Source organism: Maribacter sp., assembly GCF_039968975.1.
Classification (GTDB): domain Bacteria; phylum Bacteroidota; class Bacteroidia; order Flavobacteriales; family Flavobacteriaceae; genus Maribacter.
Window position 1 is genome coordinate 1 of sequence record NZ_JBDVOT010000079.1, and the last position, 50201, is coordinate 50201.

The window sequence follows — 50201 nt, forward strand, 5'->3', positions numbered from 1 at the left end:
ACCTTTGTAGATACGTTAATACCTGCATTTGGTGGCAAAGGCTCTATTTTTGAGTTGGCTAAAATCTACTATGTTATTGTTTTGTATGGTGTGCCGTTCTTGGGTCTTAATATGATGGGCAATAACGTTATAAGATCAGAAGGCAAGCCAAAATTTGCCATGATCGCTATGATCATTCCTTCCATTGGTAATCTAGTTTTAGATTATTTGCTAATTAATGTGATGGATTACGGAATGGAGGGCGCCGCTTGGGCTACAACTATCAGTTACTTTCTGTGCTTTCTGTACATCGTTTACTTTTTCTTGTCCGATAAGTCAGAATTAAAATTAAGTCCGAAGTATTTACGTATCAAATTTTCGATAATCAAAGAAATCAGTTCACTTGGGGTGGTAACGCTCTCTCGCCAAGCTGTTGTGAGTGTTATTTATCTATTGATGAACAATATTCTTTTTGATCTGGGAGGCGAAGCAATGGTAGCTGTTTATGCCATTATCGGTAGAATGTTGATGTTTGCCCTTTTTCCTGTATTTGGAGTCACACAAGGCTTTTTACCAATTGCAGGGTTTAACTACGGTGCCCAGAAATATGATAGGGTGAAAGAATCTATTTATACCGCCATAAAATATGCAGCGCTATTGGCGACTTTAGTTTTTGCGGGACTCATGATTTTTCCTGCAGAAATAGCCGGACTTTTTTTAAGCCATAAGCCGGACATGAGCGAATTGGAACTTGCTACCAATGCCTTTGTTTTAGAAAACACACCTTCTGCCATGCGTTGGGTGTTTGCTGCTACGCCTATCATTGCGCTTCAGCTTATTGGTGCGGCATATTTTCAAGCTATAGGAAAACCCGTGCCGGCATTGTTATTGACCTTATCCCGACAAGGTTTTTTCTTTATTCCCTTAATCTTAATACTGCCAAATTATCTAGGAGAACTTGGGGTGTGGATTTCTTTCCCCATTGCAGATGTTCTTGCAACTATTGTTACCGGGTATTACTTGCGAAAAGAGATTAGTAGAACCCTTGTGGGTTAATTCTTTTTTTGAAACCAAACCTATTCCAGATTACTCCGTAAGTAGCGTTAGAAACGCTTAAGAACATACTATGAATTTTATTTTATCGCAATTAATTGCCGGTGCAATATTTCTATTGGCATGGAAACTAAAAGAGTTGATTTCAAATCAAAATACATATATAAAGCTGCTAGAGGAGGAAAGGCCTAAAGCAGCTAAATTTAAAAACTAAGTTAGTTAGCGGGTTGCGCATGTAACAACTCCATCCCCGTAGAAGATCTAGGTTTAAAGCCTGTCCAATCTTTTTCATTGGAATCTTCTTGAACGTTTAAAAACTTGGCGTTGTCTTGGTTTTTAAGATGCTTACCTATGAACGCAGTTACAAAATGTTGATTGATGTTATTCATTTTGCGTTGGTCCCATGATGGTTCTGCGTATCTATAGTACTCATCTATATGCAGACCTGGCGCTAAAGCTTCCGCTGGCGGAGGGTTAGGTGCTACATTATGTCTTGCATTCCTATAGGTCAATAAATACCTGTCTGCATTGATTACACCTTTGTAAATAGCCTTAATTCCTTTTTCGTAACCTGATATGTCATCTTGGTTTCCGGCAATAAAGAATGTAGGTGTTTTTAAACCCTGCAATCCTTCTACATCCCAAACGCCGCGCTCCATTCCCCATGGGGCAAATGCTACAATTGCTTTAATTCTAGGGTCGGTCATTTTTTCGTATGCTGCATTGCCTGCCGTATGTACAGATATTGCGGTGCTACCGCCCGTCATTCCAGTAAAGAATTGACCTAAGCCAGCACTATATCCGGCTCCGCCAACATTTAAAACTCCGTAACCACCCATAGAATATCCTATAATTGCGGTATTGTTAGCATCTACTAGTCCTTCGATTTTATTTTTGGAACCTTTAGCGCCTAATTTTTCCATTTCATTAATTACGAAACGAATGTCTTTAGATCTGTTTAATAAGGTGCTTTGAAAAGCATTGGCATCTTTAAAAGTTGAATCCGTATGGTCAATAGCTGCAACTACGTATCCTTTAGATGCTAAATTTTCGGTTAAGTAAGTCATTAGAAATCTAGAACCTACATAACCGTGTGATACTACTACTAAAGGAAATTTATTTCCTTTTAATGCTTCTGCATCTCTGTAAGCCCTTCCTTTAAAAGTAAATGGTGTTAATGGTCTAAGCGTATCGCCCCTTGTTCCCATTACTTCATCATAAACGACTGTCTTGGCATCATCACTTACTTTTGCAGGATACCAAATTTCAATAGTTATAGGTCTGTCATAGATTGGGTCTTTGCCATCTTTTGAATTTAAAATATCTACTTGATCAGGGTTGGTTAGGTTTACGGTTTGTACACCAACGTTAAATTCTCCCCTTGCACTAAGTTCTGGTGCATCGGGTAATTGGTCTCCGTATAAAAAATCATTGGTTTGGGCATTTACAGTATTAATTGTTAATCCGTTGAATAGGAGAGCGATTAACGATGTCGAAAACAAAAGTATTTTAAATTTCATAATTGTCAATTTGCTGCCTTAAATATAAGAATACTTTAAATAATTAGTGTTTTTTGTTTAATATGTTCAATGTGTGTCATTTAAAAAACTCATGATATCTGTCTATTTTGGGATAGCTATAAATACCCTCACTTTTTGAGAAAAGAATACTGAAACACTTCAAGTATTTTTAATTCAATAATAATGTAGGTTTATAAATGCTAATAAAATCTTAAAATGAACATTTGCATAACAAAATGTTTAATTTTAGTGAAGACTAATATCAAACTATCAAAATGAAAAAGTACCTTACCAATGCTGGCATACTCATGCTGGCATGTTTTCTATTACCATTATCGTTATTATCTCAAAGAAGAAATAAATCGCAAAGTACTGCACCAACGTATCCAGAAGAGCTATATTCTAGTTTGGACTATAGATTAGTTGGTCCGTTTCGTGGTGGTCGTTCCGCTGCAGTTACCGGTGTACCCGGCGAGCCTAATTTATTTTACTTTGGCGCTGCCGGTGGCGGAGTTTGGAAAACCTTGGATGGCGGTCGTACCTGGGATAATATCTCTGATGGATATTTCGGTGGAAGTATCGGTGCCGTTGAGGTAGCTAAAAGTGATCCTAATGTTATATATGTTGGTGGTGGTGAAAAAACCTTAAGAGGTAATGTTTCTTCAGGTTACGGAGTTTGGAAAACAGAGGATGGAGGTAAAACTTGGGCATCTGCAGGATTAGAAAAAAGCAGACATGTACCACGACTTCGCGTGCATCCTACAGATTATAATACGGTATATGCAGCAGTTCTTGGCGATATCTATAAGCCGACAAAGGACCGTGGAATTTATAAAAGTACAGATGGTGGTAAAAATTGGAAACAGGTGCTGTTTGTTAACGAACAAGCGGGTGCGGTAGATTTGACCTTTGACCCTAACAACCCAAGAATATTATATGCCTCTACTTGGCATGCACAACGAACTCCTTATAGCCTGATTAGTGGTGGAGATGGTTCTGCGCTTTGGAAAAGTATGGACAGTGGTGAAACTTGGACAGAGATTTCTAAAAACGAAGGCTTTCCAACAGATACTTTAGGTATTATTGGTGTAGCTGTTTCGCCTAAAAATTCAGAAAAGGTTTGGGCAATTGTAGAAAATAAGGACAAAGGTGGTTTGTACCGTTCAGAAGATGGTGGTAAAACATGGTCTGTTGTAAATGAGGAACGTAAAATACGTCAACGTGCTTGGTATTACACAAGAGTGTATGCAGATACACAAGATGAAGATGTGGTTTATGTACTAAATGTAAATTACCATAAATCTACCGATGGTGGAAAATCGTTTAATACATTCAATGCTCCCCATGGTGATCATCATGATTTATGGATATCACCAGAAGACTCTCAACGTATGATTATTGGTGATGATGGTGGTGCACAAATTTCTTATGATGGCGGTGAAACGTGGAGTACCTATTATAATCAGCCTACGGCACAATTTTACCGTGTAACCACAGATAACTCTTTTCCGTATAGAATTTATGTAGCACAACAAGACAATTCAACTTTACGTATTGATCATAGAAGTGATGGGCGTACCATTGATGATAACAATTGGGAGGAAACTGCCGGTGGAGAATCTGCTTGGATAGCCGTTGATCCTAATAATGACGATATTGTATATGGAGGTAGTTATGGAGGGTTTTTAACTCGTGTTAATCATGATAGAAATACGGTTAGGGGCATAAATGTTTGGCCAGACAACCCAATGGGTGCCGGAGCCGAAGCAATGAAATATCGCTTTCAATGGAATTTTCCTATAATTTTTAGTAAGCATAACCCTAAGAAGCTTTATACTTTTTCTAATTATGTTCATGTTAGTGAAAACGAAGGTCAGAGTTGGAAAGTTTTAAGTGGAGATTTAACTCGTAATGATCCTACCAAGTTAAAAACAAGTGGTGGTCCAATAACACAAGACAATACTAGTGTAGAATATTACTGTACCATTTTCACGGCAAACGAGAGTCCGTTGAAAGAAGGGCTTTTGTGGGTTGGAAGTGATGACGGATTAATTCATGTTTCTAAAGATTCTGGTGCAACTTGGGATAATGTGACGCCTTCAAACATGCCAGAGTGGAATATGATCAATAGCATTGAACCTTCAAACTTTGATGAAGGCACGTGCTATGTTGCCGCTACAAGATATAAGTTGGGCGACTTTCAGCCTTATTTATACAAAACGACTGATTACGGTAAAACGTGGACTAAAATAACAAACGGTATTCCTGCCGAGCATTTTACAAGAGTGGTTAGAGAAGACCCTAAAAAGAAAGGATTGCTATATGCAGGTACGGAAACCGGAATGTATATTTCGTTCAATGACGGTGCTAGTTGGTCTCCTTTTCAAATGAACTTGCCAATTGTTCCTATTACAGATTTAACAATAAAAGACGATAATTTAATTGTGGCTACCCAAGGTCGTAGCCTTTGGATTATAGATGACTTAACGGTGTTGCATCAGTTAGATGAAAACAAGAAGAATGCGAATACCATTTTATTCAAACCAAAAGATTCTTATCGTACAAAAGGTAGGGCAGCCAAGAAGCCTTCTAAAACTTCAGGTCAGAATTTAGAGAATGGTGTCATTACACATTTTTTACTAAAAAACTATTCTGAGAAAGACACGGTTCAGTTAACTTATACAAGTATGGCTGGTGACACCTTGGCAAATTATAGTTCTGTAGCGAAGAAGAAGGATAAGAAATTAACAGTAAAAAAAGGAGGTAATACTTTTGTTTGGGACACGCGTGGTAAGGGAGCTACGAAGTTAAAAGGTATGATTTTATGGGGCGCAAATTTGGATGGTGCTAAAGCGGTGCCGGGTACCTATAAAGTACATTTAAACGTAAACGGAACCAATAACAATGAAACGTTTACTATTTTACCAGATCCAAGAGCGGAAAGCTCGGTAGCTGAAATGCAACAACAGTTCGATTTTATTACCGATATCAATACTACAATCGAGAACGCACATCAATCTATAAAGAAAATCAGGAATGTTACTAAGCAGCTGAATTCATTTACAGAGCAATATAAAGATGATGATCGTACTAAAGATTTGGTAGAGAAAGCCGAAACGATGAAAGATAAGCTTAGCGAAGTAGAGAAGGCATTATACCAGACTAAAAATAGAAGTAATCAAGATCCTTTAAATTTCCCTATTAAATTGACCAATAAGTTGGGTCATTTGAATAGATTGGTTTCAATGGATAATTTTCAGCCAACAGACCAAGATATAGAGGTTAAAAATGAATTGACAACCGCAATTAATAAGGAACTTCAAATATTTGATAACGTAATATCATCAGAACTTCAAGAGTTTAATAAAGGTTTTAATGAGCTTAATTTGAATTACTTGTTTATTGATGAAAGCAAGTAAAGTACAAGACTGTCAATTCTAGTGATTTTTATTTATGTTATCATCTAATAAAAATCACTGGAACAGACAATTTAGATTACCTAAAACAACGACCAAACAATCCAATAATGAAAAAGCAATTACTCCTTTTTATGGTGATATTAGCAAGCACCATAACTTTTGCCCAAAATGCTAATGATTATTTTCAACCCTTAAAGTTTAGAAATATTGGTCCGTTTAGAGGTGGGCGTTCGGTAACTGCGACAGGAGTTATCGGTGATCCTATGACCTATTATATGGGTACTACCGGTGGTGGTGTTTGGAAAACAGAATCTGCAGGGCAACGTTGGGAAAATATTTCTGATGGATATTTTGAATTGGGGTCAGTTGGTGCGGTTTCCGTATCGGCATCTAACCCTAATATCGTTTATGTGGGTATGGGAGAGCATGCACCACGTGGTGTAATGACATCTTATGGAGACGGCATGTATAAATCTACAGATGCCGGTAAAACCTGGAAGAAAATGGGTCTTGAAAAGACTCAGCATATTTCTCGAATTATCATTCATCCTACAAATCCTGATATTGTTTATGTTGCTGCGCAAGGAGCCCTTTTTGAGGGTAATGCTGAACGCGGTATTTACAAATCTATTGACGGTGGTAAGACGTGGAAGAATACCTTATTTGTAAACAATTTAACAGGAGCTTCTGAACTTTCTATGGATGCTAGCTATCCTGAGATTATGTATGCCGCTATGTGGGAACATCAACGTAAACCCAATATAGTGATTAGTGGAGGTGAAGGTAGTGGATTGTACAAGTCTACCGATGCCGGAGAAACTTGGAAAAAAATACATAAAGGTCTACCTGAGGAAAAAGGAAAAATGGCAATAGCTGTGAGTCCGTCAAATTCAGAGAAAGTATATGCTTTAATAGAAAGTGATTCAGATGCAGATAAAGGCGGCTTGTTCGTTTCTAACGATGCAGGTGAGTCTTGGTCTATGATAAGTGGTGATAATAGGTTAGTACAACGTGCTTGGTATTATATTGAGGTTTTCGTAGATCCCAATGATGAAGACACGGTGTATGTTTTAAGTGCTCCGGCGCTACGTTCTGAAGATGGTGGAAAAACATGGGAGAATGTAGAGGTTGCTCATGGCGATACACACGATTTATGGATTAATCCTGCCAATTCTAAAAATATGGTTTTAGCAGATGATGGCGGTGCTTCAGTATCTTTCGATTATGCAAAAACATGGTCTACGCAAAGCAACATGCCAACTGCTCAATTTTATAGAATTAGTGTAGATAATCTATTCCCTTATAATATTTATGGTGGTCAGCAAGATAATAGGTCTGTCAAAATCGCTAGTTTATCTGCAGGTAGCCGTAGTATTACAACTAGAGATTGGACTGATTCTGCTGGTGGTGAGAGTGCTTTTTTAGCTTTTGACCCAGACAACCCAAGGTACGTGATGGGTGGGCAATATTTAGGTACTGTTGAGGTGATGGATATGGAGTCAAAAGCGGCAACACAGATTATGCAAGCGCCAATTCAATATTTAGGTCGCGAGGCCAGAGATATGAAGTATTTATTCAATTGGAACGCTCCTATTATTGCTTCTACGCATGAATTGGGTACCTTTTATCACGGTGCGCAATATGTTTTTAGAACTCGTGACATGGGTCTTACTTGGGATAAGATTTCTGATGATCTTACACGCGATATCGATGCTAAACAAGGTAACGGTGGTGGTCCGTATACCAATGAAGCCGTTGGTGCAGAAAATTATGGTACGCTGGCATATATACTAGAATCTCCACATGAAAAAGGATATATCTGGACAGGTAGTGATGACGGACTGGTTCATTTAACCAAAAATGGAGGTGAAACATGGGAAAATGTTACCCCTAAAGGTTTAAAGGAATGTTTGATCAATGCCATAGAGGTTTCTCCCCATGACCCGGCAACTGCTTACATTGCTACAACAAGATATAAATTTAATGATTACACGCCAGGTTTTTATAAGACAACAGATTATGGTAAAACTTGGACTGCTATAAACTCTGGTATTCCATATGGTGCTTTTACGCGTGTAGTTCGTGAAGATGAGTTTAAAAAAGATTTGCTTTACGCAGGTACGGAAAAAGGAATTTATGCATCTTGGAACGGTGGTAAATCTTGGGAGCCTTTTCAATTGAATTTACCCAAAACACCTATTACCGATTTAAAAATGCATAAAGGGGATATGGTGGTTGCTACTTCAGGTCGTTCTTTTTGGATTCTTGATGATGTTGTTGCACTTGGGCAATACCAGCCTTCTAAAAAAGGACTTCAAATTTTAAAACCTAAAGACGCTTATAATGGTTCCTGGGGGAGTCCATTAAGTGGCAATTCAGATACATTTACGGGGAGTGATGCCTTTGAAGGCATTAACCCTGCCAACGGAGTAGTTTTGTATTATGAACTCCCAAAATTAGCAGATAGTACAGCTATTTCCTTAGAGATTTCAGATGCTAAGGGTAAGGTGATTAGAACAATTAGTTCAGAAAAAGATCCTACATACATACCACATAATGGAGGCGGTGCGCCACCAGCACCAGTTTTAAGTAAGAATACTGGGTTAAACCGCTTTGTATGGGATATGAAACACCCAATTATGCCAGGTATACCCGGTGTGTATATTGAAGCTGGATTTAGCGGACATAAAGCTTCTCTTGGTACATATACTTTTAAATTAATGGTAGACGGGCAAACAGTTTCCACAACAGGTACAATTAAAGAAGTACCTACCTATGAAACAAAACCCGGTCAATATGAAGAGTTTGATGATTTTATGACTATCGCAGAAAGAGAGTTGACTACAATGCATACTATGATCAACGAGCTATATGACGCTCAAAAAGATTTGAAGGGGGTATTAAAAAATGTTAAGGACCCTGCGATTATAACAGCTGGCGAAAAATTACTTGCAGATATGAAGGCATGGGACGCTGACATGGTACAGCGTAAATCTCAAGCATATGATGATGTTGAGAATTTTCCAAATAAATTTTCTGCAGAATATATATTTATGATCAATCAGACGAATAGTAGTATTCCAAGATTGAACAAAGCAAGTAAAGATCGTAAGGCTGAGTTAGATGTACAATGGACTGGTTTAAAAGCTAGAGGTAATCAATTAAAAAACACGGCAATTCCCGCCTATAATAAAAAGTTGTGGGAAGCTGGAGTTGGTGCTATAAGATTATAAAATAAGTTCTATGGGCTTTTACTAACTTTGAACTAGTTTAAGATAAGAGTTGAGAAAAAAAGTGAACTGAGAAATAAGTACAGCACTTGAAATAGTCTCTTGAACTTGAGTTTGAGTTTTGAATTTGCACTTGAACTTGTATTTTGAACTTGTTTTTATAAGCCTTATGACAGAATATTACAACTATATAAAATCCCTGCATCTCATTTTCGTAATAACTTGGTTTGCAGGGCTTTTTTATATCCCTAGATTATTTATCTATCACATTGAAGCAAATTTAAAACCATCACCGGAAAAAGAAATCCTCTCTAAGCAATTAAAGTTGATGACAAAACGCTTGTGGTATATCATCACTTGGCCATCGGCTGTATTGGCAGTATTTTTTGCAATTTGGTTGCTTATTATTTACCCTGGTTGGTTATCGCAACCTTGGATGCACATAAAACTTGGTTTTGTGTTGTTACTGATATTGTATCATCTAAAAAACCACCAAATTTTCAAGAAATTTCAACAAGATGATATTCAATATACTTCTAAATTCATGCGGTTATGGAATGAAGGAGCCACGCTAATTCTATTTGCTATAGTTTTTTTAGTGATTTTGAAGAGTTCTTTTAATTGGATTTTTGGAGTAGTAGGCATTATAGTTTTAGGGATACTATTGATGTTGGGAATAAAGCTTTACAGAAGGATTAGAGACAAGAATCCAGAGGCATAGTTTTTGAATTAACAATTTTCTATAGATTAAGCGATCATAGAGACTTTTGCTCTTTTAGCAGCAATCTTAGCCTTAGGAAGTATTAGTTTAAAAGTAGCTCCTTTGCCTTTACCTTCTGACTCTGCGATGATGTTACCACCATGGGACAATGCTATTTTTTTAACCATATACAAACCTAGACCTGTACCTTTAATTTTATCGTGAAATCGTACAAATGGGGTGAACAATTTTTTTAATGCTGGTTCATCCATACCTAAACCATTATCGCGTACGAAAAAGATATTTTCTTCACCATCTTCTTCAAAATCAACAATTATTTTAGGGTTAGGTTGCTCTCCCATATATTTAATAGCGTTATCTAAAAAATTACCAAAAACTTGTATTATTCTATTGCGATCCCCGAAAATATCTGGTAGATTTTCAGCTATTGAAAGGTCTATGTTTTTGTTAGTAAGCTGACTTTTAATGAGGTTTTTAGATAGTTCTAGTATTTCATTTGTGTGTAATAGCTCATTTTTATTTTCTATTTTACCAAGTCTAGCAATTTCGGTAATATCAGATATTAATTCGTTCATGTTAGTACATGAAATATTAATAAGGTTCAAATACTCAGCTATATCTGGGTTTTCTTTTAAATCCATTTCTAATGGTATTAAATTGGCTAACCCTTTAATATTACCTAAAGGACTTTTTAAATCATGCGAAACTGCATATGTAAAGCGTTGAATTTCTTCGTTCTTTGATTTTAAATTATCTGCTGCTACTTCAAGTTGGTTTTTTTGATGTTGTAGTTCTTTAGTACGTTCATCAACTTTTAATTCTAGTCTTCTTTGATTTTTTCGGATATTAAGTAATTTTATATGTTGTACTAAATAGAAAATTAATAATACTAGAGCTATCATTAATAATTTAAACCACCAGGTTTGCCAATATGGTGGTGTTATGGTAATATGAAGATCTATTTCATTGTCGACCCAAACTCCGTCTGAGTTGGTAGATTTCATTCTTAATATGTATTCTCCTGGATTTAAGTTGGTGTAGGTAGCAGTAGGATTGTTGCCCACATAATTCCAATTCTTTTCAAACCCCTCTAAATAAAAAGCATAATTGACATTTTCTGGATGCCTAAACGTCAGAGCTTTAAAATCTATATTAATTACTGATTGATCATAGCTAAATGTTAAAGAATCTACCTGGCTCATATCTTTGTCCAGAACCTCAAAATCATCATTAGGAAATACTGGTTGGTTAAAGATTTTTAGTCCAGATACAAAAAGTGTTAGTGTGTCTTTTTGTTTTTCAACTTCACTTGCGGTGAATAAGTTAAATCCGTTTATTCCCCCAAATACAAATTCATCTTTTTTGGTGGTTAATGAAGAACTTGCAATATATTCCTTACCCTGTAACCCATCACCAATATCATAATTAATGGTTTCACCTGTTTTAGAATTGTATCTAATGATGCCGTTTTCTGTACTTAGCCATAAATGATTATTTTGACCATTTATAATTCCTTTTATGGCATCATTTTTTAAACCATTTTCTTTGGTAATTGCTAGAAAGGAATCCGTCTCCGGTAAATATTTTTGAAGTCCACCTTGGGTGCCTACCCAAATTGTGTTTTCATCGTCTTGAACGATTACATTGACAAATCTATTACTTAATGTATTTTTAGTATGGTAATGAACAATTGACCATTGATTGTTTTTTTCTGTTACTTTAAATAAGCCTGAATTTAAAGTGCCTATCCAAATGTTACCTAGATTATCTTCAAATATTTTATGTAGAGAATTAATTGTTGTGCCGTCAATATCTGAAATGAGCGTTATATTTTGATGGGTATTTGTAGAGGGGTCGTATACTTGTACTCCTGCAAAATAATTTACTATCCATATTCTATCTTTTTTATCTTTTAATAGGTCTATTATTATGTTAGACTTCAAAAAAGAGTTTTCTGAAGTTAGTACGCTATAATTTTTGGTTTCTGTATCGAAAACGGAAATCCCATGAGTCCATGTTCCTGCCCACAATTGGTTTTCTTTTGTTTCTAAAATAGATAGAACTACATCACTGTTAAAAGTTTTGTTTTTTAAAGAATAATTGTCAAATGTGTTTGATGATCTATTCCAGTAATTTAGTCCGCCACCATCGGTACCAATCCAGATATTACCTTTATCGTCTTCTAAGAAACAATTAACCAATTTGTTACTTAAGGATTTAGGGTTAAATGGATCAGATTCAATATGTTTGAATTTATAATATTCTTTATCGTAAAAATTAAGTCCACTTTTGTATGGAGCAACCCACATGGTACCATTTCGCGTAGATAATAATGCCCAAATTGAATTACCTGCTAATGAGCGAGGTTTTTTTACATCATATTCTAAATGATTTTTCAATTCTAAATCCTCAGAATATATGTATAGACCGTTATTCTCCGTTCCTATCCATAGGTTACCATTGATGTTTCTTTCTAAAGAACGAATACCAAAACCTAAACTAACTTCCTTTTCTTTGCTAATATATGTTGCATTGTTTTCTACTGCCAATTTGTATAAAATACCGTTACTTGCACCTAGCAGAAAAGAATTATTTGTAACGTCAATACTTGTTACCATTGCTTCAGTTTCTAAAATATCACTTAGAATATTCATTTCAGAATCAATAAGAAGTGTATTATAGGTAAATACAGCTAGTATACGCTCAGCATCTAATATTTTAATGTTTACTACTTTATTTAAACGTGGATTATCAAGTTTTATATGGTTATTGGGTGGTGGAAAATGTTTCAATTCTCCTGTAGCTAGTTCGTATCTGTAAAGACCGCTAGATTCGCCTCCTAACCATAGCATACCATTTTTTTTGACTATGATTTCAAATACGTCACTGGTAATCGTTGTACCTTCATTTATAAAAGGGTAAGGAGTAATGATATTTAAACTCCGATTGTAAAGACTTAATCCTTCATTAGTGCCGATGATAATATTTTCACCGTCTTCATATAAAGACACAATATATTCATGCTTAAGCCCTGTTTTACCATCTAGACTTTTGGTATATATTTCAAAATCTTTACCATCGTATCTATTAAGACCATTTCGGGTGCCAATCCATAAAAAACCAAATTTATCTTCTAAGAGTACGGTGGCACTACTTTGTGACAAACCATCTTGAATGTGCTGAAAATATAAAGGTTCTTGCTGTTGAGATTGTACGCAATGGGTACAGAAAATGATTGTAAAAAAGGTAAGAGACGTAAGGAAATATTTTAATAACATGCTAACCTATAAATAACTACTCTATATTAACGCATTTAAAAGTAAGAAATTACTTTCAAAGATGTATTTTATTAAATGATATTTTCCATTAATACATAATTCAAGTTGGTGTTTTTTCGCCTGAGCTATAGGTTTATCTGTTTTTGGTGTGATATTTGCTAACTTTGAAGAAACGCATAGCTTTTGTTAACAAAGTTTTCTCTTAGGACACGAATATTTGTATCAATGATATTATTGGTCTTAATAGCATCTGTTTTAATATTTGGTATAACTGTTTATCAGTTCAGGGAAATTAATATAGATTACCATGAAAATAGAATGGAGCGTAAAGAGGAGCAAATACGTCAAAGTATTGATCTTGCCATTCAAAAAACCACTTACCCTGTTACTACTGAAAATCTCGATTTAATTTTTAAAAAAGAAATATATGAGATTGCAGTTGTGCAAAACATGAATTTTAATATTTATAGTCTGGAAGGTGAATTAATCAAGAGCTCTCGTCCTAAATTTGCCAATGACTCTATTTCTATGTGTTTGGATGCGGAAGTGTTGAATAAATTAGAAGTGAGCCCTATTAAACGTTATGTACGTGAAAATGCTTTGGCTGGCGATAAATATCAAGCTTCATTTACATATATAGCGGATCAAAAATTTAAACCGATCGGAATTTTAAATTTGCCTTATTTTGAAGATAATTCATTCAATGATAGTGAATTAAAAGAGTTTTTATGGCGATTATTAGGTGTGTACTTATTGATGTTGTTAATGGCGATATCATTCGCATTTTTTATATCTAAATACATTACTCGTTCTTTAGAAACTATATCTACAATGATGGGTAAAACGAACTTAAGTAAACAGAATAAGAAAATTTATATTGACAATCCCGGAGAAGAAATAGAAAAGTTAATTGCCGCTTATAACGGTATGATAGATGAATTGGGACAAAGTGCAGTGAAATTAGCTCGAAGTGAGCGTGAGCAGGCTTGGAGAGAAATGGCGAAACAAGTAGCACATGAGATTAAAAATCCACTAACACCAATGCGATTAACGGTTCAGAGTTTTGAACGTAAATTCAATCCAGATGATCCACAAATTCATGAAAGATTAAGAGAATATTCAGATACATTAATTCAGCAAATAGATACCATGAGCAGCATTGCATCTGCTTTTTCTAATTTTGCCGAGATGCCCGCACAGCAAAACGAAACACTTAATGTTGTTAAGATTGTAAAACTTGCCTTGGATATTTTCAATGAAGAGTATATTCATTTCATTGCAGAAGAAGAGGAAATAATTGCAAAATTAGATCGTACACAGCTAATACGTGTAGTCACCAATTTGGTTAAAAATGCTATACAAGCAGTACCAGATGTTAAATCGCCTAGAGTTTTGGTCAGTGTTGCGTCTGAGGGCAATATGGTTAAAATATCTGTGGCAGATAACGGTCATGGTATTGAAAAGGATAATGAAGAAAAAATATTTGAACCTAAGTTTACCACCAAAACAAGTGGCATGGGCTTAGGTTTGGGTATGGTTAAAAATATTGTGGAAACATATAAGGGTACTATTAAGTTCACTTCTCATCTTGGTAAAGGAACAGTGTTCTGTGTTAAGTTTCCTAAAGAGAATGTATAATTCAACAAATCAACAATAATGTCATACGAAACTTTACTAATTGAAAAAGACAATACTACAGCAATTGTAACCATCAACCGCCCTAGTAAATTAAATGCCTTAAACAAGCAGACTATTGGTGAATTACATGATGCTTTTAAAGATTTGAAAAAGGACAAAAGTGTAAAGGCTATAATCTTAACAGGTAGTGGAGAAAAGGCATTTGTTGCCGGTGCAGATATTTCAGAATTTTCGGATTTTAGTGAGAAAGAAGGAAAAAAATTAGCGGCCAAGGGTCAGAAACAGTTGTTCAATTTTGTTGAAGATTTATCTAAACCTGTTATTGCAGCGGTCAACGGGTTTGCCTTAGGTGGCGGATTGGAATTGGCAATGGCATGTCATTTTAGAGTGGCAAGTGATAACGCTAAAATGGGCTTGCCCGAGGTTTCTTTAGGGGTTATCCCTGGTTACGGCGGTACACAACGTTTACCTCAGTTAGTGGGTAAGGGTAGGGCTATGGAAATGATAATGACCGCGGGTATGATTTCTGCAGAGCAAGCAAACGCCTATGGTCTGGTAAACCATGTTACTACACAAGAAAATCTATTGCCACTATGCCATAAAATTATCTCTAGAATAACCAATAATTCATCTGTAGCTATTTCACATGCAATAAAAGCAGTAAATGCTGGTTTTAAGAATACTGTAAATGGTTATGAGCAGGAAATTGAAGCTTTTGGAGCCTGTTTTGGAACAGACGATTTTACCGAAGGTACCACTGCATTTTTAGAGAAAAGAAAAGCAGAGTTTCCAGGTTCATGACATAAACCAAATTGGTTATGTTAAAACGTAGCGCTTTTTTATTCTTATTTGTAATCAATATTCTAAACTCTTTTGCCCAAGAAGAAGAATTGGTTTCTTATACTATTGGTGAAAAATTTCACGATAAATATAGATATTCCAACATGCTTGCCATTGCAGATGATGGTAATGAGGGTACTGTTATAGTACGTGCCTATTATACAGGAATTGTTTTAAGACCTAAAGGCTACTTTATTGAGCATTATAATAAAGATTTAGAACTTGTTTCTGAATATAATTATAAACTTAAAAATGCTAATTTTATAGATGCCTATGTACGTAACGGGCAAGTTTATTTGTTGTTTTTAGAGTATAACTATAATACTAGAAGTTATCAGTATGAAGTGCATAGAAGTCCTTTCTCTCAATTTCAATTTACAAAAGAAACCCTGCTATCTATAGCGTCTGACCCTGTAGAACAACCTTTAGATAGAAATTTTTATAACAGAAACTTTTCTTCTGGTTTTACTACCTCTATTTTATTCAATGATGATAAGTCGGCATTTGCCATTACTACACATTATAAGAAGAGAAAAGTAGACCAACATCATATTCATGTGTTTGATGCCGGACTTAATAAACTGATGGAGCATGATTTTTCTGATGAAGTAGAAGAAAAGAATTATGCCTTTGAAAATATAGTTTTTTCTAAAGATTTACAGCATGTTTATTTAGTAGGTAAAGCATACTTTAAAAAGAAACGTTTTAATGCTACAGAGCGAAAGTTTCAGTATGAAATGGTTAGAGTTTCTAAAAGTGGTAGAAGCGTACAATCATTCTATACGCCTGGTAAATTTCCAGAATCCCTGAAACCTATTTTTAAAGGAAATGAACTTTTATGTATCGGTTTTTATGCTGATCGAAAGGATAATCGATATAACGGTATTTCTTATTTTAATTTAGATCCAAAATCTTTAGAATTGAAAGCGGAAAAGTTTAATCCATTCTCTGAGCAGTTTATGATGGATAAATTTGGGCGAGAAGAGGATAAAGCTATTAAAAATTTGGTTTTCAAAGGCATGGATATTACCAAAGAGGGAAATATTCTATTTAATGCAGAAGAATATTTTACCAGTAAAAGTGTACAGTCTAATTCTAGTGGTGGTCGTGTAATGGTAACAAGATATCATCATAATGATATTATTAGTGCCAAGTTGAGTGCTACGGGAGATTTAGTCTGGGCACGAAATATCAATAAAACAGAGGTTACACAAGGCGATGGGGCATATGCTTCATACAGTGCTTATACTAAAAACAATACTACCTACTTTTTTATTAGTACATCTTCAGAAAATCCGCAACAATTGAGCGAGGATCGTATTATGTTTAAACAAGGATTAAGTAGAAATAGAAATGTCTTTTTAATTCGTTTGGATGAAAACGGACATATGAAATACAACAAGGTTATTGACGATACCGAAGCGCGACTACCTTTAATGGTATCTGCACCTTACATAGATAGACTGAATGATGAATTAATGTTTTATGCAAAAAGGGGAACAAAAAAGCAATTGGTTCAAGTAGGTGTTAAATAAAATTATTGTTAGGATTTATTCCATAATTTTGGATTAAATCCTAATAATGAAATTTAACTCTTCTTTAAAAGGTAGAGGTGCCCAAAAAAATACCAGCAATAAATTTTCCGCCTATAGCTACGAAACACGAGATGATTTTCTTGAGTTTTGCCGTTTAGAAGGGGAAGTTGCCGATAAGAATAAAACCCAATACCTACCTATTTTTCCGAAAACGATAGTCAATAAAGTAACTAGTCCAGATGTGGGTATGAGTTACTCTATGAACATGTACCAAGGTTGTGAGCACGGCTGCATTTATTGCTATGCCAGAAATGCTCATGAATTTTGGGGCTATAGTGCGGGGTTGGACTTTGAACGGAAAATTCTGATAAAACAAGACGCTCCAAAATTACTGGAAGCAAAATTAAAAAGTAAAAGTTGGAAAGCTTGTACCATAGTCATGTCGGGCAATACAGATTGCTATCAGCCTGCAGAAAAAGAATTTGAACTGACTAGAAGATGTCTAGAGGTGTTTTTGAAATACAAGCATCCGGTAGGTATTATAACCAAAAATGCCTTAATATTACGTGATTTAGATATTTTGAAGGAACTCAATAAATACGGATTGATAGGCATTAATATTTCGGTTACTTCCTTATCTGAAGAAACAAGAAGAATATTAGAGCCAAGAACTACGACTATTAAAAAACGACTGCAAGCTATACGTGTTCTGTCTGAAAATGGTATTCCTGTAAATGCAATGTTAGCACCCATTATTCCGGGAATAAACAGTCATGAGATTTTGAATTTAGCTAAAGCGGTTTCAGAAAATGGCGCTGTTTCCATGGCATTTACCGTGGTTCGATTAAATGGAGCAATCGGTGAAATATTTACAGATTGGATTCGTAAAACCTTACCCAACAAAGCAGAAAAAGTATTACATCAAATACAAGAATGTCACGGTGGCAGCTTGAATGACAGTAGATTTGGGGTACGTAGTAGAGGAGATGGTAAAATAGCAACTCAAATTCATGATATGGTTCGGTTGGCTAAGCGAACCTATTTTAAAGATAAATCTTTTCCAAAGCTAAATACAAGTTTACACGAATCTCATAAGGAAGGACAGCTAAAACTATTTTAGGTTAATCTACTTTGCGCGGGTGTATAGATTGCCCTACCAACTTCCAATTACCATCTATTTTTTCTAGAATACGGATTTCATAAGTGTAATTGGTAATGCCGTCAGCATTGGTAGATTCTTCATCGTGACTTACCCAAGCATGGTTTTCGGCAATATTCATTTTGTAATTAGAATTTTTAGAAGTTCCGCCCTGACCAATCATATTTTCTGGAGGATTAATCATCATCAGTGGTGGTACATCAATACTATTTCCATCTGCCATAGTAACAAATATTCTACTGTAAGGTTGAATAGACCAACAAGAAGCATGCGCTTCAATATCTCCTGATCGCCAGGTAGAAGATTCTTTTTCTAAAAGTGAAATTATCACTTCTTCATCAGTCTGTGAGTAAGCTAGGTTTACAGTGAGAAAAAGTAATAGTAAAAGATTTTTCATGAGATATGTATTTAGATACATGAAATATAGACTTATTATCTCTATTTCTTAGATTGTAATTATAACTACATGAAAATTAGGTAAATATTGCATATAGGTCAAAAATTTATGGTTTTGAATTAGTTTGTAAAATTTAAAAAGTGTGTAATAGTTTAAGGTAAAAATATTCTTTAAAAAGTTTTGTTAAAATAAAATCCAAAAGGTAATTCAAAGCGTAGATACCACAAGAAATAAATATTAGAACTATTTATATAAACCGAGAATACTACCCAATAAAATATGAAAAATTCGAAAAATAATACCGAGAAAGAAGAGAAGAAAGGTTCTCTTTCTAAAATGAAACATTTAATTCAAAATGCTAATGCATGGGGTGTTTTTGTAATGGGTAGTACATTTGTGCTAATGTTTGGTTCAGCTTACTTAGCATATATTTTACAAAACGATTTCACTCAACTGCATTTAGAAAGAAAAAGCTCCATGATTGGATTTATATTCATGATTGTAGCTGCAGCTTTTTTCTTTTTTAAATTGAGTTTCTTTATTTACACTTTTGTAAGATTTTTAAAATATAAAGCGATACCGTCTGTTTCTGATGAAGAGTTACCAACAGTTACGGTTATTGTTCCGGCATATAACGAAGGAAAACAAGTATGGGCAACGTTAAAGAGTTTAGCAGAAAGTGATTATCCAGAAGATAAAATTCAATTATTAGCTATTGATGATGGTAGTAAAGATGATACTTGGACTTGGATGCAAGAAGCTAAGAAGGAATTGGGGGATAGAGTTTCTATCTGTCAGCAACCTAAGAATATGGGTAAGCGCCATGCACTGTACAGGGGATTCAATGAAGGTACTGGTGAAATATTTGTAACTGTTGATAGTGATTCTATTGTAGACAAGGATACGCTAAGAAATTTAGTTAGTCCGTTTATTGTTGATGAGAACTGTGGTGCAGTAGCGGGTAATATTCGTGTTCTTAATAATGAGAAAGAAATTCTGCCAAAGATGCTTGACGTGAGTTTTGCATTGAGTTTTGAGTTTGTTCGCTCTGCTGAAAGTACATTGAATTCAGTATTATGTACGCCAGGAGCTTTAGCAGCTTACAGAGCTACAGCAGTGTTTGGTTGTTTAGATGAGTGGATTAATCAAACATTCATGGGGCAAGCTTCAGATATTGGTGAAGACAGAGCAATGACCAATATGATTTTAAAGCAAGGTTTTCATGTATTGTTTCAAAGAAATTCATTTGCTTATACTAATGTTCCTGAAAAATATAAAGGGCTTTACAAAATGTTCATTAGATGGGGTAGAAGTAATGTACGTGAGAATATTCAAATGTCTAAGTATGTATTTACGAATTTTAGAAAAGGACCAAAATCAGGTACTAGATTATTATTCTTTAGCCAATTCTCAAGAATTGTATTATGCTACCCATTTGTGTTGTTCATGTTAATATTCGTGTTTACGCACCCACTATTGTTCTTAAGTTCTACTTTTGTAAGTATATTGGTGTTATCTACTTTTCCAGTATTATTTTACGCTAAAAGGTACTCTTTGTCAGAGTCTGTTTGGGCTTACTCCTATAGCGTGCTTTTTACGTTCGGTCTTTTCTGGATTACACCTTATGCAATAGCTACGGCAAGTAGAAGTGGTTGGTTAACAAGAGAATTGCCACAGAAATAGTGTGCTATATTTTATAAAATGTAAAAGGGTCTTAGCGTAAGTTAAGACCCTTTTTTAATAATGAATTATAAAGTATAATTTAACTTAAATTTTTTAAGGGATTCCATTCTTGATAAAATTGCTCTAAAAAATCAATCATATACTGATGTCTTTCTTCCGCTAATCGCTTACCAGTTTTAGTATTCATTTTGTCTTTTAAGAGCAATAATTTCTCATAAAAATGATTTATAGTTGGTGCTTTTGACTTTTTGTATTCTTCTTTCGTCATTTCTAGATTTGGCGGTATGCTAGGGTCATAGAGAGCTCTATTTTTAAAACCTCCATAATTAAATGCACGAGCTATACCAATAGCGCCAATAGCATCTAAACGATCGGCATCTTGGACCACTTTGAGTTCCTTAGATGTAAATAGCTTCTTTTTCATCTTGCCATCGGTCAAGCTAGCTTTAAATGAACTGTATTTGATAATATTGGTTACATGGTTAATTGTTCTTTTAGGTACACCAAGGCTCAATAAAAAATCTTCTGCCATTTTGGGTCCCAAGGCTTCATTACCATCATTGAACTTGGCATCTGCAATATCATGTAGAAGTGCACCTAAGCTAACAATCAAAATATTTATATCATCTTCCTCTTTTGCAATTAACATGCTATTGTTGAATACGCGTTGTATGTGAAACCAATCATGCCCTCCTTCTGCATTTTTCAACGTTTCTTTGACAAATGTTATAGTTTCTTCTACAATTTCTGAATTGGTCATTTAAAGGAATTTATCCCGCTAACTACGGATGCTTCAATTTGTTGAATAAGGTCATCTAAATTGCCTTTGTTCTCTAAAGGTTGTTGTACTTCTAAGCGAACCTTGGCACCTAATCCCATCGGAAATTGCCCAAAACGAACCAGTTTCCATGAATTATTAATGCTTACTGGAACAATTAAGGCAGACGGTGCTTTTTTAAGGAGCATTTTAAGTCCCATAGGTTTAAATGGCTTTGGGTGTCCATCTCTACTTCTGGTGCCTTCAGGAAAAATTACCGCACTTCTATTATGCTTTTCAATATAAGCACCTAGTTTGCCTATTTCCATGATGGCAGATTTACCATCTTTTCTGTCAATAAGCACAGAACCACCATGAACAAGATTAAATGATACACTAGGTATGCCTTTGCCCAGTTCTTTTTTACTTACAAACTTAGGGTGGTATTTACGCATATACCAGATCAGGGGCGGTATATCGTACATGCTTTGATGATTGGTAACAATGATTAAAGGTCTATCTGTTGGTAAATCAAAATTATTGGTAAAGTTGTATGTAGTGCCTAAAATATTAGTGCTACGCATTAAACAAAAGTTCAATTTGCTAACCGTTGGCTTTAAACCATTGTAGCCAAATATTTTAAAACCTAGCCATTGGATAGGATGAAAGATAAGCAGGCATAGCCCAAATGCCACGAAAAAAAAGGGGGTTATGATATAAGAAAGCAACTTCTGCATCTTACAAAAATAAAAAACCGCTCAATTAGAGCGGTTTTTTAATCCTATTATTTTGTAGGAATATATTTTATGCTGTAAAATTTAGCAAAACTCGTCGTAAGCTTGTGCTAAATTCTGAGCGATCATTTCAGCTGGTCTACCTTCTATATGGTGACGCTCTATCATATGAACAAGCTCTCCATCTTTGAACAATGCCATAGATGGCGAAGAAGGAGGGAAAGGAACCATAAGGTTTCTTGCCGCATCAACAGCTTCTTTATCTACACCAGCAAATACCGTTACTGCATGGTCAGGTTTTTTATCGTTCTGCAAGCTCATTTTGGCAGCAGGTCTTGCATTTGCCGCTGCGCAACCACAAACAGAATTTACAACTACTAAAGTTGTTCCTTCCTTATTGATGGCATTTGCTACTGCATCTGCTGTATATAATTCTTCAAATCCGGCAGAAGCCAGATCATCTCTCATTGGTTTTACTAATTCCGCAGGGTACATATTCTTAATGTTTTAATTAAACTATTACAAAGATAATCAATTAGTCGCAGCACTGCTTCAGACCTTAACTTTTCATTGGCCTAACTTTCTATTCGTAATATTTTATCTTTGGCAAAATTGAGAATACGAAATGATTAAATGGTTGGGAGCTATAATAGGCTTTTCTTTTAGAGGATTATCTGGAGCGGTATTAGGTTTCTTTGCAGGTAGTATTATAGACAGCTTTTTTGGGTCTAATAAAGGTAGTGCTCGTAGTGTGTTTGAAGATTATACAAGACCAAATGTTACTGCGGCAGATTTTGAATTGAATTTGTTATCGCTATGTTCTATAGTGATTAAAGCAGACGGACAAGTGAGCCAATCTGAAATGGATTATGTTCGCCAGTATTTTGTCAGTACCTATGGTAAAGATAAAGCCAACGCTATTTTTAGAAGTTTTAATGAAATTAATAAGAAGGGGCAAATATCTGCACAGAAGGTATGTACTTTTTTGGCTCAGCGTACACGTTATGAGGTACGTTTGCAATTGCTTCATTTTTTATTCGGTATTGCTCAAGCAGATGGTAATATCAGTAATCCTGAGGTACAGAAAATTCGTGAAATTGCCGGCTACCTTAGAGTATCGTTGAATGAGTTTGATAGTATAAAGGCCATGTTCGTAAAATCTGCGGACAACTCTTATAAAATTTTGAACATTCAAAAATCTGCTACAGATGCCGAAGTTAAAAAGGCATATAGAGAGATGGCTAAAAAATACCATCCGGATAGAGTGAATACAAAAGATGAAGCCATCAAAAAAGGTGCTGAAGAGAAATTTAAGCAAGTACAGGCGGCTTACGAAACAATTCAAAAAGAACGAGGTTTAAATTAAGTTTTTAAAGACAATTAATACAATGCAAGAATTTTGGTTTTATATACAGTTAGGCTTACAACATGTGTTGGATATTAATGCATATGATCACATATTATTTTTGGCAGCTTTGGCGCTTCCGTTTAGATTTAAGAGCTGGAAAAATGTATTACTATTAGCAACTGTTTTTACCATTACTCACTGTTTGGCATTGGTTTTTTCGGTATTTGAAATATTGGTGATTGATGCTAGCTGGATAGAATTCTTGATTCCTGTAACTATAGTGAGTACAGCACTTTTTAATTTAGTGGGCAGTACCGATAAAAAAGATGATAGCTCTATTTGGTTTCATGTTTTGGTTACAGGTATTTTTGGTTTAGTACATGGTTTCGGATTCTCTAATTATTTTAAAATGATGATTATGGGAGAAGATGATAAATTAGCTCCCTTATTAGGTTTTGCTGGCGGTATTGAATTATCTCAGGTAGTTATTGTGCTTTTAGTGTTGTTATTGGCTTATATGGTTCAGACGATATTTAAGGTAAAACAAAGTTTATTTGTAATGGTGGGTAGTATTTTAATCATTTTAATCACGATTCCATTACTTTATGAAACATTTCCGTTTTAAGACTGTTAAATTTTAGCCTAAGCTATTGCCGGTACTATTCAAAGCAGGTACCTTAGGGCAAAGTGCTTTAGCAAAGCATATTATAAATGAAGAAGGAAAAACAACTAAAATATGACATGGCCTATTTAAGAATGGCCAAAGAATGGGGTAAATTATCTTCATGTAAAAGAAAACAAGTAGGTGCAATTATCGTGAAAGATAGGATGATAATTTCTGACGGATATAATGGTACACCAACAGGTTTTGAAAATTATTGTGAGGATGAAGATGGGTATACCAAATGGTATGTTTTGCATGCAGAAGCCAATGCGATTCTTAAGGTAGCTAGTTCAACACAGTCTTGTCAAGGGGCAACATTATATATTACCTTATCTCCTTGTAGAGAATGCAGTAAGCTTATACACCAGTCTGGCATTAAACGTGTAGTGTATCAAGTAGGCTATAAAGACGACTCTGGTTTAAAATTTTTAGAGAAAGCTGGAGTAGAAATAGAACATATGCCAGAAATAAATGTGACGATATAACGTTAACACTAATGATGAATAAAAAATACAGTGCTCTTTTTCCTTTAATTATCGCTTCTGCGCTTGCATTAGGGTTTTTTATAGGCGGAAAACTGAATTTTAATGACTCTCCAGAACGTCTATTTTCTACCAATTCAAAAAAAGATAAACTCAACAGACTTATTGATTTCATTGACTATGAATACGTAGATGATGTAAATACAGATAGTATTGTAGATGTTACTGTAAATAGTATTTTAGAAAAATTAGATCCACATTCGGTCTACATTTCAGAAAAAGAAATGTCTGGTGTAACCGAAAATATGAAGGGAGATTTTGTAGGTATAGGTATTAACTTTTATTCTTATAATGATTCTATTGCAGTTATAAAAACAGTGAAAGACGGTCCAAGTTATTCTAAAGGAATTTTACCAGGTGACCGTATTCTTATGGCAGATAATGACACGTTATACGGAAAAGATTTTCCCAGTGAAATTATTGTCGAGAAACTTAAAGGGAAAGAAGGTACTTCAATTAATCTTACCGTATTTAGAAAATCTGAAAATAGAACGTTCAAAGTAAAAGTAAAACGCGGCATTGTACCATTAAAAAGTGTAGATGCCTTTTACATGCTTACTAAAGATATTGGTTATATAAAGGTGAACAGATTTGCAGAATCTACTTACAAGGAGTTTAAAGATGCTTTGGTGAAATTACAAAAGCGTGGTGCCGGCAAATTGGTGTTAGACTTACGTGATAATCCTGGCGGTTATTTAGGTATGGCAGAAGAAATGGCAGATGAGTTTCTTGAAGATGGTAAATTGATTTTGTTTACCAAGAACAAGAAAGGAAAGATTAACAAAAGTTTTGCCACCGATCATGGTAGTTTTGAAGATAAGCCAATATATGTATTGATCAATGAGCGTTCTGCCTCTGCTAGTGAAATTGTAGCAGGTGCTTTACAAGATAATGATATAGGTACTATTGTTGGTCGCCGTTCTTTTGGTAAGGGCTTAGTACAGCGAGAAATGGCTTTAGGCGATGGTTCTGCTGTTAGACTTACCGTTTCTAGATATTACACCCCTACGGGTAGAAGTATTCAAAAAACGTACGCTAATGGTACCAAAGATTATTATCAACGGTTTACAGATAGATTCCATAGCGGTGAAATGATTTCTGTAGATAGTATTAAAGTAGCAGATTCTTTAAAGTTTACCACACCTAAAGGAAAAGTAGTATATGGTGGTGGTGGTATTATTCCTGATGTCTTTGTCCCTATTGGTAGCAATGAAGAAGAAGCTGTTGAGAGTATGGATAATTTAGGTTTCTTGTCCTTTTTTGTATTTGAGCATTTAGATGAAGATCGAGAAAGATATGCTCAATATACCCAAGAAGAATTTGTGAAAGATTTTAGGGTTGATGATATACTCTTTGAAAAATTTGTAGCATACTCAGTAGATAGAAATTTGAGAATGAATTTCTATGACTATGAGCAAAGTATTAAACGATTTTTAAAAGCCAATATAGCAGAGCAGTTATTTAATACCAATATACATGCTAAAATTAAGGCAGATGAAGATCTTATGCTACAAAAGATACTGGAATTAGATGGCGGTGTAATTCAGCAAGAAGAGGCTGCAGAAATTAACGCCAGCAACTAATCTTTATTGATCTTATCTTGAATTTTTCTACTGGTAACGAATACCAAAAGAAGTACAATGGCGCATAACGATGCCATTATACCAATTAACGCTATAGTACTATTTTTCTCAAAAGGGTCGGTAAAATTCACTAGAGTAACATTATAGGCTATAAGTGCCACTGCAATTACTATGAATATTATTGATAATGTCTTGCTCATAAACTTGTTTTTATAAAAGTACAACCTTCTAACGGTCTAGAAAAGTTCATTAATATTTGCTGCAAATAATTTAACAGCTATTGCCATAAGAATTACCCCAAATACTTTTCTAATAACATTTACTCCGTTTTTACCTAACATCTTTTCAATTTTTACAGATGATTTCAGCACAATAAAAACGAAAATAATATTGATGATAATAGCTACAATAATATTTTCAACATAATATTCTGCACGTAAAGAAAGTAATGAGGTCAAGGTACCTGCCCCTGCAATTAAAGGGAAGGCGATAGGTACTACAGAAGCACTTTCAGGTTCGTCATCTTTGTATAGCGTAACACCTAAAATCATTTCAATGGCCAAAAAGAAGATAATGAAGGCTCCTGCTACGGCAAATGAATTTACATCAATACCGATTAAACCTAGTATTTCATCTCCAAGAAACAAAAAAGCGACCATAATTACGGCAGCGACAATCGATGCCTTTTCAGACTGAATATGACCTACTTTTTTTCTAAGACCAATAATAATGGGAATACTGCCCAAAATATCAATTACGGCGAATAGCACCATACTAGCGGTGGCAATCTCTCTTAAATCAAAATGAAAATCCATGCTTCATATTTTTTGCAAATTTACGTTTATAACTATCCACTTGGATGTTTATTCTTGAAATTTTCTAATACCTATACTTTTTAAAAAATGTATCTTGCGCCCTTTAAATTAGGTTATGTTTCAATTAGGGAAAACCATAGTATCTGAAGAGATAATAGAAAACGATTTTGTGTGTAATCTTAGCGCATGTAAAGGCGGTTGTTGTGTAGATGGCGAAGCGGGTGCACCCGTGGAAGATTCTGAAACTGAGATAATGGTTGATATCTATGCTAAAGTAAAGCCATTTTTAAGACCTGAAGGTGTTGCTGTTATTGAAGAACATGGTGCTTTTGTTAAAGGAGAAGATGGGGAGTGGGAAACTCCATTGGTAAATGGTAGTGAGTGCGCCTACGTTATTTTTGATGAAAAGAAAGTAGCTAAATGTGGTATTGAAGAAGCCTATAATCAAGGAGAAATAGATTGGAAAAAACCCGTTTCTTGTCATTTGTACCCTATAAGAGTACGCGAGTATACGGAGTTAACAGCGGTTAACTACCATAAATGGCAAATTTGTGATCCCGCCTGTGCTTTAGGCGATGAATTAAAAGTGCCTATCTATAAATTCGTCAAAGAAGCTTTAATTAGAAAATTTGGTGAATCGTGGTATAAGGAGTTAGAGGAAGTCGCTGAAGACCATCTTAAATAGTAGGTATATATATTACAATTTGTGTGCCTATTGGGTTGGTGGCATCATCAAACTTATCAATAATATCTACATGAAAATAATTTTCATAATCTCGTGAGAAATTTGCTAATCTTTCCTTCGTAATATCGATACCAACAGATTTTCTTTTTAGTAATTTATTATCTTTAATTTTCTCTGCTGCGTCTCTACCTACACCATTGTCGGTAATGACTATTTCTATAAATCCGTTTTTTCCTTTTTTGATTTCTAAGTCAATGTCTTTACGACCATCTTTAGATGATAGTCCGTGCCATAAGGCATTCTCTAAAAAAGGTTGTAGTATGAGTGAAGGTATTTTAATGTGATGCGGGTCGATGTCATCCTTGATGTGAATATTAAAGTTGATTTCATTTGAAAATCTAATATTTTCGATATTCATATATAGTTCGACAGTTTCAAGTTCTTCAGCTAGTGATATCTCTCGCTGAGAAGAAGCTTCCAATATTTTACGGACTAATTTTGAAAATTTATTTAAATAATGAACTGCATTCTTTTTTTCATTATTTATGATATATAATTTGATGGAATTTAGTGAGTTGAATAAAAAATGCGGATTCATTTGACTACGTAGCATACTTTGTTCTAAAGTCAATAATTTTTTGTCTGCATTTAGTTGACTCTGTCGGTATAGAATGTATAAAATACCAATTAATAGAATCAAAGAAATACCGATGATGATAAGCATAGTCTTATTCTTTTTCAACCTTAAACGAACAGATTCGTTCTCTTGGGCAAGACGCTCTAGTTGATTGGCTCTTATTTGAGACTCATACCTTAAAATCATATCATTTACGTATCTTAAGTTGAGTGTATTTGTTATGCGCTCTTCATACTTTTTAGACTCTTTAAAATATTTCATGCCCTTTTCATAATCATCTCTCTTTATCCAAAGTTCAGACAAGAATTTATTTGCATCTGCTATTTCAACATTAAATTGATATTTCTCGGCTAGTGCTAGACCAGCTTCTAGATTTGTTTCAGCGGCATCATAGTCTTCTAATCTAATTTGTGCCCAACCAAGATTAATGTAAATAGTTGTAACAATTTTTTGATCGTTAAGGGAAATGGCTTTAAGTAAGTTAGACTGCAAAATGTCAATAGCTTCTTGCACTTTACCTTGGTGAACATATATGTGGGCTATGTTATAGTTACATTTAATTTTACCGTTATTAGAGTTTATAATTTCATAGTACACCAAAGATTTCCTGAAATGTTTTAAGCCAGGTTGAAGATTTCCTTGAGATTCATAACATTCTCCTAAATTCAGGTGATTTATTGCCAAGCCCAGTTTATCGTCCAATTCTTTTTCTAAAACCATGGCTTTTTCATATTTCTCTATAGCCAGTTCGTATTGCTCAAGCATTTGATAAATGCCACCTATGCTATTCAATGATACGATAATGCTTCTTTTTAGACCTAAACTAGGGTTTTCTACAGTCTCTGCTAGTTCTAATGCATCTTGACTGTAATCTAAAGCAGATTTGAAGGCGTCTGTTCGTCTATAGACCGTGCTGATCATATTTAGGCTGTATACTTTAAATTCAATATTATCAGCTTCTACAGCTACCTTAAGGGCTTCTTGGTAAAGTTCAAGAGATTTGGTATACAAAGAAAGGTCTCGGTAAATACTACCAAGATTATTTAAAGCATAAGCTTGTCCAGAATAGTATTTTTTTTGAAAGGATTTTTGTTCAATATTGCGTAGGGCTGTACTGTCGTTGGTAAAACTGCCAAGTAACTTATCTATCTCTTGACATGTCTGGGGAGTAGATACCAGTAAACTGTCTAAATTATTTTGTAAATCATTAGAAAAGTCTTGGGAGTAACTATTATGCGAGAGCACAAAAGTATATAGAAGAAAGACTAGAATTTTGTAATTGAATTTATACACTATATGTTTATGGAAAAAGCTTGAGTAATATGTAAAAAAACCAAATTAATGAATTATAGCATGTCTAAAAAATCTGATTTTTTTTGCCTTGATACAGGTATTTTATGATTTGATTTTAAGATAACATATCCATCTGTCTTTAAAAATTCTTTTATCTTATTTAAATTGATTATGTATGAATTATGAATTCTAAAAAATGAATCAGATGGTAGTAATTCATTAACTTCTTTGAGTTTTTTAGTAAGCACAATCTTTTGACCGTCAGTTAAAAATATAGTGCTGTAATTTCCATCTGACTCAGCGTACAATATTTCATCGCTTTCTAAAAATAACAGTTTACCGTCTGTGTTTAGTGTAATGCGTTTGTGTACAGCTCTAGAGTTGTAATTTATAAGTGCCATCTCTAAATCTTCGACAGAGAAGTTTTTGCTGTTGAATTTTTTAATTTTGACAATTGTCTCTTCTAAGTCATCTGTATCAATAGGCTTTAAAAGATAGTCCAATGCTTGACTTTTGATTGCTTTTAAGGCATATTGATTATATGCTGTGGTAATTACTACAGGAAAATTTTTATTGGTAAGCTTTCTAATAAATTGAAAACCGTCCATAGTGGGCATTTCTATATCTAAAAATAAACAGTCAGGCGTGTGTTTTTCTAAATAGGCAAGTGCTTCGTTTGGGTTTGTAAAAGATGCTATTATGTTAATTTCATCACTAAAGTTAGTGAGCTCCCAAGTTAAGCTTTGGAGGGCTTTAATTTCATCATCAACGATTACAGCTTGTAACATAAAAAAAGGATATCAAGTTAGAAAGTTATGAAAAATTAAGCGCTTGTTTTATTTTCCTTTGCTAATTTGTGTCAATGGAAGAAATATTAGTGTAATCGGTATATTTTGAATCAAGTGTACATTAGCTATTACAAACTTTAAAAAAGAGGTAAAAAGACTATAATTCATATATTTTAATATATTCTTGTTTTTTTGATTTCCGTTTATACATAAAAAGAGACAAGTTATACAAAATAGGTCTACCAGTTTTAAGCATAAATTTACCTTTAGCAAAGAACTTCAGTGTGTTATAAATGGATTAGACATGAGAAAATGTGGCATAATGTTGACATTATTTATAGTGGTCTTATTGATTGCCTCTCAACTTATGTCAGAAGATGAAAAAGGTTTAAATGAGAATTTAACTGTTTCTGTTGAGGTTCAAAAATAAAATATAGAAAGACAATAACTATAAATTAAGCAAAAACATTAACCGACTGATGAAAAGTTTCAGCGGAGTTTACAGTTTTGCAGATATTAGTATTATTAGTTTAATTACCCTTTTAATATGATATGGTGATATATTAATCACTGAAAGTATTTCTAATAAAGTCGATGGCAAGTTAGAAGTACAGTTAATAAATTCAGAGGGAGGGTTATTGAAAATAAATAGCTCTTTCAATACGGGTAAAAAAGTTTAAAGTTAAAATATAGTACGGTTCTTTATAAGATAGTGTATGTTATCTTATATCTAATGTTTGAGCGCCAAAATAAGTATAACTACGATTCGTCGTATGATTACGTTCTAAGAAAAGGTTTCGGGGGAACTACCTTTATTAGACTTGGTGGGCATTTTTCATAATAGAAACATTAGTGGGGCCGTACATTTTTTATGTCTTATTATTTCATAAACGTAACTTACTCTCTTTAAATAATAACATAGAAAAGCTTTATGCGCCAGAAATCGGTTTAATACTTCAAAATGATGCAAAAAATAGAACTACGGCATGCTTGAATTTTAAGTTTTATTTACAGTAAGAGAATAAAAAAGACCCCATATTATGGGGTCTTTTTTATATACGGCTAAGCCGAGGTTAAGTAAGGGGATGCTTATTTATTTTGATATAAGGCTTTAATGCTATAGAAAAAAGTAGCACAGCTGCATATATCATTAATATGGTGATATAGTTTTCCATGGTTAAAGTACTACAGTATAAGTTGTATACTGTGTAAAATGACATTATGGATTACGGAAATTTAATGGTATCGTTAAAAAGACTGTGAAAAGTTAGTCTTATGGCACTTTTAAGGTTAAACCATTTGTAGTTTAGTTTCATCAATAACAAATTAAAGGAATTGGACTTTACCTTCTTATAAATATAAAAAGATAATTTTGAGACCAGAAGTAAACTGGAATAGACGAGTACTGCTTGTAGGTATTGGGACATATACAAAAGAACGAATAAGTAGGTAAATTCTTACATATTGAATATGTATTTCATCGAAAAGAGAGCAACTACTCGATGAAATACAATTATAGCTCTTTTGTGAAGTATTTAAACAATGAAAAGCTATAGAAAACTGTCTACCTTTTTGTATGCTTCAATAACAGCTAATTCGCCTTCTTTGCCATCTCTAGAATTGCCATGCTCCATACCAAGTATGCCTTCAAAACCTTGTGTATGGATCCATTTAAATACATTGTGGTAATTGATTTCGCCTGTGGTAGGTTCGTTTCTACCAGGGTTATCTCCTATTTGAATGTAAGCTATCTCTGACCAAGAGGCCTCCATATTAGGGATTAGGTTTCCTTCTTGAATTTGCTGATGATAGATGTCAAATAAAATTTTACATGAAGGGGAATTTACTGCCTTACAAATTTCAAATGCTTGTGGAGTATCTGTTAAAAACAATCCGGGGTGATTTCTAAAATTCAAAGGTTCCAATACAATGGTAATATTGTGTGGTTCTAGTAACGCAGAAGCTTGCTTAAGGCTTTCTATGACATTTGCTGTCTGATACCCCATTTTTAACTTAAGATCTACATGGCCAGGTACTACAGTCATCCATTTGGCATTAACCCGTTTGGCAGCTTCTATAGAACTTTTTATGTCATTTAAAAACTCTTCTCTTTTGATTTGATTACCCGATGCCAAATTAGCTGTTTTCCAGTGTATTTCATGTGCTACGAATACCCCCATTTCTAAACCGCGTTCTTTCATGGTTTTAGCCATTTTATTCTGTAGTTCAACAGGTCGTTTACGCATCTCATTATCTTCAAATGCAGTATAGCCTTGATCGGCCATAAAGTTTAACTGGTCAATAGGATCTTCGCCAGCAAGGTTTTTGAACATACCTAAATGAGGGGCATATTTTAAATTATACTTATGGGGATTTTGCTTGTTGTTCAGTGTGCCTGCATAAGTTAGTGTGCTGCTAAGGGAAATAGCACCTGTAGTTAATGCAGATTTTTGAATAAAACTTCTTCTTTTCATAAGTGGTTGATTTAAAGTAAAAAAGCCAAGAACGATGAATAATCATGTTCTTGGCTTTAAATATTTGATATGTTATTGTGTTATAAGGACCATGCCTTACCTCCTGTAAGCTCTTGCATATCTCCACAAGGTACATACTCACCTGGTACAGGTAAATACGCCAATACTTCTTCGCCTACATATTCAGAAGCTTTATAGCCCCATATAGTCATACCTCTTAAATTATTGGCAAAAGCAAATCTAGATATCTCATCATCTATTTCTGCAGTGGTACCTTCAGATATGGCCTTGGTATAACTGTTAATGGTCTCAAACATTTCAGCTTGCTGATCTTTGGTATATTTTAAAGAACTTGCCAAAACTGGTTCTAAATCTTCAGTAGTTAAGTCTTCAGCATTTTCTTTACCAGAATCTGCCAATGCCTTATCTATAAATTTATTCATGGACATTTTAAGGAAATCTTGCTGTTCCTTTTCCATAACATCTTTTGCAAATCTGTCAATAAAGATATCAACTTGTACTTCTGATGCAGAAGGTGTGTCAGTTTTAGGTAGAATAATATCTACCAGTTTAGAAAGTACTGCACCTTCATTTTGAGCCAAGAATTCTGGGGTCCAAGTTAGGGCTGGTTCACTTTTACAGCTTTGAACAATTGACAATAGAGTTGGGGTGGCCACCATATATCCAAGTGACATTCCCATATTTTTTAATACACGTCTTCTATCCATTATATGTTTCCTTTTTTAAGTTGTTCAACTGCGTGGTTTGCAGCTCTGGCTGTAAAAGCCATATAAGTTAAAGATGGGTTTACACAACTGGCAGAAGTCATAAATGACCCGTCAGTTACATATACATTGGGTACATCATGTAATTGATTGTTCCCATTTAAAACAGATGTTTTCCTGTCTCTACCCATACGGGCAGTTCCCATCTCATGAATACCTAAACCTAATGCACTTTCATTATCATACCCTTTTACATCTCTGAGTCCAGCTTTTTCTAACATGTCAACTGCCGACTCTAAAATGTCTTTACGCATTTTAAGTTCGTTTTCTTGAAGCTCTGCATCGAAAGTAACCGTTGGTAATCCCCAATCATCTAACTTATCGTAGTCTAAGGTGAATCTGTTGTTTTCGTAAGGTAGTACTTCTCCAAAGCCCATCATACCAAATGTCCATCCGCCTGGTTTTAAAACAGCATCTTTTAAATCTTTACCATGAGATAGTTCGGCAATAGACTCTTCCCAGTTACCTCTAGAAGCTCCGCCTTGATAACCGAATCCTCTTAAATAATCTCTATCAGAATCTCCACCTAAGTTTCTAAATCTTGGAATGTAGATACCACTAGGTTTTCTTCCTTTATAGTATTTATCTTCAAAGCCGTCAAATTTTCCAGAAGCCCCTACTTGAAGTTGATGATCCATAATGTTACGTCCCAATTGGTCAGATTCATTACCCATACCATTAGGGAAAGTCTCAGATTTAGATTGCATTAATATTGAAGTTGATGCAATTGCAGATGCGCACAAGAAGATAACTTTTGCCTTAAATTCAAATGTTTCTTTAGTGTTTGCATCAATAACCTTTACACCTGTAGCTTTCTTTGTCTTTGGGTCATAAATTACCTCATGTACAATTGAATCTGGTCTAAGTGTCATATTACCGGTAGCTTCTGCTGCCGGCAATGTTGAAGAAAGACTACTAAAGTAAGCTCCAAAAGGACACCCTCTAATACATCTATTTCTAAATTGACACTTGCTTCTACCGTCAAATTGCTTGGTTCCTGTAATGTGTGCTGTTCTACCGGCGGTTACTACACGGCCATTAAAATTCTCTGCTACTTTTTCTCTGAACTCTTGCTCTACGCAATTTAAGTCCATCATTGGTAAAAATTGACCATCAGGTAATTGCTCCAAACCTAAGTTCTCACCACTAACACCAATGTATGTTTCTACCTTATCGTACCAAGGTGCAATATCTTTATAACGAACAGGCCAATCTACAGCAATACCTTCTTTTTTGTTAGCTTCAAAATCAATATCACTTAAACGGTAGCTTTGACGGCCCCATTGAAGAGAACGACCACCTAGGTGATATCCTCGCATCCAATCAAATCGCTTTGTTTCGTTGTATGGATGTTTAAGGTCATTTACAAACCACATATTACTGGCTTGGTTTGTAGTATAACCCGTTCTATTTTGCTTTGGTTGTTGCTCAATGATTTCTTTAGTTGGTTGCCCTGCATTAGGAAAATCCCATGGATCCATATTTGCAGTCTCATAATCATCAATATGTTTTACCATACGACCACGTTCTAAAACTAATGTATTTAGCCCTGCCTCACATAATTCTTTCGCGGCCCAACCACCACTAATTCCGGTACCTACAACTATGGCGTCGTAAGATTCCTGTTCTTTGTTATAATAAAATTTGCTCATAAAAGTTGTTTAATCTCTAAATTTATTAAATATTAAATTAATTCTATACATTTAATGTCCATTCTTATTGCGAAATTCGCTAAAATTAACCTTGAGTTAGATTAATGTACTTATTTGTTAATTTAACGTCAATGCTTAATATTATATTTCAAACAACAACAAACAACCAAAACATGAAAAGAAAAAGTTTTATCAGATTTGCATCTATGGCAGGTATCGGTATCTCGTTACTAGGAACTTACGCTTGTAAGGAAACTAAAAAAGAAAAAGTAGAAAATGCAGAAATTGTAATGGAAGAAAGTGCTGCAACTCCATTTTTTAAATTGTCTTTGGCACAATGGTCTATGCACAAAATGATTAGAGAAGATGGTGTAGATCCATATTCTTTCGCCAAAAAAGCCAAGGATTGGGGATTTACAGGTTTAGAGTATGTAAGCCAATTATATAATCCTGAATTGGAAGATGCCGGTTATTCTGAAGAAGCTATGGCAAATTTCGTTGCAAAATCTAATGCAGAAGCAGAAAAATACGGAATGCAAAATGTTTTGATCATGATTGACGGTCAAGGTAATTTAGCTGTTAATGATGAAGCCGAAAGAAATGAAACGGTAGAGAAACATAAAAAATGGGTAGATGCAGCTGCAGCAATGGGTTGTCATGCAATAAGAGTAAATCTAAACGGTAGTAATGTTCCAGAAGAATGGATCAAGAATTCTGTAGACGGACTTACGAAATTGGCTACCTATGCAAAAACCAAGGGTATTAATGTATTGGTTGAAAACCATGGTGGACTGTCTTCTAACGGAGAATTACATGCCCAAGTAATGAAAACCGTAAATATGGATAACTGTGGAAGTTTACCTGATTTTGGAAACTTTTGTATTGAGCGCAAACCAGATAGTTGGGACTGCCTTAAGGAGTATGACAAATATAAAGGTGTTAAAGAATTAATGCCTTATGCAAAAGCAGTGAGTGCAAAGTCTAATAACTTTGACGCAGATGGTTATGATACCGGTATTGATTATGTAGAAATGCTGAAAATTGTAAATAATGCAGGCTATACTGGATTTATCGGTGTAGAATACGAAGGATCTGAAATAAGTGAGGCTGATGGTATCATCGCTACCAGAGATCTTTTGCTAAAGGCAGCAAAAGAAATAGAATAATCAAGTGGGAGATTTATGGAGACTTTTTTTAATGAAATATTCGATTATAATTTTCACTGTAATAAGAAACTCATAGAGCAGTGTTTGGGGCTCGATAGAGTGCCAACAGAAACCATGCGTTTGTTTAGTCATATTTTAAATGCACACCATATTTGGAATGCAAGAATATTGAACAAACCTATTAAATATGAGGTTTGGCAAGAACATGAGGTGAAGAATTGGGCAGATATTCATTATGAAAATCAACGTAGTTCGTTCGAAATAGTTACTAATGCCGATAATTTTGATAAGCGTATAGATTATGAAAATTCAGAAGGGCGTTTATTTACCAACACCCTACAAGACATTCTTTTTCATATCATCAACCATTCTACAAGTCATAGGGGGCAAATTGCCGTAGATTTTAGAAATATTGATGAAACACCTATAAGCTCAGATTATGTTTATTACAGAAGATAAATGAAGAATAAAGTTAGAGCGCAGCTGTGCTTTATGATGTTTTTAGAATTCTTTATTTGGGGTGCATGGTTTGTTACTCTAGGTACTTTTTTAGGTAACAATCTAAAAGCAACAGACAGTGAAATAGCCTTGGCATTTTCAACACAATCATGGGGAGCTATTATTGCTCCCTTTGTTATTGGTATTATTGCTGATAGGTATTTTAATGCAGAGAGAATTTTGGGAGCTTTACATCTTTTTGGTGCTGTTCTTATGTATTTCATGTGCCAAAGTACAGCATTCGATGGATTTTATATCTTGGTTTTAGCCTACATGATTTTGTACATGCCTACCTTGGCATTGGTAAATTCAGTTTCGTTTAACCAAATGAAGAATCCTGCAAAAGAGTTTTCAATGGTTCGTGTTTTTGGAACTGTAGGGTGGATTATTGCTGGAGTTTCAATAAGTTATATTTTTAGTTGGGACCAAGAAGGAAATATTGAAAGAGGTCTACTTAAAAATACCTTTTTGATGACATCAATAGCATCTTTAATTTTAGGATTGTTCAGTTTTACATTACCTAAAACTCCGCCTAAAGCTAGCAGTTCAGAGAAGCTGGGCATAAAAGAGTTATTAGGATTAGATTCTTTGAGTTTATTTAAGGATAAGAACTTTTTAATATTCTTTATCTCGTCGGTGTTAATTTGTATTCCATTAGCATTCTATTATCAAAATGCGAATCCGTTTCTGGTGGAGGTGGGTATGGATAACCCTACCGGGAAAATGACGCTAGGTCAAGGTTCTGAAATTATATTTATGCTGTTACTCCCTTATTTCTTCACCAAATTTGGTTTTAAGAAAACAATTTTAGTTGCTATGGCAGCTTGGGTAATTCGGTATTTGTTATTTGCATTTGGCGATGCAGAAGGTCTAGGTCTATCACTAATTGTGGGTATTGCGCTACATGGTATATGTTATGATTTCTTCTTTGTCTCTGGGCAAATTTATACCGATAGCAAGGCTGGCGATAAATTCAAAAGTTCAGCACAAGGACTTATTACATTGGCTACATATGGTGTAGGTATGTTAATTGGGTTTTGGATTGCAGGAAAAATTTCTACCGCTTACCTTTTAGAAGATGGCAAACATGTTTGGGAAACCATCTGGATGTATCCAGCTGGTTTTGCGCTTGCTGTATTTATATTGTTCGCGATTTTCTTTAAAACAGAGAAAATAGAATATCAATCTTAGATAAATTCTTTAATTTAAACGCCTGAAAATTGTAACTCATTATGTACTATAGTTGTTTTTCAGTAGATAAATTGAGTGATTTTTTCAGATATTAAAATAACAATTAAATCCGAAAGGATTTTAAACAATAATATTTTCAACTTAAACAACAACAAAATGCCAAAGAAAATACGATTAGGAATATTAGGTGGAGGTGGAGATTCGTTAATAGGAGTATTGCACAGAGTAGCATCTTTTATTAATGATAATTATGAAATAACAGGAGCTGTTTTTAATCCTGATTACGATACTAGCATAGAATTCGCCAAAGAAATAGATGTTCCCTTAAATAGAATTTATAAAGATTTTGATACCTTAATTGAAGAGGAATTAAAATTACCAGAAGATGAACGTATTCAAGTATGTTCTATTCTAACACCTAACTTTTTGCATTACCCAATGGCTAAGAAGTTATTGGATAACGGTTTTCACGTAATCTGTGAAAAGCCGATGACAACAACTTTAGAAGAAGCAAAGGATTTGCAGAAATCTCATGAAAATGCTGGTACTGTTTTCGCTTTAACCCACACATATACAGGTTACCCTATGGTACGCCAAATGCGTGAAATGATTAAAGCTGGTGCTTTAGGTAAAATTCATAAGGTAGATGCAGTTTATTACCAAGGGTGGATTAATACTATTATTCATGACAAGGAAAAAAGATCTTCTGTTTGGAGATTAGATCCTAAAAAAGCAGGTATTAGTTCTTGTATGGCAGATATTGGTGTGCATGCATTTAATATGGTGGAGTATACAACCGGACTTAAAATAAATAAATTACTTAGCGACTTCAATTATCTTTACGAGGATAACCAAATGGATGTTGATGGTACTGTACTTATACGTATGGGTGACCATGTAAAAGGTGTTATTAGAGGTAGTCAAGTAGCTACGGGTGAAGAAAACGGATTAGCCATTTCAATTTATGGTGAGAAAGGTGCTTTTAGATGGGAACAGGAAAAACCTAATTTTCTATATAAGTTAAGTGATACGGAGCCTACACAAATTTACAAGCCTGGTCATGCATATAATTCTGAATTGTCTTTAGATGGTACTAAACTACCAGCTGGTCATCCAGAAGGTATTTTTGATTCTATGGCGAACATTTATAAAGGTGTTGCAAGAGCAATTAGAGGTGAAAAATATAATGACGGCGAATTCCCAACTATGACAGATGGTGTTCGTGGTATGAACTTTATTGAAGCAACCGTAGATTCGCATAAAAGCGGAAATACTTGGGTAGCTTTAGAGAACTAAATTGTCATTTCAAAGTATAAAAAAGAGCCGCAATTTGCGGCTCTTTTTGTTTTATAAACTTAAAGTGAAAATTAAGAATTTACCACTTTAAAATGTTGGCATACAACAATCATACTTTCTCTTGGTTCTCTTTTGAATTCTTGTAATTCTCTGGTAAAAAAGTCCCAATGATACTTTTTCCAGCTGTCTAATGATTTGTCTCCATTTGCTTCTAATTGAGCATAAGTAGCATCAATACTGAAATACGGTTTAAGAGAAACGGCGGTGGTAGCAATGATACATTGTGCTTCACCACTCCAATTTGTGACTACTATATAATCTCCTATTTTTGGTAAAGCTTCATTACGGTTTTGTAAACCTAGTAAAGAATGTGAAATTGCCTTTCTAGCTCCGCTCTGTATTAATCTAGAGTTTTCGTTGGCATCTTGTTCATTGTCGCCAAAACACATAGTTTTTGGTGTCGTGTGAGAGACATCTTCAAGATGATTCTTCAAATAATTACCCCACATATTTCTGGCTGAAGCATTTTCCATAAGCTGATATTTTCTTTAATCTATAGGATTTAATAAACGTAATACTTTGTAATTAATTTTAATATCAAGAAAATTTACCTGCTTTTAATTGTTCAGCTGCATGATTTGCTGCTCTTGCGGTAAATGCCATATAGGTCAAAGACGGGTTAACACAACTAGAGGAAGACATAAAAGCACCGTCGGTTACATACACATTTGGTACTAAATGTACTTGGTTGTTCTTGTTGATGATAGAAGTCTTTGCACTATGTCCCATTCTGGCGCCACCCATTTCATGAATACCCAGGCCAGGTCCATTAGGTTCTTCATAAGATGCTACATCTTTAAAGCCTGCAGCTTCAAACATGTTCACAATTTCTTTCTTGATATCTTCACGCATCTTATATTCATTTTCCTTAAACTCAACGTCAAAAGCTAATTGAGGCAATCCCCATTTATCTTTTTCGGTAGGGCTAAGTGTTACTCTGTTGTCATCATAGGGTAGAAATTCTCCAAATCCTGTTACACCAATAGTCCATCTGCCAGGTTTTAATACGGATTCTTTTAAATCTTTTCCATATCCTAATTCACCAATTTCTGCAGACCAATCTCCTCTACTTGCTGTTCCTTGATAACCAAAACCGCGTAAATATCCTTCGCGTTTAGTTTCCGCATTCATGTTCACAAAACGAGGTATATAAAATCCGTTTGCACGTCTTCCTTTATAATATTTGTCTAAATACCCATCTACTTTTGCGGTTGCGCCTAATTTGTAATGGTGATCCATAATACCTCTTCCTAAAGCATCAGAATCATTGCCTAATCCGTTAGGGAAACGTTCAGATTTTGATTGCAATAAAATACCTACCGATGCCATTGCAGATGCACATAGAAAAATCACCTTTGCTTTAAACTCTAGTTTTTCATTGGTCTCTGCATCGATTACTCGTACACCTGTTGCTTTTTTAGTAGTATCGTCATATATAATTTCATGTACTATAGAATTGGGTCTCAAGGTCATGTTCCCAGTGCGCTCGGCAGCAGGTAATGTGGAAGAGTTACTGCTGAAATATCCTCCAAATGGGCATCCGCGCCAGCAACGATCTCTATTTTGGCATGTTCCACGACCTTCAAAAGTAGCATTGGGGTCTGTAATGTGTGCTGTTCTACCTATGGTTATTAAACGGCCATCATCAAATTTTTCTGCCGTAGTTTTCTTAAAATCTTCTTCAACACAATTCAATTTCATGGCAGGCTGAAATTTACCATCAGGTAATACCTCTAGCCCTAAAGCTTCACCGCTTACGCCAATATATTCTTCGACCTTGTCATACCATGGCGCAATATCTTTATATCTCACAGGCCAATCTACACCAGCGCCATCCTTTTTATTCGCTTCAAAATCTATATCGCTCCATCGGTAGCTCTGTCTTCCCCAGGTCAGTGATCTACCACCAACTTGATAACCGCGTATCCAATCAAAACGTTTTGTTTCTACATAAGGGTGATCTAAATCGTTTACGAAAAAGTGTTTAGAATCTTCGGTTGGTGCCCAAATCACTCTTTTTTGTACATGGTATTTTTCTTGGTCCTCTTTGGATAATTTGCCTTTTAACGGATAATCCCAAGGGTCATCGTTCATTGTAGGATAATCTTCAATATGCTTGACCATTGGGCCCCGTTCCAAGACAAGCGTTTTTAAGCCCTTCTCTGTTAATTCCTTAGCAGCCCAGCCGCCGCTTATTCCTGTTCCGACAACAATTGCGTCGAATATTTCATTTTGATTCATGCTTGAAATTTTATCTTTTTCTGATGGTATTCCCTATATTTATGGCAAATCTCTAAAGTATCTAGAAGAACCTGATATAATTCTTAAATATAAGATATTTTGAGAGATTTTATATCTCAAAGTCAACAACAAATTCAAACAACAACTGATAGTATATTTTTATGAAAACAATCAAAGGACCAGCCGTATTCTTGGCACAGTTTGTAGACAGTAAAGCTCCATTTAATTCCTTGGACGGAATGTGTAAATGGGCAGCTGATCTAGGATATAAAGGAATTCAAATTCCAACTTGGGAAAGTTTTTTAATCGATTTGGACAAAGCAGCTGAAAGTCAGACCTATTGCGATGAGTTAAAAGCCAAAGTAAACTCTTATGGGTTAGAAATTACAGAACTTTCAACACACTTACAGGGACAATTGGTTGCGGTTAATCCTGCATATGACTTAATGTTCGATTCTTTTGCTCCTAGTAATGTTCATGGCAATCCTAAAGCTAGAACAGAGTGGGCAATTGAAACCGTAAAAAAAGCTGCAACTGCTAGTAGAAGACTAGGATTAAAGGCTCATGCTACTTTTTCTGGGTCTTTATTATGGCATACTATGCACCCTTGGCCACAAAGACCAGCTGGTTTAGTGGAAATGGGTTTTGAAGAATTAGCAAAGAGATGGACGCCGATTTTAAATCATTTTGATAAAGAAGGTGTTGATGTTTGTTATGAAATTCATCCAGGGGAAGATTTACATGATGGTGACACTTTTGAGCGTTTTCTAGAAGCTACTGGCAATCATAAACGAGTAAACATTCTTTATGATCCAAGTCACTTTGTATTGCAACAGTTAGATTATATTACATATATAGATCACTATCATGAGTTTATAAAGTCTTTCCACGTAAAGGATTCTGAATTTAACCCAACAGGTAAAAAAGGTGCTTTTGGCGGTTATAATGATTGGGGTGATCGAGCAGGAAGATACCGTTCGTTGGGTGACGGACAAATAGATTTTAAAACCATATTTTCTAAATTAACACAATACGGTTGTGACGTTTGGGCGGTAATGGAATGGGAATGTTGTATTAAGAGCCCAGAGCAGGGTGCGCGTGAAGGTGCCAAATTTATATCTGACCACATTATTGAAGCTACAGAAAAAACCTTTGATGATTTTGCAGGTGCAGAGATAGATAAAGAAATGTTGAAGAAAATGTTGGGACTTTAAAAATAGATGATGAATAAATATATAGTAAGTGCAGTATGTGTTTTAGCTCTCGTGGCATGTAAGCAAGAAAAAAAGGAGAAAACTGAAGCGGTCGTAGTTGAAGAAACTATGGTTGTTGATAATGATTGGGAGGTATTGTTTGACGGTACTTCTTTAGATAAATGGAAGGAGTTCAAAACCGACGGAGTAAGTGATGCCTGGAAAATTGAAGGTGATGCTTTGGTATACACGCCACCAGCAGAAGGTGAAGAGAATAAAAATCATGATCTTGTTACTAGAGAGGAGTTTACCAATTTTGTATTGACATTAGATTGGAAAATTTCTGAAGCAGGTAATAGCGGTGTATTTTGGGGTGTTAGTGAGGATGAAAAATTTGGAACAGGATATCAAACTGGCCCTGAAATTCAAATATTGGATAACGATAAACATCCAGATGCTAAGGCGGGCACAACCCACCAAGCTGGTGCATTGTATGATATGGTTTCACCGGCAAAAGATGTTACTAAGCCAGTTGGGGAATGGAATACTATGGTGATTACAGTTAATCACGAAGAGCATACAGGAAGTGTTATGCTAAACGGAACAGAAATGGTAACCTTTCCTGTGGCAAACGAAGAATGGGACGCTATGGTCGCAAAATCAAAATTTGCAGGTTGGGACGGATTCGGAAAATATACAACCGGTAAAATCGGACTGCAAGATCACCATAATGTAGTAGCATTTAGAAACATAAAAATCAAACAACTTTAATAGCATATACGTATGAAAAATAGATATTCATTACTATTGTTAGTTGCTTCTTTAGGAGTGATTTCTTGTCAAGAAAAAGTAACGGTAGCTACTGACGGAGGGTTAGAAGCTGTTAAGGATAGTGTAATCGTTTATGAAGAATACATGGGCGAAGAACCAACTACACCAGAGGGGACTGAATTTTATGAGCCTAAGGTAGCAGTTGTTAAACCGGCAACGGCTAGCTCTGCCCCTAGTGATGCTATTGTACTTTTTAGTGGTGCCAATTTAGACAATTGGATCAGTACTAACGATAGTACTGCGGCTAAATGGCACGTGAACAAAGACGGTAGTATGACGGTAAATGATAAAACTGGAAACATACAGACCAAGCAGGATTTTGGAGATGTACAGTTGCATATAGAGTGGAAATCTCCTTTACCAGTACAGAGAGAAGGGCAAAATAGAGCCAATAGCGGTGTGTTTCTTAACGGAATATATGAAGTGCAAGTATTGGATCAAAATGACAATCCAACTTATGTTAATGGACAAGTGGGGTCTATTTATAAGCAGCATGTACCATTAGCTATGGCTTCTATGCCAACAGGTGAATGGAATACCTACGATATCATTTATCATGCACCAGAATTTAATGTGGATGGTGGCAAGATAAAATCTGGAGATATTACCGTAATCCATAACGGAATTTTGGTTCAAGATCATGTAGAACTTAAAGGAACAACACCTTATATTGGGTGGCCTAAAAACCCAGCACATGGTAAAGGACCTTTAATGTTGCAAGATCACGGTGACGATAGTCGTGTAAGTTTTAGAAATATTTGGGTTAGAGAACTTTAATATTTTATCAATTATAAGTTAAGGAGCAAATAAGCGTATTTCTTGTTTGCTCCTTAACTGTTTAAGTAGGGCTAGAAGATTTACAATAAATTTCTCATTTACCTTACCTTTGTCTTAATCTTAAAATGTATTTATGATTCAATCGATGACCGGCTTCGGAAAGCATGTAGTTCAACTACCTAACAAGAAAATTACGGTAGAAATAAAATCGCTTAATAGTAAGAGTATTGATTTAAATGCACGTATGCCTTCTGGTTATCGTGAAAAGGAATTAGAACTGCGAAAGTTGGTCGCTAATTCTTTGTTACGAGGTAAGGTAGATTTTAATCTTTATGTTGAGCTTACCGGTAACGAAACCTCTACTCAGGTTAATGAAGTTGCGGTTAAACAATATATGGGTCAGTTGAAAAACATTGCCGATGGTGATGACCTAAGATTATTGGAAATGGCATTGCGTTTTCCTGATGCTATGAAGACCGATAAGGAAGATATCGATGAATCTGAATATGAGGCTATAAAAGAGGCATTGAAAGGTGCCTTGGTGGAAATTAATGAGTTTAGGTCAGAAGAAGGTAGTGTTTTGGAGAAAGATTTTCTTGAAAGAATATCTTCATTGAAAAAGCTTTTAGAAGAGGTTGTAAGTATAGATCCAGATAGGCAAGCTACTATTCGTGAGCGCTTAGAAAAGGCTGTTCAAGATATAAAGGCCGATGTAGATGCAAATAGGTTTGAACAAGAACTTATTTATTATTTAGAGAAGTATGATATTACTGAGGAGAAAGTTCGCTTGGCAAATCATTTAGATTACTTCAGTAAAACTTTACAGTCAGACGATAGTAACGGTAAAAAATTAGGATTCATTTCTCAAGAGATTGGTCGTGAAATTAATACGATCGGTTCTAAGGCAAACTTTGCTCCTATGCAGCAAATAGTGGTGCAAATGAAAGATGAACTAGAGAAGATTAAAGAACAAATGTTAAACGTACTATAGATGAAAGGTGGAAAACTAATCATTTTTTCTGCGCCATCAGGTAGTGGAAAAACAACCATTGTACGCCACTTATTGGCACAGCCAGAATTGAATTTGGCTTTTTCTGTATCTGCAACTTCGCGTCCTAGAAGGGGGAAGGAAAAGCATAATGAGCACTATTATTTTATGTCGGTTTCCGAATTTAAAAATCATATCAAGAATGATGATTTTTTAGAGTGGGAAGAAGTGTATAGAGATAATTTTTACGGTACGTTAAAAAGTGAAGTAGAACGACTTTGGGCAGAGGGAAAGAACGTAATTTTCGATATTGATGTTGTTGGAGGTTTAAGAATAAAGAAAAAATTTCCTGATCAAACGTTGGCTGTTTTTGTAAAACCACCAAGTGTTGATGAACTTAAGATTCGACTTAAGAAGAGAAGTACTGAAAGTGAAGACAAAATAAATATGCGTATTGCAAAAGCATCTGTAGAATTGGCAACGGCACCTCAATTTGATGAGATTATTAAGAATTATGATCTTGATGTAGCTTTAAAAGAGGCTGTAGATTTAGTAGCATCTTTCGTTTCTGACGATAAAGAATAAATACACATGAAAAAGGTAGGATTATACTTTGGTACCTTTAACCCTATTCATATTGGTCATTTGGTTATAGCAAACCATATGGTAGAGTTTTCAGACTTAGATGAGGTTTGGTTTGTAGTAACGCCTCAAAGTCCGTTTAAGACCAAGAAAACGCTTCTAGATAATCATCAAAGATTTGAAATGGTGTATGAAGCTACCAAAGATTATGATAAGCTAAAACCTAGCAATATTGAATTTAATTTGCCGCAACCCAATTACACCATAAACACTTTAGTACATTTAGAAGAAAAATATCCTGAAGGATATGATTTTTCATTGATTATGGGCGAAGACAATCTAAAAGGTCTTCACAAGTGGAAGAATTACGAAGCTATCTTAGATCTGCACCACTTGTATGTGTACCCAAGAATATCGGAAGGGGCTATTGAGCATCAATTTAAGGATCATAAAAAGATTCATCGTGTAAATGCACCTATCATGGAAATCTCTTCTACATTTATTCGTAAAGAGCATAAAAACGGTAAAAACATCAAGCCTTTGCTGCCGCCAGAAGTTTGGAAGTATATGGATGAAATGAATTTTTATCGTTAATCTATACTATTGGCTTTGCGAAGATTATCTGTAGCTAAAAATACATCTCCTTTATTATAATACCACTTACGTACTTTAGGTATTTTAATTCCGTTTACGGTAATCATTTCAGAAAGAAAAATATATTCTCCGTCGTTTTTGCTTTCATCATGAAAAAACTGATACACTTCCATAGCATAGGTCTTAGGGTCAAAGTAGAAATACCAAGTATCGTTACCTACTTCTTTTTCATATGTAGCTTTTAAAACTAAATATGATTTGCCCTTAAAACTTTTCTTAATGACCTTGTCTTCTATTATAGTACCTGGGTCTTTTAGTTTCATTGGTAACCCATATAGGTATGTATAGTAGTTTTTCATCATTTTAGCACGGTCACAGCTAATGTTCAAACTATCTTTTATCTTAGGGAATATAGAAGTACTGCCATTTAATTTTAAGGTACAGTCGTTATTATCCAATTCAGATTCAATAACGTAATTATCTTTGGTTACTGTAGTTTTGAAATAATTACTAGGCAATTTCATTTCTACGACCGTACTACGTGGACTGCTTTTTGGATTCTCCATCTCAATTAGCATTTTGCCCTCAAAAGTAGACCAATGGTCTTCTGGGTCATGAAATGCTATTGCGCGTTCTAATAATTCGTTGCCGGTTATTTCTTGGGCATTACTTAAAACACCTGAAAGCATGAAAATGGAAAGTAAAAAATACTTCATAAATATGTGTTGTTTAAAGTGAAACTTACTTAATCTAAAGTGGCTGGTGTAACATCGGCATCATGCTCTTTGTAATACAGCTCTAGAAGATTCATGGTTGCAGTCATTAAATCTTTTGTCTCAAGCAAAATAGTGAAATACAACGTCGTGTTTTTAGGACTAGATTCTTCTGACCTAGTGCGCTCTACTTGTGCACTTATTTTTTGAGAAACCAAGTCATATAACTCTTGCTTGTTATTAAGTATAGTACCAATTTTTTCAAAAGACCTTTCTTCAAAGGCATGATAGGTATTATCTAAAATCTCTGCTAGTTTTATATCAATCTGCTTAAGCTCTTTTATTTGATTGTACTTTAATTTCTTGTGGTTATTGTTGACATGTTTATGGCTTACTTTACCTATATATTCCAATGATTGAGAAATATCGGTTAAGTGCCCCATGGCATTAATGTAGAAATTACTGGCGCCAATATGAGCTTCTTCTAAATTTTTGATGAAATAGAAGGTGTGGTTTCTTAAATCTTCAATCTCATTGGCCAATTTAGCACCTTGCTTTTTGTTTTTATGAAGCGAGTTAAGGTCCTGCTTTGCTAACCCGTTAATAGAATTAGAGTATATTTTATTCGCTCTTTTTACAACATTGGCAATGTTCTTTGCGCTTTCTTCAATAACACCTTGGATTGAGCTACTTTCTGCGCGCTCTAAAATCTCCTCTTCTTTGGTTTCTTTTAATTTTTTGGTATGTGAAAGGTAGTTCTTGCCAATTAATACGAATGCGAATATTAATAATGCACTAATTGCATAAATACCCCCTAAGTGAATAATGTAAGCGATTATTGCTGCAGCAACGAATGCTACGATTGCGGTAAAGAACCACCCGCCAATAACATTAAGTACACCTGCAACTCTATATACGGCACTTTCAGAACCCCAAGCTCTATCTGCCAAAGATGTACCCATAGCCACCATAAAAGTTACATATGTAGTAGATAAAGGAAGTTTCAATGAAGTAGCAAGAGATATCAATACACTTGCTACCATTAAGTTTACCGAGGCTCTAATTAGGTCAAAAGCAGGTTGGTCCTTTGCCTTTGCTTTTTGAGCGTATGATGTTGGTTTTATGAACTGTTGATCAATTCTCTTTTGTAAAGCTATCGGTATTATACTGTTTAAGTTTTCAGATGCTTTTATTGAAAATTTTACGATTTGTCTGGACAAATAATTTGGTTCAAAGCGTTCATCGCCTTCATCTTGTCTAGAAAGGTCTACACTTGTTTTTACTACGTTTTTTGCTTTAGAAGAAAACCATAAGGTAACCACCATAATAACTCCAGAAGCCAATAACAGATATGTTGGTGTTTGTACCGCAACAGCTAAACCTTTCATATTATACTCCGTAGCTAATTGACCGGAATTTGACCAACTTATAAAAGATTCAAAAGCGGCCAAAGGCACACCAATAAAGTTTACCAAATCATTGCCGGCAAAAGCCATTGCCAAGGCAAACGTACCTAGGATAATGATGATAGTATAAATATTCCATTTCATGAAGGTGGTTGCCATCCACGAAATTGCAAACCACAATACTAAATTGCCCAGCAAAAATAGTTCTGGGTTTTCACTAATAAACATTGATGCTTCCGGACTTAATACAGAGGTTCCTTTTAGACCTTTAATAAGAATGAAATATATAATTGCTGTAATGGCCATACCGCCAAAAATAGCACCCACCCACTTTGGCTTATCGTTAAATTTGAACGATAATAAAACACGGGTAAAAAATTGTACAATAGCACCAATGGTAAAGGCAATGACTACAGATAATAAAATTCCTATAATAATTTCAGTAGCCTTGTCAGTATTTATATAGTTGGATAAATGGGTGAAATCCCCATCTCCTGAATATATTTTTACCAATGAAATGGCTACTGCAGCACCTAACAACTCAAAAACGATAGATACCGTTGTTGAAGTAGGCATACCCAATGTGTTGAAAAAATCGAGTAAAAGAATATCGGTGATCATAACGGCCATAAAGACAATCATGATTTCGGCAAAGACAAACTCTGACGGATTAAAGATTCCTTTTCTTGCTACTTCCATCATTCCACTAGATGATACTGCTCCAAAGGCGATACCTACACTGGCAACAAGCATAATGGTTTTAAAGGAAATTGCTTTTGACCCTATTGCTGAATTTAGAAAATTGACGGCATCATTACTGACACCAACAATTAAATCTGTTATGGCTAAAACGGCCAACGCAATAATCATGAATAAATATATGTTCTCGCCCATCAAAAATCTAAATAAGGAACAAAAATGATATTATAAATTATCATTAAGGTTAACATAAGGTTATGAAGTTAATATCGTATACTTTGCAATGATGGTTAATACATGCAAAAAAACCAAGTTTAGTGGATGAAAATACTAATTTCTTTTTGAAAATGATTTTTTGTTTTGATATCAAAATCACTTTTTAAACAAAAGATCAGGTAAAATGTAGATGAATACGCTGAAAGATTATTTTGTTTTGTTCGCAGCTAATGCTATTGAGCTGATAACATCATCTGTTGTAGTGCTTATTTTAGCAGTAGAAGGCAGTGCTATTTGTTTAGCATATAAAGTCTCTAAAACTTCAGTTTGTTCTCCTTCTTTAACGGTAATTTCTAGGTTTATCGGTTCGTACCCTACAAATTGAACCAAAATATTATGCGTGCCTGCAGTAATATCGTTAAATTCAAAATTACCTCTAAAATTTGTATGTGTAGAAAGAGTTGCGTTGTCTATACTTACCGTAGCCATTAACAATGGTTCATTAAAAAACTCGCCGTCTAAAATTTTACCTTTAATAGAA

43 protein-coding genes are annotated in these 50201 nt (G+C 34.8%); 25 read left to right on the top strand and 18 right to left on the bottom strand.

Annotation, left to right across the window (positions count from 1 at the left end):
• Together ABJI11_RS05545 and ABJI11_RS05550 are read left to right on the top strand one after the other, a co-directional pair.
• Positions 1–1035: MATE family efflux transporter (locus ABJI11_RS05545; protein ID WP_348350184.1), on the top strand; the 1035-nt coding region annotated here is incomplete at its 5' end.
• Between the two features lie 70 nt (positions 1036–1105).
• Entirely contained in the window at positions 1106–1246 is a 141-nt protein-coding gene (locus ABJI11_RS05550) for a hypothetical protein (protein WP_348350186.1), read from the top strand.
• A gap of 1 nt (position 1247) precedes the next feature.
• On the opposite strand, the gene ABJI11_RS05555 is transcribed toward ABJI11_RS05550, so the two are convergent.
• Positions 1248–2552 (bottom strand): dienelactone hydrolase, encoded by a 1305-nt coding sequence (locus tag ABJI11_RS05555; RefSeq protein WP_348350188.1) that lies wholly within the window; start codon positions 2550–2552, stop codon positions 1248–1250.
• 275 nt (positions 2553–2827) lie between these two features.
• On the opposite strand from ABJI11_RS05555, the gene ABJI11_RS05560 reads away from it, so the two are divergent.
• The 3 genes from ABJI11_RS05560 (at position 2828) to ABJI11_RS05570 (ending at position 9922) form a co-directional block, all read left to right on the top strand.
• Entirely contained in the window at positions 2828–5971 is a 3144-nt protein-coding gene (locus ABJI11_RS05560; protein ID WP_348350190.1) for a glycosyl hydrolase, read from the top strand.
• Between the two features lie 107 nt (positions 5972–6078).
• Positions 6079–9204, top strand: a complete 3126-nt coding sequence (locus ABJI11_RS05565) for a glycosyl hydrolase (RefSeq protein ID WP_348350192.1) — start codon at positions 6079–6081, stop codon at positions 9202–9204.
• 166 nt (positions 9205–9370) lie between these two features.
• On the top strand, positions 9371–9922 hold the full coding sequence (locus tag ABJI11_RS05570) for a CopD family protein (RefSeq protein ID WP_348350194.1): 552 nt from the start codon (positions 9371–9373) through the stop codon (positions 9920–9922).
• 26 nt (positions 9923–9948) lie between these two features.
• On the opposite strand, the gene ABJI11_RS05575 is transcribed toward ABJI11_RS05570, so the two are convergent.
• Complete coding sequence (locus ABJI11_RS05575; RefSeq protein ID WP_348350196.1) at positions 9949–13200, bottom strand: two-component regulator propeller domain-containing protein; 3252 nt, start codon at positions 13198–13200, stop codon at positions 9949–9951.
• A 225-nt stretch (positions 13201–13425) separates the two neighbouring features.
• On the opposite strand from ABJI11_RS05575, the gene ABJI11_RS05580 reads away from it, so the two are divergent.
• The 4 genes from ABJI11_RS05580 to ABJI11_RS05595 are packed head-to-tail and all read left to right on the top strand — an operon-like array spanning position 13426 to position 18333.
• On the top strand, positions 13426–14838 hold the full coding sequence (locus tag ABJI11_RS05580) for an ATP-binding protein (RefSeq protein WP_348350198.1): 1413 nt from the start codon (positions 13426–13428) through the stop codon (positions 14836–14838).
• A gap of 18 nt (positions 14839–14856) precedes the next feature.
• On the top strand, positions 14857–15639 hold the full coding sequence (locus ABJI11_RS05585) for an enoyl-CoA hydratase-related protein (RefSeq protein ID WP_348350200.1): 783 nt from the start codon (positions 14857–14859) through the stop codon (positions 15637–15639).
• A 17-nt stretch (positions 15640–15656) separates the two neighbouring features.
• Complete coding sequence (locus ABJI11_RS05590; RefSeq protein WP_348350202.1) at positions 15657–17213, top strand: hypothetical protein; 1557 nt, start codon at positions 15657–15659, stop codon at positions 17211–17213.
• 46 nt (positions 17214–17259) lie between these two features.
• Positions 17260–18333 carry a PA0069 family radical SAM protein gene (locus ABJI11_RS05595; RefSeq protein WP_348350204.1) on the top strand — a complete coding sequence of 358 codons (1074 nt, stop codon included), beginning with the start codon at positions 17260–17262 and terminating at the stop codon, positions 18331–18333.
• Between the two features lies 1 nt (position 18334).
• Here the strand turns inward: ABJI11_RS05595 and ABJI11_RS05600 are convergent, their stop codons facing one another.
• Complete coding sequence (locus ABJI11_RS05600) at positions 18335–18769, bottom strand: endo-arabinase (RefSeq protein WP_348350206.1); 435 nt, start codon at positions 18767–18769, stop codon at positions 18335–18337.
• 336 nt (positions 18770–19105) lie between these two features.
• On the opposite strand from ABJI11_RS05600, the gene ABJI11_RS05605 reads away from it, so the two are divergent.
• A complete protein-coding gene (locus tag ABJI11_RS05605; protein WP_348350262.1) occupies positions 19106–20452 on the top strand; it encodes a glycosyltransferase in 1347 nt (448 codons plus the stop codon).
• Between the two features lie 79 nt (positions 20453–20531).
• Here the strand turns inward: ABJI11_RS05605 and ABJI11_RS05610 are convergent, their stop codons facing one another.
• The 3 genes from ABJI11_RS05610 to ABJI11_RS05620 form a co-directional block, all read right to left on the bottom strand.
• Positions 20532–21212 carry an HD domain-containing protein gene (locus tag ABJI11_RS05610; RefSeq protein ID WP_348350208.1) on the bottom strand — a complete coding sequence of 227 codons (681 nt, stop codon included), beginning with the start codon at positions 21210–21212 and terminating at the stop codon, positions 20532–20534.
• On the bottom strand, positions 21209–21793 hold the full coding sequence (locus tag ABJI11_RS05615) for a lysophospholipid acyltransferase family protein (protein ID WP_348350210.1): 585 nt from the start codon (positions 21791–21793) through the stop codon (positions 21209–21211). The genes ABJI11_RS05610 and ABJI11_RS05615 overlap by 4 nt, the downstream gene beginning before the upstream one ends.
• 234 nt (positions 21794–22027) lie before the next feature.
• On the bottom strand, positions 22028–22438 hold the full coding sequence (locus ABJI11_RS05620; protein WP_036151229.1) for a BrxA/BrxB family bacilliredoxin: 411 nt from the start codon (positions 22436–22438) through the stop codon (positions 22028–22030).
• Positions 22439–22568: 130 nt separating this feature from the next.
• Between ABJI11_RS05620 and ABJI11_RS05625 the strand changes: the two genes are divergently transcribed.
• The 4 genes from ABJI11_RS05625 to ABJI11_RS05640 all read left to right on the top strand — a co-directional run bounded on the left by ABJI11_RS05625 (position 22569) and on the right by ABJI11_RS05640 (position 26080).
• The gene (locus ABJI11_RS05625; protein ID WP_348350212.1) at positions 22569–23309 is read left to right on the top strand and encodes a TerB family tellurite resistance protein; all 741 of its coding nucleotides are present in this window, start codon (positions 22569–22571) and stop codon (positions 23307–23309) included.
• 22 nt (positions 23310–23331) lie between these two features.
• Entirely contained in the window at positions 23332–23916 is a 585-nt protein-coding gene (locus tag ABJI11_RS05630; RefSeq protein WP_348350214.1) for a HupE/UreJ family protein, read from the top strand.
• A gap of 86 nt (positions 23917–24002) precedes the next feature.
• Positions 24003–24440: a dCMP deaminase family protein gene (locus tag ABJI11_RS05635; protein ID WP_348350216.1), complete on the top strand. Its 438-nt coding sequence runs from the start codon at positions 24003–24005 to the stop codon at positions 24438–24440.
• Between the two features lie 14 nt (positions 24441–24454).
• Positions 24455–26080 carry a S41 family peptidase gene (locus ABJI11_RS05640; RefSeq protein ID WP_348350264.1) on the top strand — a complete coding sequence of 542 codons (1626 nt, stop codon included), beginning with the start codon at positions 24455–24457 and terminating at the stop codon, positions 26078–26080.
• On the opposite strand, the gene ABJI11_RS05645 is transcribed toward ABJI11_RS05640, so the two are convergent.
• Positions 26077–26280 (bottom strand): hypothetical protein, encoded by a 204-nt coding sequence (locus ABJI11_RS05645; RefSeq protein ID WP_073241746.1) that lies wholly within the window; start codon positions 26278–26280, stop codon positions 26077–26079. The two genes, ABJI11_RS05640 and ABJI11_RS05645, sit on opposite strands and share 4 nt — an antisense overlap.
• A 36-nt stretch (positions 26281–26316) precedes the next feature.
• Complete coding sequence (locus ABJI11_RS05650; RefSeq protein ID WP_348350218.1) at positions 26317–26895, bottom strand: MarC family protein; 579 nt, start codon at positions 26893–26895, stop codon at positions 26317–26319.
• A 115-nt stretch (positions 26896–27010) separates the two neighbouring features.
• Here ABJI11_RS05650 and ABJI11_RS05655 point away from each other — a divergent pair, with 115 nt between their 5' ends.
• On the top strand, positions 27011–27580 hold the full coding sequence (locus ABJI11_RS05655; RefSeq protein WP_348350220.1) for a DUF3109 family protein: 570 nt from the start codon (positions 27011–27013) through the stop codon (positions 27578–27580).
• Here ABJI11_RS05655 and ABJI11_RS05660 read toward each other — a convergent pair.
• The 5 genes from ABJI11_RS05660 to ABJI11_RS05680 all read right to left on the bottom strand — a co-directional run bounded on the left by ABJI11_RS05660 (position 27573) and on the right by ABJI11_RS05680 (position 35209).
• Positions 27573–29462 (bottom strand): tetratricopeptide repeat protein, encoded by a 1890-nt coding sequence (locus ABJI11_RS05660; RefSeq protein WP_348350222.1) that lies wholly within the window; start codon positions 29460–29462, stop codon positions 27573–27575. The two genes, ABJI11_RS05655 and ABJI11_RS05660, sit on opposite strands and share 8 nt — an antisense overlap.
• Before the next feature lie 101 nt (positions 29463–29563).
• Complete coding sequence (locus tag ABJI11_RS05665) at positions 29564–30298, bottom strand: LytTR family DNA-binding domain-containing protein (RefSeq protein ID WP_348350224.1); 735 nt, start codon at positions 30296–30298, stop codon at positions 29564–29566.
• Positions 30299–31848: 1550 nt separating this feature from the next.
• A complete protein-coding gene (locus tag ABJI11_RS05670) occupies positions 31849–32772 on the bottom strand; it encodes a TIM barrel protein (protein WP_348350226.1) in 924 nt (307 codons plus the stop codon).
• An 80-nt stretch (positions 32773–32852) separates the two neighbouring features.
• On the bottom strand, positions 32853–33500 hold the full coding sequence (locus tag ABJI11_RS05675; RefSeq protein WP_348350228.1) for a gluconate 2-dehydrogenase subunit 3 family protein: 648 nt from the start codon (positions 33498–33500) through the stop codon (positions 32853–32855).
• On the bottom strand, positions 33500–35209 hold the full coding sequence (locus ABJI11_RS05680) for a GMC family oxidoreductase (RefSeq protein ID WP_348350230.1): 1710 nt from the start codon (positions 35207–35209) through the stop codon (positions 33500–33502). The genes ABJI11_RS05675 and ABJI11_RS05680 overlap by 1 nt, the downstream gene beginning before the upstream one ends.
• A gap of 173 nt (positions 35210–35382) precedes the next feature.
• Here ABJI11_RS05680 and ABJI11_RS05685 point away from each other — a divergent pair, with 173 nt between their 5' ends.
• From ABJI11_RS05685 to ABJI11_RS05700, 4 genes are all read left to right on the top strand, one after another.
• Positions 35383–36375: a sugar phosphate isomerase/epimerase family protein gene (locus ABJI11_RS05685; protein ID WP_348350232.1), complete on the top strand. Its 993-nt coding sequence runs from the start codon at positions 35383–35385 to the stop codon at positions 36373–36375.
• Between the two features lie 15 nt (positions 36376–36390).
• Positions 36391–36834, top strand: a complete 444-nt coding sequence (locus ABJI11_RS05690; RefSeq protein ID WP_348350234.1) for a DinB family protein — start codon at positions 36391–36393, stop codon at positions 36832–36834.
• Positions 36835–38064, top strand: coding sequence for a nucleoside permease (locus ABJI11_RS05695; protein ID WP_348350236.1), 1230 nt, complete (start codon positions 36835–36837; stop codon positions 38062–38064). It begins immediately after the preceding gene.
• A 156-nt stretch (positions 38065–38220) separates the two neighbouring features.
• Entirely contained in the window at positions 38221–39360 is a 1140-nt protein-coding gene (locus tag ABJI11_RS05700; protein ID WP_348350238.1) for a Gfo/Idh/MocA family oxidoreductase, read from the top strand.
• Between the two features lie 71 nt (positions 39361–39431).
• Here ABJI11_RS05700 and ABJI11_RS05705 read toward each other — a convergent pair whose 3' ends face one another.
• Both ABJI11_RS05705 and ABJI11_RS05710 read right to left on the bottom strand, forming a co-directional pair.
• A complete protein-coding gene (locus ABJI11_RS05705) occupies positions 39432–39893 on the bottom strand; it encodes an ASCH domain-containing protein (RefSeq protein ID WP_348350240.1) in 462 nt (153 codons plus the stop codon).
• Between the two features lie 64 nt (positions 39894–39957).
• Complete coding sequence (locus ABJI11_RS05710) at positions 39958–41661, bottom strand: GMC family oxidoreductase (protein ID WP_348350242.1); 1704 nt, start codon at positions 41659–41661, stop codon at positions 39958–39960.
• A 161-nt stretch (positions 41662–41822) separates the two neighbouring features.
• Between ABJI11_RS05710 and ABJI11_RS05715 the strand changes: the two genes are divergently transcribed.
• From ABJI11_RS05715 to nadD, 6 genes are all read left to right on the top strand, one after another.
• On the top strand, positions 41823–42875 hold the full coding sequence (locus tag ABJI11_RS05715) for a sugar phosphate isomerase/epimerase (RefSeq protein ID WP_348350244.1): 1053 nt from the start codon (positions 41823–41825) through the stop codon (positions 42873–42875).
• 6 nt (positions 42876–42881) lie between these two features.
• The gene (locus tag ABJI11_RS05720) at positions 42882–43625 is read left to right on the top strand and encodes a DUF1080 domain-containing protein (protein WP_348350246.1); all 744 of its coding nucleotides are present in this window, start codon (positions 42882–42884) and stop codon (positions 43623–43625) included.
• 12 nt (positions 43626–43637) lie between these two features.
• Positions 43638–44462: a DUF1080 domain-containing protein gene (locus tag ABJI11_RS05725; protein ID WP_348350248.1), complete on the top strand. Its 825-nt coding sequence runs from the start codon at positions 43638–43640 to the stop codon at positions 44460–44462.
• Between the two features lie 133 nt (positions 44463–44595).
• Positions 44596–45453 (top strand): YicC/YloC family endoribonuclease, encoded by an 858-nt coding sequence (locus ABJI11_RS05730; RefSeq protein WP_348350250.1) that lies wholly within the window; start codon positions 44596–44598, stop codon positions 45451–45453.
• On the top strand, positions 45454–46035 hold the full coding sequence (gene gmk, locus ABJI11_RS05735) for a guanylate kinase (protein WP_348350252.1): 582 nt from the start codon (positions 45454–45456) through the stop codon (positions 46033–46035).
• 6 nt (positions 46036–46041) lie between these two features.
• Entirely contained in the window at positions 46042–46626 is a 585-nt protein-coding gene (gene nadD / locus ABJI11_RS05740; protein WP_348350254.1) for a nicotinate (nicotinamide) nucleotide adenylyltransferase, read from the top strand.
• Here the strand turns inward: nadD and ABJI11_RS05745 are convergent.
• From ABJI11_RS05745 to ABJI11_RS05755, 3 genes are all read right to left on the bottom strand, one after another.
• Positions 46623–47342, bottom strand: a complete 720-nt coding sequence (locus ABJI11_RS05745; protein ID WP_348350256.1) for a DUF6503 family protein — start codon at positions 47340–47342, stop codon at positions 46623–46625. The genes nadD and ABJI11_RS05745 overlap by 4 nt on opposite strands.
• Positions 47343–47371: 29 nt before the next feature.
• Complete coding sequence (locus tag ABJI11_RS05750) at positions 47372–49639, bottom strand: inorganic phosphate transporter (protein ID WP_348350258.1); 2268 nt, start codon at positions 49637–49639, stop codon at positions 47372–47374.
• 228 nt (positions 49640–49867) lie between these two features.
• On the bottom strand, positions 49868–50201 hold a 334-nt coding region (locus tag ABJI11_RS05755; protein WP_348350260.1), incomplete at its 5' end, for a carboxypeptidase-like regulatory domain-containing protein.

Excerpts from the sequence above, each read along its gene's own strand:
- ABJI11_RS05610 (WP_348350208.1), bottom strand. The coding sequence starts at position 21,212 with ATGACCAATTCAGAAATTGTAGAAGAAACTATAACATTTGTCAAAGAA.
- ABJI11_RS05710 (WP_348350242.1), bottom strand. The coding sequence starts at position 41,661 with ATGAATCAAAATGAAATATTCGACGCAATTGTTGTCGGAACAGGAATA.
- ABJI11_RS05750 (WP_348350258.1), bottom strand. The coding sequence starts at position 49,639 with ATGGGCGAGAACATATATTTATTCATGATTATTGCGTTGGCCGTTTTA.
- ABJI11_RS05550 (WP_348350186.1), top strand. The coding sequence starts at position 1,106 with ATGAATTTTATTTTATCGCAATTAATTGCCGGTGCAATATTTCTATTG.
- ABJI11_RS05705 (WP_348350240.1), bottom strand. The coding sequence starts at position 39,893 with ATGGAAAATGCTTCAGCCAGAAATATGTGGGGTAATTATTTGAAGAAT.
- ABJI11_RS05725 (WP_348350248.1), top strand. The coding sequence starts at position 43,638 with ATGAAAAATAGATATTCATTACTATTGTTAGTTGCTTCTTTAGGAGTG.
- ABJI11_RS05575 (WP_348350196.1), bottom strand. The coding sequence starts at position 13,200 with ATGTTATTAAAATATTTCCTTACGTCTCTTACCTTTTTTACAATCATT.
- ABJI11_RS05685 (WP_348350232.1), top strand. The coding sequence starts at position 35,383 with ATGAAAAGAAAAAGTTTTATCAGATTTGCATCTATGGCAGGTATCGGT.
- ABJI11_RS05730 (WP_348350250.1), top strand. The coding sequence starts at position 44,596 with ATGATTCAATCGATGACCGGCTTCGGAAAGCATGTAGTTCAACTACCT.
- ABJI11_RS05595 (WP_348350204.1), top strand. The coding sequence starts at position 17,260 with ATGAAATTTAACTCTTCTTTAAAAGGTAGAGGTGCCCAAAAAAATACC.
- ABJI11_RS05645 (WP_073241746.1), bottom strand. The coding sequence starts at position 26,280 with ATGAGCAAGACATTATCAATAATATTCATAGTAATTGCAGTGGCACTT.
- ABJI11_RS05555 (WP_348350188.1), bottom strand. The coding sequence starts at position 2,552 with ATGAAATTTAAAATACTTTTGTTTTCGACATCGTTAATCGCTCTCCTA.
- gmk (WP_348350252.1), top strand. The coding sequence starts at position 45,454 with ATGAAAGGTGGAAAACTAATCATTTTTTCTGCGCCATCAGGTAGTGGA.
- ABJI11_RS05680 (WP_348350230.1), bottom strand. The coding sequence starts at position 35,209 with ATGAGCAAATTTTATTATAACAAAGAACAGGAATCTTACGACGCCATA.
- ABJI11_RS05675 (WP_348350228.1), bottom strand. The coding sequence starts at position 33,500 with ATGGATAGAAGACGTGTATTAAAAAATATGGGAATGTCACTTGGATAT.
- ABJI11_RS05580 (WP_348350198.1), top strand. The coding sequence starts at position 13,426 with ATGATATTATTGGTCTTAATAGCATCTGTTTTAATATTTGGTATAACT.
- ABJI11_RS05665 (WP_348350224.1), bottom strand. The coding sequence starts at position 30,298 with ATGTTACAAGCTGTAATCGTTGATGATGAAATTAAAGCCCTCCAAAGC.
- ABJI11_RS05605 (WP_348350262.1), top strand. The coding sequence starts at position 19,106 with ATGAAACATTTAATTCAAAATGCTAATGCATGGGGTGTTTTTGTAATG.
- ABJI11_RS05570 (WP_348350194.1), top strand. The coding sequence starts at position 9,371 with ATGACAGAATATTACAACTATATAAAATCCCTGCATCTCATTTTCGTA.
- ABJI11_RS05640 (WP_348350264.1), top strand. The coding sequence starts at position 24,455 with ATGAATAAAAAATACAGTGCTCTTTTTCCTTTAATTATCGCTTCTGCG.
- ABJI11_RS05650 (WP_348350218.1), bottom strand. The coding sequence starts at position 26,895 with ATGGATTTTCATTTTGATTTAAGAGAGATTGCCACCGCTAGTATGGTG.
- ABJI11_RS05600 (WP_348350206.1), bottom strand. The coding sequence starts at position 18,769 with ATGAAAAATCTTTTACTATTACTTTTTCTCACTGTAAACCTAGCTTAC.
- ABJI11_RS05670 (WP_348350226.1), bottom strand. The coding sequence starts at position 32,772 with ATGAAAAGAAGAAGTTTTATTCAAAAATCTGCATTAACTACAGGTGCT.
- ABJI11_RS05565 (WP_348350192.1), top strand. The coding sequence starts at position 6,079 with ATGAAAAAGCAATTACTCCTTTTTATGGTGATATTAGCAAGCACCATA.
- ABJI11_RS05630 (WP_348350214.1), top strand. The coding sequence starts at position 23,332 with ATGCAAGAATTTTGGTTTTATATACAGTTAGGCTTACAACATGTGTTG.
- ABJI11_RS05620 (WP_036151229.1), bottom strand. The coding sequence starts at position 22,438 with ATGTACCCTGCGGAATTAGTAAAACCAATGAGAGATGATCTGGCTTCT.
- ABJI11_RS05590 (WP_348350202.1), top strand. The coding sequence starts at position 15,657 with ATGTTAAAACGTAGCGCTTTTTTATTCTTATTTGTAATCAATATTCTA.
- ABJI11_RS05745 (WP_348350256.1), bottom strand. The coding sequence starts at position 47,342 with ATGAAGTATTTTTTACTTTCCATTTTCATGCTTTCAGGTGTTTTAAGT.
- ABJI11_RS05560 (WP_348350190.1), top strand. The coding sequence starts at position 2,828 with ATGAAAAAGTACCTTACCAATGCTGGCATACTCATGCTGGCATGTTTT.
- ABJI11_RS05695 (WP_348350236.1), top strand. The coding sequence starts at position 36,835 with ATGAAGAATAAAGTTAGAGCGCAGCTGTGCTTTATGATGTTTTTAGAA.
- ABJI11_RS05700 (WP_348350238.1), top strand. The coding sequence starts at position 38,221 with ATGCCAAAGAAAATACGATTAGGAATATTAGGTGGAGGTGGAGATTCG.
- ABJI11_RS05655 (WP_348350220.1), top strand. The coding sequence starts at position 27,011 with ATGTTTCAATTAGGGAAAACCATAGTATCTGAAGAGATAATAGAAAAC.
- ABJI11_RS05720 (WP_348350246.1), top strand. The coding sequence starts at position 42,882 with ATGATGAATAAATATATAGTAAGTGCAGTATGTGTTTTAGCTCTCGTG.
- ABJI11_RS05635 (WP_348350216.1), top strand. The coding sequence starts at position 24,003 with ATGAAGAAGGAAAAACAACTAAAATATGACATGGCCTATTTAAGAATG.
- ABJI11_RS05690 (WP_348350234.1), top strand. The coding sequence starts at position 36,391 with ATGGAGACTTTTTTTAATGAAATATTCGATTATAATTTTCACTGTAAT.
- ABJI11_RS05715 (WP_348350244.1), top strand. The coding sequence starts at position 41,823 with ATGAAAACAATCAAAGGACCAGCCGTATTCTTGGCACAGTTTGTAGAC.
- ABJI11_RS05585 (WP_348350200.1), top strand. The coding sequence starts at position 14,857 with ATGTCATACGAAACTTTACTAATTGAAAAAGACAATACTACAGCAATT.
- nadD (WP_348350254.1), top strand. The coding sequence starts at position 46,042 with ATGAAAAAGGTAGGATTATACTTTGGTACCTTTAACCCTATTCATATT.
- ABJI11_RS05625 (WP_348350212.1), top strand. The coding sequence starts at position 22,569 with ATGATTAAATGGTTGGGAGCTATAATAGGCTTTTCTTTTAGAGGATTA.
- ABJI11_RS05615 (WP_348350210.1), bottom strand. The coding sequence starts at position 21,793 with ATGCGTAGCACTAATATTTTAGGCACTACATACAACTTTACCAATAAT.